The following is a 57,671-nucleotide window of genomic DNA, read 5'->3' as shown; positions in this document are numbered from 1 at the left end:
TACTTTAATTTATTGGATAAAAATAAAGGCAGAAATCTAAAAAATGTCTCTAGATTTCTGCCTTAATATAAAATTATAAGTTTTAATTTTTATTAGTATTGTTCTTTTTCGCTTGGGAAATCTCCGCTTTTAACATCAGAAATATAATTCTCGAAAGCGCCTGTCATGTCTTTGTATAAATCTAAATATCTACGTAAAAAACGAGGATTAAATTCATGTGTCATTCCAATCATATCATGCGTAACCAAAACTTGTCCGTCTACGCCGTTACCAGCACCAATACCAATTACTGGAATTGTTAATGCATCTGCTACTTTTTTAGCTAAAGAAGCCGGTACTTTTTCTAGAACCAATGCAAAACAACCAATTCTCTCTAACATTAATGCATCTTCCATTAATTTTTCTGCTTCTTCTTCTTCTTTTGCTCTTACGGTATACGTACCAAATTTATAGATAGATTGTGGTGTTAAACCCAAGTGCCCCATTACCGGAATACCAGCATTTAATATTCTTTTTATAGATTCTTTAACCTCTTTACCACCTTCTAATTTTATAGAATGTCCGCCAGATTCTTTCATAATTCTAATAGCAGAACGTAGTGCTTCTTTTGGGTCAGATTGATAACTACCAAAAGGTAAATCTACCACAACCAAACAACGTTCTATTGCTCTAACTACAGAACTTGCATGATAAATCATTTGATCTAAAGTAATTGGCAATGTTGTTTCGTGACCCGCCATAACGTTAGATGCAGAATCTCCTACAAGTAAAACATCGATTCCAGAACCATCTAAAATTTTTGCCATTGTAAAATCGTAAGCAGTTAACATGGATATTTTTTCTCCATTTGCTTTCATTTCTACCAAAGATTTTACGGTAACACGTTTATATTGCTTCTTAGCTACAGACATATTTTTATCATTTTATTAGGTTGTAAAAGTAAGGAATATCAATAGATATTTTGGTATTTAAAATTCTAGTGATAAAAAATTATTATTTTAAAATTAGTAGTTTTATGTTTTTAAAAATCAAAACAGTATGTTACAAAAGTTCGTTTTTATTATTTTAGTTTTAATATCTAATGTGTTATTTGCTCAAAATAAATCAGAAGAAATAGCAATTAAAAATGTTATTCATACTTTTTTTGAAGGATTACACAAAGGTGATAGTACAATTATGAAAAAGACTTTGCATAAAAATATTAAAATACAAACCACAAGTACAAATAAAAAAGGTTTACCTATTCTAAAAACAGAAACTAGAAATCAATTATTAACAAGTATTGCTACTAAAAATCCGGAGCATGTTTATTTAGAAAAATTACTGTCTTACACAATTAAGATTGATGGAAATTTAGCTTCTGTTTGGACACCTTATGAGTTTTATTTTAATGAGAATTTTAGTCATTGTGGTGCAAACTCTTTTCAGTTGTTTAATGACAACGGAACCTGGAAAATTATTTATTTAGTTGATATGAGACGAAGAGAAGATTGTAACTATTTAAAAGAAAAAAATTAACGTTATCTTTGAGGCTTTAAATTATCAATGGCAGAAAAAATACACACAATAAATACAAATAAATGGATAGATAATTATGCCGATTATTTGTATAATTACGCTATTTCTCGTGTTAATAACAGTGATTTGGCCAAAGATCTTGTGCAAGAAACTTTTTTTGCAGGATTAAAATCTGCAAAGAATTTTAAAGGAAAAGCTTCTGAAAGAACTTGGTTGGTTTCTATTTTAAAAAGAAAAATTATAGATCATTATAGAAAAATAAATTCTAAAAAAGGACAGGCAGAAGTTCGAATGAATTTTTATAATGATGGTGAAAATGAAGGAGATTGGTTAGAAGAAAGAGTACCACAAAAATGGGATAATACTTCTGAAACTTCTATAGAAAATGAAGAATTAAAAGACCAATTAGAAGCTTGTATAGACAATTTGCCAGAAAAATATGCAATGGTTTTTAGAATGAAAACTGTGCAAGAATTTGAAACGGAAGAAATTTGTAAGGAGTTAGATATTACAGCGTCAAACTTATGGGTTATTATACACAGAGCTAGAACTCAGCTTAGAAAATGTATGGAAGATAACTGGTTTAATAATTAAGAAATGTTTAAGAGTTTAAAAATTACCTGCGACGAAGCCACAGCAATTTGTGATAAAAACCAATATGGTGAAGCTTCTATTAAAGAGCTAATAAAGTTAAATATTCACTTTATTAAATGTAGAATTTGTGCAAAATATACCAAACAAAACATGGCTTTAAGTAAACTTTACAAAGGCTATTCTAAAAATTGTAAGAGTATAAAACATTGTTTGTCATCCGAAGAAAAAGACGCTTTAAAAAATGCTTTAGAAGAAAGCAGACAATAAAACAAATAACAATATTAAAAAACGGAACTTATAATTTATAAGTTCCGTTTTTTTGTATTTTTGAACTTCTTAATCGTTATAAAATGCACTTTTTACCAGAAAAATTAGACAGTTACGTTGTTGCACATTCGCAAATAGAACCTAAAATTTTACAAGAACTTACTAAAGAAACTTGGCAAAAAGTTTTAAATCCTAGAATGTTAAGTGGTGCTTTTCAGGGTAGAATATTATCGATGATTACAAAATTGATTCAGCCAAAATCTATCTTAGAAATTGGAACTTACACAGGTTATTCTGCTTTGTGTTTGGCAGAAGGTTTGCATAAAAATGGTGAGATAATCACTTTAGACAAAAATGAAGAATTAGAAACACTTCAAAATAAATATTTCGAAAAATCTGGTTTTAGAAATAAAATTACGCAACATGTTGGTAACGCAATAGAAATTATACCAACTTTAGATAAAAAGTTCGATTTGGTGTTTATAGATGCAGACAAATCTAACTACATAAATTACTTTCATTTAATTATCGATAAAATGAATTCTGGCGGAATAATTTTATCTGATAATGTACTTTGGAGTGGTAAAGTTGTCGAAGAATTAGATCCAAAAGACAAAGACACTAAAGTACTTTTAGAATATAATAGGTTGTTAAATGAAGATGAAAGAATAGAAACTGTATTGTTGCCAATACGAGATGGTTTAACAATAAGTAGAGTAAAATAAACGTTAAAATTGCCTTTTAATAGGACCTGTAAAATCGTCTATATCATCTTTAACAGCATTAATTTCTTTATTAATGTCTTTAGCGATATTTGTATCTAAACCAGTTTTTTCTGAACTGTCTTTAATTTCCCTTTTAATATCATTGGTGGCATCTTTTACTTGCCTAATACCTTTACCCAAACCTCTAGCAATTTCGGGTATTTTATCTGCACCAAAAACCATTACAACGATTAACATAATCACCATAATCTCTGGACCACTAATAAATAAGAATACTGTATTCATAGTACAAAGATAGTCAGTTATTTTTATAAAAAGAATAAACTATAATTGTTTAACGCAATTTTCTGGTTTTCTATATCAAATAACCAAATAATTATGTATTTTTACTAAAAAAAATATGCTTTTTCTTACTTCTTTTGGTGCCATAGTTATTTTTGGTCTTTTATTAATTTTAGTTATTACAGCACTTGTACTTGCTTCAAAAAGTGAAAGTAATTTACGTTTTTTAATTTGGGGTGCAATTATTTTGTTTGTTCCGTTTTTAGGCGCAATTGCATGTATAATTAACTACTACGCTACTAAAAATAAGGTAAAATCTGCTTAAAGATTATTTGAAGTTTAATTTTGCTTGTCTATCGTACATAATAATACTTCCGGCAACAGAAACATTCAAACTCAATTCCGATTTAAATTTTACCAAATGATGCGATTTCTCTATCGCAATTTTAGACATTCCGTGATCTTCTGCGCCCAATAAATACACACAACGTTTAGGGTGTTTAAAGGTTTCTAATTGCACTGCTTTTTCATCTAATTCTACACCAACTAACATTGCACCTTTTGGTAGGTTTTTAAAAAAATTATCAAAAGTTTCATAATGAAAATAAGGCATGGCACCCACAGCTTTATGTGTATCGCAAGCTTGTTTTGCATATCTATTGCCAATTGTAAAAATAAAACTTGCGCCCATATTTTGTGCAGAACGCCATAAAACGCCTAAGTTTTCTGGTGTTTTCCCATTTTGAATTCCGATACCGAAAAAACCTTGTTCTAAATTGTTTACCATTATTATATTTGTTTTTTTAATACTTAGGCAATAATATATTTTTTTGTAAATTGTAATTACTTTTCAAACTCAATCAATAAAAAATGATAACTTCTTCTGAAATTGCTATAATAGTTGGACTTTGTTATATACTCTTAATACCATTTTTTGGATTTAAGATAAAATATATATTATTGTTTGTATTGTGTGGAATTTTCTTATCGACTTTAAATATAATTTTTAAAGAGGACAAAGATATAATTTTAGATGTTTTAAGTCTTTTTTTACTAATTTTTCCTTTTGTAATAATAAGAATTAAATCAGAAGATTTAATTAAAGAAAAGTATAAGTAAGCTATTTCTTAACCAACATTCGTTTAATTTCATTCAACTTCATTAAGGCTTCAATAGGTGTTAGAGCATCTATATTTGTTGCTAAAATTTCTTCTTTAATATTTTCTAATAAAGGATCATCTAGTTGAAAGAAACTCAATTGCATTTCTTCTTCTTGGGTTTGTTTTAAAACGTCTTTTACTTCAGAATTCTTGTTGTTTTTCTCTAATTTTTCTAAAATTTTATTTGCTCTATGAATCACCATATTTGGCATTCCAGCAAGTTTAGCAACATGAATTCCAAAACTATGATTAGATCCACCAGAAACCAATTTACGTAAGAAAATAATGTTGTCTTCCAACTCTTTTACAGACACATTAAAGTTTTTAATACGCTCGAAGGTTGTTGTCATTTCATTCAATTCGTGGTAATGCGTAGCAAAAAGTGTTTTTGCTTTGGTTGGGTGTTCGTGTAAGAACTCAGAAATGGCCCAAGCAATCGATATTCCGTCATAAGTAGAAGTTCCTCTACCAATTTCATCTAATAAAATTAAACTACGCTCAGAAACGTTATTTAAGATTGATGCAGTTTCATTCATTTCTACCATAAAGGTAGATTCGCCCATAGAAATATTGTCACTGGCACCAACTCTAGTAAAAATTTTATCTACGATTCCGATTTTTGCGTTTTGAGCCGGAACATAACTTCCCATTTGTGCCAATAAAACAATCAAAGCAGTCTGACGTAAAATTGCCGATTTACCAGACATGTTTGGTCCGGTAATCATAATAATTTGTTGCTGATTTCTGTTTAAAACAACATCGTTTGCAATATAGGTTTGATCTATTGGCAATTGTTTTTCTATAACCGGATGACGACCATTTTTTATCTCTAAATCGGTGCTTTCATCCATAATTGGGCGCACATAATTATTATCAATTGCTAAAACAGAGAATGACAATAAACAATCTATTTTTGCAACAATTTGCGCATTTTCTTGCACAATTTGTACATATTGAATGATGTATTGCAGTAATTTAGAAAATATTTCTTGTTCTAATTTTGCTATTTTTTCTTCGGCACCAAGAATTTTAGTTTCGTATTCTTTTAGTTCTTCAGTAATATATCTTTCTGCCGAAACTAAGGTTTGTTTTCGAATCCATTCTTCAGGCACTTTATCTTTGTGCGTATTTCTAACTTCAATATAATACCCAAACACGTTGTTAAATGCAATTTTTAAACTTGTAATTCCGGTACGCTCGGTTTCACGCGCCAACATATTGTCTAAATACTCTTTACCAGAGTTCGAAATTGCACGTAAATCATCTAATTCTTGATGCACACCGTTGGCAATTGCATTTCCTTTATTAATGTTTACCGGAGCTTCATCAAACAAGGTTTCAGAAATTTTATCAATTAAATCTTGGCAAGTATGTAACTGATTTCCTAAAGATTTTACATCGTTGTTTTTGCTGTTTTCTGCGGATGATTTTATCGGTAAAATTGCTTTTAAAGAATCTTTTAAAAGTACAATTTCTCTTGGCGATGCTTTGCCAGTTGCCACTTTAGAAATTAACCTTTCTAAGTCAGATATTTGTTTGAGTTGATAGGTTACCGTTTTTGAAAAATCATCAGAATCTATAAAAAACTTTACCAATTCATGACGATTTTTAATCTCGTCGATATTTTTTAAAGGAAGCGCCAACCAACGTTTTAACAAACGTCCGCCCATTGGCGAAATTGTTTTATCAATAACATCTAAAAGTGTTACGGCATTTATAGAATTCGGATTGTATAATTCTAAATTTCGAACAGTAAATCGGTCCATCCAAACATAATTATCTTCTGCAATTCTGCTGATATGTTGAATATGTTTTAACTGATTGTGTTGTGTTTCCGATAGATAATACAACACTGCACCAGCAGCAATAATTCCGTTTTTAACATCTTGTACACCAAAACCTTTTAAGCTTTTTACCTCAAAATGATTTTGTAAAGTTTCGTTGGCATATTCCTTTTGAAAAACCCAATCATCTAAATAAAAAGTATAATATCGGTTTTCAAAAAGTTCTAAAAATTGTTGTTTGTTTTGTTTTTGAACTAAAACTTCACTCGGATTAAAGTTTTGCAACAATTTATCGATGTATTCTGCAGTTCCTTGGGCAACTAAATATTCACCTGTAGAAACATCTAAAAATGAAATTCCTAGTTGTTTTTTATCAAAATGAACAGCAGCTAAAAAGTTGTTGGTTTTGGTTTGTAAAACTTCGTCGTTTAAAGAAACTCCAGGAGTTACTAATTCTGTAACACCACGTTTTACAATGGTTTTGGTCATTTTAGGATCTTCTAATTGATCGCAAATAGCAACACGCATACCCGCTTTTACCAATTTTGGTAAATAGGTATTTAAAGAATGATGCGGAAAACCAGCTAAAGCCGTTTCAGAATCTGAACCAGCACCACGTTTAGTTAACGTAATTCCTAAAACTTCTGCAGCCTTTTTAGCATCTTCACCAAAAGTTTCGTAAAAATCGCCAACTCTAAAAAGCAACATCGCATCAGGATATTTATTCTTGATTGCATTGTATTGTTTCATTAAAGGGGTAACCTTTTTAGCTTTTGATTTTGCCAAGTTTTAGAAATTTTCTGTTAGTTTTGCGAAGATAGAAAAAAGTCTTTAGCCTTTAGCTCTTAGCCATTAGTTTTCATACCAAACTAGCTAAAAGTAGAAAGCTAAATGCTAAAAGTTTAAAACATGAGGAAATTAAAAAATAACGAATTAGGTAGAATAACTGTTGATGAGTTTAAAACAGTAAAAAAAACGCCAATTATTGTAATTTTAGACAATATTAGAAGTTTAAATAATATTGGTTCTGTGTTTAGAACTAGCGATGCTTTTTTAGTTGAAAAAATATATTTGTGTGGTATTTGTGCTACGCCACCAAATAAAGAAATTCATAAAACGGCTTTAGGAGCAACAGAATCTGTTGCTTGGCAATATGTAGAAGATACACTAACTTTAGTTGAAAAATTAAAAGCAGAAAATGTAAAAGTTTTAGCAATAGAACAAGCAGAAAACTCAACAAAACTAGATACTTTTCATCCGAAGAAAACAGAAAAGTACGCAATTGTGATGGGTAACGAGGTAAAAGGTGTACAGCAAGAAGTTGTAAATGCTTCCGATATGTGTATCGAAATTCCGCAATTAGGCACCAAACATTCGCTGAATATTTCGGTTACTACAGGTGTTGTTATTTGGGATTTGTTTCAGAAATTACAATAGAAACTTTTTTATTATAAATGAAAGGACTAATTTTATGGTGCTATAAATTTAAGAAGTAAACACTTCTTTTTGAACTATGAAAAAAGAGAATTCTCTAATACTTTTATTTACCTTATTTGCAGTTTTTAATGCATTTACACAAACACCAAAAGACTCACTAAATTTTTATTTAGACAATGCTAAAGGATCTAATAAAGTTAGATATCTTAAAAAAGCAATTACGTTATTAGAAGATTTAAAAATAGATTCTTTAATACAACAAACAAGCATAGAATATGCCAAAGAAAGTTATTTTGCGAAAGATACTTTAGGTTTAACTTTTTCTAAGAATAAATTACAAAATCATTTTAAACGCAGTAAAGATTCTTTTTCTTTAGCTAAGGCATACCATTTTGCAGCGTTAAACCATAAAATAAAAAATAATTTAGATAGTAGTTTTTATTATTATCAAGAATCTAAAAAGATTTTTATTGGCTTAAAAGATTCTATAGAAACCGGACGAAGATTGCTTTCTATGGCGATTCTTCAAGTTAAAGAACTCGATTATTTAGGTTGTGAAACAACTGCTGTAGAAGGTTTAAAATACATAGAACCTGCCCAAGATAAAGAATATAGAACTCTAATTTCTTTATATCAAACCTTAGGAAATGCTTTAGGACATTTAAATAGGCCTAAAGAATCTAGAGCTTATTATCTTAAGGCAAGAGAGCTGGCAAAATTTAATACGGTAACTTCTAGACGAGAAGTAAATTACCTAAACTTATACAATAATATTGGTGCAACTTATGTAGATGAAGGTAATTTTGATAAAGCAATTACTTTATTTAAAGAAGGTTTACGTTTTGATAGTATTGCGATAAAATACCCAAGACAATACCAAAACTTATTAGGTAGCTTATCTTCTGCATATTTTAGACAAGGTAAAATAGATAAAGCAATTTCTGGTTACAAAACAGTTTTAGAAGGTAGAAAAAAATCTAAATATGTTTATGGTGAAAGTGTTTCTCATAGTTTATTAGCAGAAGCTTACATGAAAAATAAACAATATAATTTGGCAAAAAAACATGCTTATATTGGTTTAGAGCTAGGTAAAAAAACAAGAAATAACGAGCAAGTTTTAGATTGTTTACAATTTTTAACTGAGTTAACTTTTGGTGAAACAGCCAAAAAGCATTTTAAAGAATATGTTCAGTTAAAAGACAGTTTATTTACTAGAGAAAGAACTCGAAAAAATCAATTTGCCAAGGTTATTTACGAAACAGAAAAAAAAGAAAAAGAAAACACCAGTTTAAAATTAGAAAATCAACGTAAAGAATTACTCATAAAAAGTGAAAAACAACAAAAAACGATTGGTTTTTTAATTGCAGGCGCTGGTATTCTTTTTATTGGTTTTGGTGCAAACATTGTTGCTAGTAGAAGAAAAAAAATACTTTTTGAAGCTAAATTAGCTCAAGTAGAAGCTAGAGAAAAAGAAAGGCAACAAATTGCTAAATCTCTGCATGATGAGGTTGCTGGCGATATTAGAATGTTACATTTAAAATTAGAAAAGTCTAACCAATTAGAAGAAGCAAAAAGCTTACATATTATTAAAGAGAACGTTCGCAATTTATCGCACCAATTAAGTAGCGAGAGCTTTAATAAAGTATCATTTAAAGACCAAATTATAAACTTAGTATCAGATTACTTTGAACCTGATTTTAAAATTAAAGTAGAAAATATTAATGATATTTCTTGGACAGAAATTAACAATTCTATCAAAAGAACTTTGTTTTTAGCTGTTAGAGAAAGTATACAGAATGCCAAGAAATACGCAGAAGCAACAAAATTAATTGTTAGGTTTTCTGAAAATAAAAAAACAATAACTTTAGAAATTTCTGATAATGGAATAGGTTTTGATGCTGAAGTTAAGAAAACCGGAATAGGTTTAAAAAATATTAGAGAAAGAGTAGAAGATTTAAACGGTGTTTTTAATATTGATAGCGAGCTAGAAAAAGGAACAACCATTAAAATTTATGTTTCAAAAAATGGAAAATAAAATAAAAATTTTAGTTGTTGATGATCATCAATTGGTTATTCAAGGAATTCTATGTTCGTTAAAAGAAATAGGAGATTTTGAAGTGGTAACAACTAATAGTTGTGATGAAGCTTTTTTGCTGATAAAACAAAATCAAGATACCCAACCTTTTCAGCTTTTATTTACCGATTTAAGTTTCGATAATACAACCGAGGACACTAATTTAGATGGCGGAGAAGAGTTGATTAAAGCCATAAGAAATAACGATTTTGATTTAAAAATTGCAGTAATAACTGGGCATACAGAAACAAATAGAGTGTATAATGTTATTAGTAATTTAAACCCAAATGCATATTTATTAAAAAGTAAATGTGATGCATCAGAAATTAGTTTTGCGCTAACTAAAATGTTAGCCAACGATTACTATTATACGCATGAAATTCATCAGAAAATAATGCGTAGAAACATCGTTCAAATACAAATGGATGATATTGCTATACAAGTCTTAAAAGAGTTGCCAAATCAACCTAAAATAAGCAATTTAGAAGGTGTTATTAAAAAGAACGATGGTTCTATTGTAAAATTGAGATCTATAGAAACAAAATTGGCAAATCTTAGAACAGATTTAAACGCAAATAACAATACAGACTTAATTTTAAAAGCAAAAGAGTTAGGTGTAATCGACTAAATATTGCTTTTGCGGAAAATAACATTTCAAATTACGGATTTCCACAATGTTAGTTTTTTTACTAATATTATATTTGTCTTGTAGATAATTATAACTCAATCATCTATAAAGAATGGGATTAATTGCGAAGAATAAGATTAGGGGCTTATTTTTAAACAATTATGAAGAAAAAGGAGAAAGCCTTTCTGTTAGTTCAGGAAGGCTTTTTAAATACCTAAAATCATTTTTGCAATCATAAAATAAATTAAGATTCCAAATATATCGTTACTCGTAGTAATAAACGGACCTGTTGCAATTGCCGGATCGATACCTCTTTTATGCAGAAATAATGGCACAAATGTTCCTATAAGTCCAGCAATAATAATTACAACTACTAGAGATACAGAAATTGCAAGAGAAAGATTCACTTCTCCTTTATAAATCCAAACAAAAATAAATAGAAACAAGGCCAAAATAACACCATTTAAAGCCGCTAAAAGCATTTCTTTAAGTAATCTGCCATAAATACTTCCTTTTACATCATCGTTAGCTAAACCTTGTACAATAATTGCTGATGATTGTACACCAACATTACCAGCCATGGCGGCAATTAATGGTGTAAAAAAGAAAAGTGTACCGTATTTAGAAAATATATCATGAAAACCTTCCATAATAATAAATGCGCCAACTCCACCCACTAAACCCAAAAACAACCAAGGTAAACGAGCTTTGGTTAGTTCGAAAATACTGTCATCAGAATCTACATCTTGCGTTAAACCAGCAGCCATTTGATAATCTTTATCTGCTTCTTCTTTTAAAACATCTACAATATCATCAATTGTAATTCTACCTAATAATATATTATTGTCGTCTACAACAGGTATGGCTTCTAAATCGTATTTTGCCATAATTTTAGCAACTTCCTCATCATTTTCGTTAACGTTTACAGCGTCTACTTTTGTTTTAGAAATTTCGGCAATTTTTTGTTCTGCTTTGGCAATTATTAAGTCTTTTAAAGACAATCTACCAACTAGTTTATCTTGTTTGTCTACAACGTAAATAGAATGTACTCTGGTTACTTCTTTTGCTTGTCCTCTAATTCTACGCATACAACCAGCAACCGTCCAAGTTTCATAAACCTTTACCAATTCTTTAGCCATTAAAGCACCTGCAGTATTGTCTTCGTAAGATAAAAGTTCTTTAATATCTGCAGCTAATTCATCGTCTTCTAAAGCATCTATTACGCGTTCTTGGCGTTCTTCTGATAGTTCACCAATAATATCTGCGGCGTCATCAGAATCCATTTCTCCAACTTCATCTGCAATTTCTTTAGCAGATAAGTTTTCTAAAATCTTTTCTCTGGTATCTTCATCTAACTCAGTAAGAATTTCTGATGTTTTTTCGCTATCTAAAAGTTTTATAATATAAATAGCTTCATCAAAATTTACTTCATCTAAAACCTCTGCAATATCTGCAAAATGTACCTCTTCAAAAAGTACTTTAATTGCAGCATCATCATTTTTATAGATTAAGCCAATTAAATTCTCTAGAAATTCATCAGTAATTTCAAATGCCATTTTCTATTAATTTTTGTGTTAGAGAAATAAAGTCTTTAACAGATAATTGTTCTGGTCGTTTCGCAAATATAGGGTCTTCTTTTAAAGAATCCGAAAGTTGAAAAGACTTTAAACTAGAGCGCAACATTTTTCTACGTTGATTAAAAGCTGTTTTTACAACTCTAAAAAATATTTTTTCGTCTACAGGTAAAGAATAATCTTTTTTTCTGATTAATCTTATAACGCCAGAATCTACTTTTGGTGGCGGATTAAATACTGTTGGCGGTACCGTAAATAAGTATTCTACATCAAAAAAAGCTTGTGTTAAAACAGATAGGATTCCGTAAATTTTACTTCCTTCTTTTTCTGCCACCCTCATAGCAACTTCTTTTTGAAACATACCTGCAAATTCTGGTACAAATTCTTTATTTTCTATTGCTTTAAAAACAATTTGAGTAGAAATATTGTACGGAAAGTTTCCAATAATTGCTACTTGCTTTTTTTGAAATATTTCTTGAATATTTTTCTTTAAAAAATCGCCTTCGATTATAGAAAAATGTGCTTTAGATGTGTCTAAGTTTATATGTTCTAAAGGAAAAGTGTCGTGTAAATATGCAACAGATTCTCTGTCTAATTCCATTACAGTAACTTTTGCTTTCTTTTCTAATAAATACTTGGTTAAAACACCCATTCCTGGTCCTATTTCTAAGACATCGTCATAACCGTTTTCTGTTAAAGCATCAGCAATATCTTTTGCGATACTTTCATCCGTTAAAAAATGTTGACCTAAATGTTTTTTTGCTTTTACAGACACAATCTTTGTTTTTATCTTTCTAAGGCAAAGGTACAGTTTAAAAGGCGTAATTTTTATATAGTTATAAAATTATACAAACGCTCTTTTCACTTTAAATTATACTTGTTTTATTCTTTTTTAAGATTGAAAGAAAGTAGAAGTATACCAAAACCTAAACCAACTAGAAAACCAGCAATAGTCTCTTCTGGTTCTATACCCCAATTTAGAAAAGCAAGAATTGCGCCAGATAGCAATAATAAAATACTAAAAGCTCCTATCTTTTTTCTGTTTCTATAAAAAAATAAATTCATCTAATTGCTTACACTTGTTGGAAAAAACTCTTTTACAATCTTTAATTCTGTTCTAAAAGCTAACATTTTATCTGCAAACTTTCTTAAAGCTTCTACACGTAAACTATCGGCATCTTCTTTGTAATAAGATTCTAAATCTTCTCTAGACGCTGCAGTATATTGTATAGAATATGTTTTACCGCCCATTTCTTCTTCTACTAAAACTTCTGTAAGTTTTGCTGATGTAAATTTACCCGTGTCTAAAACTTTTGTGACATGAGATTCTATCCAAGTTAACCACTCTTTATGTACAGTGTTATCTATGTTTACTGTTACGTTATATATATACATTTTATACTTTTTATTGTTATTGATTTTTTATTGCGAAACATTATCGCCTCTTAATTTTCTAAACTTCTTTCTGGCATCTACTAAATAGATACTAGAGGTGTGATCAAAAATTATTTTTTGATAGTATTCTTGTGCTTTTTCTGAGTTTTTAAGATGATTGTTATAGGTTTCTGCCATCATAAAATAAACATCATCTGTTAAAAAACCTTGATTATCTGCTGCTATAATTTTATTTAAAGCTGTTATTGCTTCTTCATATTTTTTTTGTTTGATAAGAAGTTTTGCCTTAAAAAACAGTACATCATCATAGATTACTTCGCTAGGAATAAATCCATTTATAAAAATATCTTTTCTTGTAAATAACGAGTTTAATTCTGATAATGCGGCTTTGTCTTTATTTTGAAAAGCAAGTAATTCTGCTTTTGCCAATTGCTTTAATCCAGACGGAATAGAATCTACAGGTTCATTGTCTGATATTTTTAAAAATAGGTTTACGGCATCATTGGCAATTAACTGAGTTGTAGAACCTTTTAAAACTTTTAATTGTGCTTTTGCCCATTCGAAATCGCCTTTAAAATAGCTAGTTTGTGCTACTTTAAACCTTGCTTCTTGTGCTAATTCGTGATTTTTTAGTTGTGTTTGAATCTGAGAAAAATAAATTAGTGCTTTATTAAATTTGTTAGTAAATACAAGAACGTCGCCAAGTTTTAGTTTAATTCTTGCTTTATCAAATTTTGAGTTTGCATAACTTAACGCTTCTTCTAAAACTGTATTTGCTTGCTGAGGTTCGTTTTTTGTAAACGTTAAATAATCTGCATAAGCAACTTGTAATTTTATAGTTGAACTATTTTTACCAAAAACTAAAAATAACTTTTTGAAAAGGTTTTCTGTTTCTGGATTCTTAGTTTCAATGGCAATTTTCATCAAAAATAAATGTGCATTAATAGCTTCACTTTTGGTAGATGATTTTTCTACTATAAAATCGAAACACTGTTTAGCAGCTTCAAAAGAATTGTTTTCGAAAGCAATTTTACCTAAGGTAAAAATTGCTCCAAGATCTTGCGTATTTCTTTGGTAAAGCGCATTTTCTTGTATAAAGGCTTTGTTATAATCTTTTTGTTGTGTAAAAAGCCAACTTAACAAAACATTCCAAACATCTTTTGGGTTACTAGCAGATTTTCTTAAAAGTGTTTTTCTAAATAAAATGTTTGCCTCATTTTCTGCATCATCTGTAATGTATTTGCTAGTATATCTTTGTACAAGGTCGAAATATTGTTCATTTTTATCAACCAAATCTATGTACGATTCAAACATTTTTTTAAAATCGCCTTTTTCACCATAAATTTGAGCTATTTGAAAATTATAATTTGCGTTTTTGTTAGCTTCCATGGCTTTCTCATACGCCAAAATTGCATTATCAAGTAGATTATAATCTTTAAACAAGCGTCCTATTATTCCGCCATAAGAAGGCATTTTATCCAAAGAATTTAACGCTAGTTTATAATTTTCTGAAGCTTTTTCTGTTTGTTGTTGTCTTTGATAATTGTAGCCTAAATAAACGTATAAATATGCCTGACTTCTGTTCGCTTTAATTCTGCTTTTTAATAAGTTTTCAGCTAAAATAAATTGATCTGTTTCTTGGTAACAAGAAATTAACCTACTTAAATACGTTGTATTAAAAGGGCTAGAAGTATAAAGTTTCTTATAAATTTGTGTAGCTTTTTCATAAGCACCTTCTCGATAATAATTTTCTGCTAAGAGGTAATTATTTTTAGCATTCGTTTGCACTTTGTTTTGTGACACTGCTAAGGTGTTAATTGCTAGAAAAATAAGTAGAAATATTCTCTTCATCAAAATCAAAGATACTTAAGATTTATGTTAATTTTTTATTAAACCAAACGTATTTTACATCTTCTTTGTAACATTTTGGCACAAAACTTGTCTATAGGATATAATAACTAATTAAAACTTAAAATTATGAAAACTTTTTCTACCCAATACGAAGCTGCAAAAAGAAACTCTATAGAGTTTATGCAAAAAGGACAAATAAGTGCTTACTTAAATGCCTTAGTAGAAATGAATAAATATAAAAGACTAATGGTAGCTGTTATTGCTAACTAGGTTCGTTTTCAGTATCAGTTTACAGTTAAATTTTATCTAAAGATTGTTAAGAACTGCAAACCGAAACTGAATACGTTGTATTAAAATTAATTTATCATATCAAAACCACAATAAGGTACTAAAACATCTGGTATTTTAATTCCGTCTGCAGTTTGGTAATTTTCTAAAATACCTGCTAAAACTCTAGGTAAAGCTAAAGAACTACCGTTAAGAGTGTGTGCTAATTCGCTTTTACCTTCTTTATTTTTAAAACGTAGTTTTAATCTATTTGCTTGAAATGTTTCGAAATTAGAGGCAGAACTAATTTCTAACCAACGGTCTTGTGCTGTCGAAAACAATTCAAAATCGAAAGTTAATGCAGATGTAAAACCTGTATCGCCACCACACAAACGCAAAATTCTGTAAGGTAATTTTAGTTCTCTTAAAATATCTTTAATATGCTCTACCATTCCGTTTAAAGCATTGTAAGAATTCTCTGGATGTTCTATGCGTACAATTTCTACTTTATCAAATTGGTGCAATCTATTTAAACCACGTACATGTGCGCCATAACTACCAGCTTCTCTTCTAAAACAAGGTGTATACCCTGTTACAGTTATAGGAAAATCTTTTTCTTGTAATAAATTACCACGAAACATATTGGTAATAGGCACTTCTGCAGTAGGTATTAAATATAAATCATCAACTGTAGAATGATACATTTGTCCGTCTTTATCTGGTAATTGCCCAGTTGCAGTTGCAGAATCTGTATTTACTAAATGTGGTACTTGTACTTCTTTATAACCCGCTTTAACATTTTTGTCTAAAAAATAGTTAATTAAAGCACGCTGTAATCTTGCCCCTTTACCTTTATAAACAGGAAAACCAGCACCAGCAATTTTGGTTCCTAATTCAAAATCTATAATATCATATTTTTTAGCTAACTCCCAATGTGGTAAAGCATTTTCACCTAAATTAGGTATTGTGCCTTCGCTAAAAATATTTTCATTGTCTTCTTCAGAATTTCCTGCTTTTACAGAAGCGTGAGGTACGTTTGGTATTTGATATAACAAACCTTGTAATTCATCAGAAAAAGCAGCTAATTTTTCTGTTAATTCTTTAGATTGTTCTTTTAACTGACTAGTTTTTTCTTTTAAAACATTTGCTTTATCAACTTCACCAGACTTAAAAAGACCACCAATTTCTTTGGATAATTTATTAGATTCGGCCAAAGTGTTATCAAGAGAAACTTGCGCTGCTCTTCTGTTTTCATCTGCCGATAAAACTTGTTCTACAATTGTTTCTGCGTTTGCAAAATTACGTTTTGCTAAACCCTTTAAAACAGTTTCTTTGTTGTCTCTAATAAATTGTACTTGTAACATATTTTCTATGAATTATGAAATGCAAATATATAATTTGTGCTGTAGTTTTACCACGAATTCGTAAATAAATAAGTGTACTTAAAAAGGAGAATTATTTTAGAATAAATAAATTGATAATTACTACAATTTACAATTATTTTTGATGTAATCTCGGGCAGTTTCTTCGTCTTTTTTTAGTTGAAGAATTAAGTTTTCTATCGAATCGAATTTGTGTTCATCTCTTAGAAAATAAATCAATGCTACTGTTAAATTCTTATCGTATAAATCTTCGTTAAAATCAAAAAAATGTACTTCGATTGTTTGATGATTTCCGTTAACAGTTGGCCTGTTACCAATATTCATCATACCAAAAATTGTTTTAGAGTTTATAATTGACTTTACAAAGTAAACACCTGTTTTTGGTATTAATTTATACGTCTCTTTAACGTCTAAATTTGCCGTAGGAAAACCAATTTTACCGCCTAATTTTTTGCCATTTACAACTTTACCATTCAATAAAAAATTATAACCTAAATAGTTATTGGCTGTTTTTAAATTACCAGCATGTAAAGCGCGTCTAATTTTTGTAGAACTTACAGAAACATCATCTATATCTTGAGCCGGAATTTCTTCTACCGTAAAATCATATAAATGGCTATATTCTGTTAATTGCTCTATATTACCTTCTCTATTTTTACCAAAATGATGATCGTAGCCAATAATTAATTTAGAAATATTAAATGTGTTCACTAAAATATCTCTTACAAACTCTAAAGCTGTAGTTCTAGAAAATTTTTTACTAAAAGGATGAATAATTAAGTAGTCTAAACCTGTTTTTTCTAACAATTTTGCGCGTTCGTCAATAGTATTTATCAACTCTATGGTTGCATCTTTTTGTAAAACCATTCTTGGATGCGGAAAAAAAGTAAGTAAAACAGATTTTTTTCCAGCATTTTTTGCTTCAGATACTAGTTTTTCTAATATTTTCTGATGCCCAAAATGAACACCATCAAAAGTACCAATTGTTACAAAAGTTTTTTCGTTTGTAGAGAAATTTGCAATATCATTAACTACCTTCAAGCGGATCTAATTTTAATAGTAACAAATGTACAATTTCTGAATGTTTAAATTCATAGAAAAATAATTTTTTCGAATGTTAGATACCTTATTTTTATGCCTATTTTTTATTGATTACATAAAATTGACACCCAAATAATAAATAATTCAAAAAAAATTGTATTTTGCATATTAGTTAACAAATTAATTCAAATTATGATAAAAAAGATTTTACTAATTGCATTTATAGCTTTTAGCAGTATTACTATGGTTGCACAAACCACAGTAACTGGTACAGTTAAAGATGCAAAAACAGGAGAGACACTTCCAGGTGCAAATATTAAAATTGAAAATAAAGCTGTAGGTACTAATACAGATTTTGATGGAAATTTTGTGCTAAAAGTTTCAGATAATCCGCCGTTTACTTTAGAAGTTTCTGTATTAGGTTACAAAATGGAAAAGATAGAGGTAACAAAAAACAATCAAAAAGTTACTGTTTCTTTAACAGAAAATGAAACATCTTTAGATGAAATTGTAGTGTCTGCTTCTAGAACTCCAGAACGTATTATGGAGTCTCCGGTTACTGTAGAGAGACTAGATGCAAGAGCTATTAAAAATACTTCTGCACCATCTTTTTACGATGGGTTAGAAAACTTAAAAGGTGTAGATGTTAATACAAACAGTTTAACATTTAAATCTGTAAACACTAGAGGTTTTGCAACATTTGCAAATACACGTTTTATGCAATTAGTAGATGGTATGGATAATTCTTCGCCAGCATTAAACTTTGCAATTGGTAACCTTTTAGGAATGTCTGAGTTAGACGTAAATACAGTTGAATTATTACCAGGAGCTTCTTCTGCATTATATGGTGCAAATGCATTTAACGGTATTATGTTCATGACAAGTAGAAGCCCTTTTAACGATCAAGGAATCAGTTTTTCTTATAAATACGGTTTAACAAGCCAAAAAGCAGCAGGAGACAATAGTTTTCATGATGTAAGTATTAGAATGGCATATGCTTTTTCTGATAAATTGGCAGCAAAAGCGTCTCTTTCTTATTTAAAAGGAACAGAATGGTATGCAACAGATTATAGAAATACAGCAAACGGTAAATACGCTGTTGGAGATAGATCTATTAACGATTATGATGGTTTAAATATTTATGGTGACGAGGTTGCTATTGATTTAGGTGGTGCTGTTGGTAGAGTTAGTAGAACGGGTTACCAAGAAGTAGATTTAATGAAAGATTATGAAGCAAAAAGTGTTAAATTAAATACAGCTTTACATTACCGTCCTTTTGGAGATGATAGATTAGAATTAATTTTTAACTCTAAGTTTGGTGTAGGTAACACAATTTATCAAGGTGCAAACAGATATAATATTAGAGACTTTTATTTAGCGCAACAAAAATTAGAGTTAAAAGGGAAGAACTTTTTTGTGAGAGGTTATGTAACAACAGAAGACGCAGGTAACTCTTACGATTCTCGTTTTGCTGCAATTAACGTTAACAGAAAATGGAAATCAGATCAAGATTGGTTTACACAATATGCAGGTACTTATTTAGTAACAGGTTCTCATGCAGCAGCAAGAGCAGCGGCAGATACTGGGCGTTTAATTCCTGGTACTAGCGAGTTTCAATCTGCATTCGACCAAGTTACTGCAGATCCAAACTTAGTTACAGGTGCTAGATTTCAAGATCAAACTAAATTATACCACAGTGATTTAAACTATAATTTTCAAGATCTAATCGATTGGGCAGAATTTCAAGTTGGTGGTTCTTACAGAAGATATTCTTTAAATTCTAATGGTAGTATTTTTACAGATTATGATGGTGCTATAGATTATGATGAATTTGGTGTTTATACTCAAATGCAGAAAAAGTTTTTAGAAGAAGATCGTTTAAAGTTTACAGCTTCTATTCGTTATGATAAAGCACAAAACTTCGACGGAAACTTTTCTCCAAGAATATCTTTAGCATATGCTGCCGGAGAGAATAAGAATGATAACTTTAGAGCTTCTTTTCAAAAAGGGTTTAGAAATCCAACAACTCAAGATCAATATATTGGTTTAGACGCAGGTGCTGCAATTTTAGTAGGTTCTGCACCAGATAATTTAGATAGATATACAAGTTCTCCTTTAAATGTAAGTACTGCAGGACAACCATTAGTTGGTGGTTCTACAACTACACTTTCTGGTAGATTAGCATACGAAAATTCTTTTTCTGCTAGTTCAGTTCAAAATGGGGCACCTGCAGCTTCTGCAGCGCCATTAGTAAAGCCAGAAGAAGTTACTGCTTTCGAATTAGGATATAGAGGTTTAGTAAATACTGGTGAATCTAGAATTACTGTAGATTTAAGTGCATACTACAACAGTTATAATAATTTTATCTCTGGTAAAAATGTTTTAGTTCCTTTTTACGGTACAGTAGGAGATAATAGTTTGTCTTTATTAGCACTTCAAAACGGAGATTTTAAAGCTTTTCAAGTGTACACAAATACAACAGCAGATATTAGTTCTTATGGTGCTTCTTTAGGGTTAAATACAAAAATTTTAAATGGTTTCGATTTAGGTGTAAATTATACTTATGCTAAGTTCGATTTTGATCAATCTTCAGATCCAGATTTCGAGGCAGGTTTTAATACACCAGAACACAAAGTAAAATTACAGTTTGGAAATCCAAATTTATTTGAAAACTTTGGTTTTAATATTAATGCAAGATGGCAAGGAGATTACTTATGGGAATCTACTTTCTTAGATGCTACTATCGAGTCTAGAACTTTAATAGATGCTCAAATTAACTATTCTGTACCAAGTATTAAATCTGTATTTAAGTTAGGTGGTGCTAACTTAGGTGGTAAAGAATATTTTAGTGCGCCAGGAGTTGGAGCCATCGGTTCTCAATACTACATTTCTTGGACAATTAATAACTAATAAAAAATACGATATTATATGAAGAATTATAAATATATAGGATTATTACTTTTATCAATTGGTATTACATCTTGTGATGTAAATAACGATTTAGATCCAATTGTAGAAGAAACAGGACCAGTTGTGCAAATTGATGCTAATGGTGTAGATTTTTCTAACTATGTAGCAGTAGGAGCTTCTTTTACTGCAGGTTTTACAGATGGTGCACTTTTTATAAAAGCACAAGAAAATTCATTTCCAAATACATTAGCTTCAAAATTTAGTGTAGTTGGTGGTGGTGACTTTAACCAACCATTAATGGAAGATAATATTGGAGGTTTTGTTTTAGGAGGAACAGCGGTACAACCACCAAGATTATATTTTAACGGTGTAGGACCAACAAGGTTAACAGATACACCAACAACTAGTTTAGGTGTTAGAGCAAGCGGAACTTCATTTCATAATTTCGGAATTCCTGGTGCAAAAAGTTTTCATTTAACTTTTCCTGGTTATGGTGCTGCAAACCCTTATTTTGGAAGAATGGCTTCTAGTGCTTCAGCTTCTGTTTTAAGTGATGCGGTTGCTGCAAATCCAACATTTTTTACACTATCTGAAGTTGGAGGAAATGATGTTTTAGGTTATGCAACTTCTGGTGGTGATGGATCGGACATGATTACACCAGCGGCAACTTTTGATGCTTCTTTCAACGGAATGGTAAATGCTTTAACAGCAAACGGAGCTAAAGGTGTTTTAGCAACAGTACCAGATATTACTTTATTACCTCACTTTACAACAGTTCCTTACAATCCTTTAGATCCTTCGGATGCTACTTTAAAAGCTCAAATACCTTTATTAAACTCTGTTTATGGTGCAGTTAATCAAATTTATGTTGGTGCAGGAGAACCAGAACGTGCAATTGTATTTTCTGAAACTGAAACAAACGCAGTTGTAATTTTTGATGAAGATGCAACAGATTTATCTGCTGCAATTACAGCTACTTTGGCAGCAAGCCCAACTTTTGTGCCTTTTGTACAGTCTCTTGGCTTACCAGAACAAGCAGCTCCTTTAGTTGCTTCATTATTAGGACAGCAATACGGACAAGCTAGAGCCGCAACATCTGCAGATTTATTTGTATTACCAAGTAGTTCTGTAATTGGTACAGTTAATATGACTGCTGCTGGTGCTTTAATAGCTCAAAGTAACGGTCTTTTACCAGCTACTTTAGCCGGTCAATTTTCTGCAGAAGGTGTTACACTTCCTTTAGGTGATAAATGGGTGTTAACTCCGCAAGAACAATTAGAAATAAAAACAGCTGCAGACGGTTATAATGCTACAATTACAAGTGTTGCTTCTGCAAAAGGTTTAGGTTTAGTAGACTTAAATGCAATTTTAAGTGAAGCAGCTGGTGGTATTAAGTTTGATAGATACACATTAACACCTTCTTTAGTTACAGGTGGTTTAGTTAGTTTAGATGGTATTCATTTAACTGGTAGAGGTTATGCTTTAATGGCTAATAAAGTTTTAGCGGCAATAGATGCTACTTATGGTAGTAATTTTACTGTTGCTACAGATGGTTTAGCAAAAGCAGATGATTTCCCAACAAACTATTCTCCTGCTTTAAAATAAATAGCAGAATAGATGATATAAAAAAGGCTGAGAATTTTAATTCTCAGCCTTTTTTAATTTTTAATAAATATCCTTTTTTAAGAAAGCATTCTAACCGCTCTTTTTACTCCGTTAACAAAAACATCTATTTCTTCTTTTGTATTATAAAAAGAAAAAGAAGCTCTAACTGTGCCCGGAATTTTATAAAAATCCATGATAGGTTGTGCACAATGATGGCCTGTTCTTACCGCTATGCCAAGTTTATCTAAAATTGAACCAATATCATAAGGATGAATTTCTTTTACGTTAAAAGAGATTACAGCCGTTTTATTCGAAGTGTTTCCGTAAATTTTTAAACCTTCTATCTTTAACAGTTCTTCTGTTCCGTATTTTAACAGCTCATCTTCGTAATTTGCTATATTTTTAAAACCTACAGAATTCATGTAATCTATTGCGGTTCCAAAAGCAATACCACCACAAATGTTTGGTGTACCTGCCTCAAATTTATGAGGTAAACCAGCATAAGTAGTTTTTTCAAAAGAAACTGTAGCAATCATTTCTCCGCCACCTTGATACGGAGGTAATTTCTCTAACCATTCTTCTTTACCATACAATATACCAACACCTGTTGGACCACAAAGTTTATGAGCAGATGCTACATAAAAATCAACATCTAAAGCTTGTACATCTGGTTTTATATGCGGTGTTGCTTGTGCACCATCAATTAAAACAGCTGCATTAAATTGATGTGCTTTGGCAATAATTTCTTCAATAGGATTTACAGTTCCTAAAGCATTAGAAACATGGTTACAAAAAACCAATTTTGTTTTTTGGTTTACTAAAGTATGATAAGCTTCCATGTCTAAAGAGCCGTCTTCTAACATCGGGATTACCTTTAAGATAGTACCTGTTTTTTCGCATAACATTTGCCATGGCACAATATTAGAATGATGTTCTAAAGCAGAAACTATAATTTCATCATCTTTTTCTAACAATGCAGAAAATCCAGAGGCAATCATATTAATACTGTGTGTTGTACCAGAAGTTAATATAATCTCGTATGTGTTTTTTGCATTAAAATGTTGCTGAATTTTAATTCTAGCTTCTTCATATTTGTCGGTAGCTTCTTGACTTAAAGTATGCACACCTCTATGAATATTGGCATTGTAGTTACTGTAGTAATCTACAATAGTATCTATTACAACTTGTGGTGTTTGTGAAGTAGCTGCATTATCAAAATATACTAAAGGTTTTCCGTGTACAGTTCTTTTAAGAATTGGAAAGTCTTCTCGAATTTTATCAACATTTATCATAGAAAATATATTTACTACAAAGATAAAGCATGATTTTTTAAACTTGTAAAAAAGCGAATAAGATTTTCTTATTGTACAACTTTAGAAACCAATTTTACTAAAAAACCAACTCCGTTTTGAATATTGGAAATTGCATTTGCTTTTTCGATATTTGATAATGTAGCATTATTTATTTCTTTTAAAAGAGCCAAAGCATTGTTATTTGTTATTTTTACATGATCAAACTTACTTTTTTATGAAATTTCTGAAACGAACCCTACTTTTATTAACAGTAATACTAATTATAGCGGTAATTTATAATTATCCGAAGTTGAATATTTTGGCAGGCTACTCAGCAAAAAATACAGCATCTTCTGTATATCTTGGTAAAAGAACTTTAGAGTTTACAGATACAACAGATAATAATTTTTCTCCTGTAAATTTGGCTACAGATAAAGTAGATACATCCTTAAAATCTGCTTCGTCATCTGCTTTTGGTTTGTTAACTAGAAAAGCAATTTATAGACAAGGTTTAGGTGCTGTTTTAACATTAAATAAAGAGGATGAAACTGCTACTTATCTAAAACCGGTTCGTTTAAAACCTGATAATACAACTGCATTTCCTTATGGTAATGCAGAGCAAAAAGATACTGTTTTTGAAAATGTAAATTATAATAAAGTAACAAATGCTGTAAATAATATCTTCGGAAAAAACGATAATTCTAGAGCTGTAGTTGTTGTTTATAAAGATCAAATAATTGCAGAAAAATATGCTGATGGTTTTACGAAACATTCAAGAATTTTAGGTTGGTCTATGACAAAGAGTATTATGAGCACTGTTTACGGTGTTTTACAGCATCAAAATAAAATAAATATACAAGACAAAGCACCAATAGATTCTTGGCAAAAAGACGCTAGAAAAGACATTACGATTCATAATTTATTACAAATGAATTCTGGTTTAGAATGGAACGAGAATTATGATGAAATTTCTGATGCAACAAAAATGTTGTTTTTAGAAAGAGACATGACAAAAATGCAAGAAGAAAAAACTTTTGCAGGGAAACCAAATGCAACTTGGAATTATTCTTCTGGAGCGTCTAATTTATTATCTAAAATTTTAAGAAATCAATTTAATACACATCAAGAATATTTAGATTTTTGGTATACAGATTTTATAGATAAAATTGGTATGAATTCTATGATTGTAGAAACAGATTTAGCCGGAAATTACGTAGCTTCTTCATACGCTTGGGCAACAGCAAGAGATTGGGCAAAATTCGGGCTTTTATACCTTAAAAACGGAAATTGGAACGGAGAAGAATTGTTTACTAAAGATTGGGTAGATTATGCTACTACACCAACGCCAACATCACACGGAATTTATGGTGCTCAATTTTGGTTAAACGCAAATGGTGGTTATAAAGATGTGCCAAAAAACATGTATTATGCAGATGGTTATCAAGGGCAAAGAGTTTATATTTTACCAGATGAAGAATTGGTAGTTGTTCGTTTTGGATTATCAGGATTTCAAGAAAATAAGTTTTTAAGCGAAATTATATCTGCAGTAAAATAAAAAAACCACTTATTTCTAAGTGGTTTTATATCTGTTTTGTAAAAATGTTTTACTTTTTTCCTGAAATTAATCCTACCGCTAATGCAACAATACCAATAGCAATAGTAATATAAGAACTTGTATTGTCTTGTGCTTCTACCAAATCTAAATCTCCAATAGAAACTTGTGTTTCTGGCTGAATCATTGTGTATATTCCGTAAATAGTTAAAATAAGCCCAACAATTAACAATACTGTTTTAATACTTTTATTCATAATAAATAATTTTTAGTGATTAGTCTGTTACAAAACTACAAACTAACTTAAGTTATTATGAATGCAAACGATACAGTATTTGACTTATATACTATAAATCGAAACCTATTTTTACGTTTAATTTATTTGCAATTAATTTTGCAATACGTTGTTTAACTTCTGGTATTTTAACACTTTCTAAAACCGTATTTGCAAATGCAAACATTAATAATGCTTTTCCTTCTTTTTTAGGAATACCACGTTGTTGCATGTAAAATAAAGCCTCGTCATCTAATTGCCCAATTGTACAACCATGAGAACACTTAACATCATCTGCAAAAATTTCTAGCTGAGGTTTAGCGTTAATTGTAGCTTTATCACTTACTAAAACATTATTGTTTTGTTGATAAGCATTTGTTTTTTGAGCTTCTTTATTAACAATTACTTTTCCGTTAAAAACTCCTGTAGACCTTTCATCATAAATACCTTTGTAATCTTGATGAGACTCGCAATTAGGTTCTATATGATGTACTAAAGTATGATGATCTACGTGTTGTTTACCTTCTAAAATAGTAATTCCTTTTAAGATAGAATCTATATGTTCTCCTCTTTGGAAAAAGTTTAAGTTATTTCTAGTAATGTTTCCACCAAAAGAAAATGTATGTACAGAAACAACAGAATTAGATTTTTGTTCTATGTAAGAATTGTCTACTAAAGATGCGTTTAAATCATCATTCTGAATCTTATAAATATCTACAGTTGCGTCTTTTGCAGCATACACTTCTGTAACCGAATTTGTTAAAACTGGGTTAGAAGTTAAACTTTGATGACGTTCTATAATTTGAACATGTGCATTTTGCTCTGCTACAATTAAATTTCTTGGTTGTAGCATGGTAGCAGCTTCTGTACCTGTTGTAAAATTTATAATTTGAATAGGTTTTTCTACTTCTACATTTTTAGGAATATAGATGTAAGCACCTTCGTTAGCAAAAGCAGTATTTAAAGAAGTTAAATTGTCTTCTTTTGCAATTTTGTTAAAATAATTATCTATTACAGTTTTGTATTTTGGTTTATTTAAAGCCGCAGACATTAAACAAACATCAAAAGTATCGTGTGTAGTTTCAGATAAAAAAGAACTGTATTTACCGTCGATAAAAACAAGTTTGTAAGCATCTATATCGTGTATAAAATACTTCTTAACATCAGATAACTGAATTGCATTATCTTTATTAGGAAACAAGCTGTAATCTTGCTTTAAAACAGAGTTTAAAGAAGTATATTTCCAAGCTTCTAGTTTTTTTGTAGGAAAACCTAGCTTTTCAAATGTTTGAAGCGCTTTAGACCTAATATCATGAATATCTGAATCTGTATCAACTTTATTTTCAAAAGCTACATACGATGATAATAATTTATCTTTTAATTCCATTTTTTCAGTTTTCAGTTTTTAGTTTCAGTATGCAATTTTTAAACTGTATACTGCTACTTTAAACTTATTTACACCAATTCTTGTTTAATCCAATCGTAACCTTTTGCTTCTAACTCTAAGGCTAAAGAAGCATCGCCACTTTTTACAATTTTACCGTCGTGTAAAACGTGTACAAAATCTGGTACGATATAATCTAATAAACGTTGGTAGTGTGTAATAACAATTACCGCGTTATCTTTAGATTTTAATTTATTTACACCGTTAGCAACAATACGCAAAGCATCAATATCTAAACCAGAATCTGTTTCATCTAAGATTGCTAATTTTGGCTCTAACATTGCCATTTGAAAGATTTCGTTACGTTTCTTTTCTCCACCAGAAAAACCTTCGTTTAAAGAACGAGATAAAAATTTGCGATCTATTTCTAATAATTCAGATTTCTCACGAATCATTTTTAACATGTCTTTTGCAGGCATGTCTTCTAAACCTTTTGCTTTTCTTGTTTCGTTAATAGCTGTTTTTATAAAGTTTGTAACAGAAACACCTGGAATTTCTACTGGATATTGAAAAGATAAAAACACACCATTATGTGCTCTTTCTTCTGGTGCAAGTTCACTAATATCTTCACCATCTAATTCGATAGAACCATTAGTAACTTCATAGTCTTCTTTACCTGCAATAATATTAGCCAAAGTACTTTTTCCTGCACCGTTTGGTCCCATAATTGCATGAACTTCTCCTGCTTTTACTTCTAAATTCAATCCTTTTAAAATTGATTTATCGTCTATACTTGCTTGTAAATTTTCTATTTTTAACATCTTATTTATGCTATTGGCTTTTAGCTTTATGCTATCGGCATTATTTTTATAATTATATATTTTGTGATTGGTTATTATTGATTAACCAACACTTCCTTCTAAAGAAATTTCTAGTAATTTTTGAGCTTCAACAGCAAACTCCATTGGTAACTTGTTTAAAACCTCTTTACTAAATCCGTTTACAATTAAAGCAATAGCTTTTTCTGTATCGATACCACGTTGGTTACAGTAAAACAATTGGTCTTCACCAATTTTACTAGTTGTAGCCTCGTGTTCTATTTGTGCAGATTTGTTTTTAGTTTCTATATAAGGAAAAGTGTGTGCACCACATTCGTTACCCATTAATAAAGAGTCGCACTGAGAGAAATTACGAGCGTTTTCTGCTCTAGAATTTATCTGTACTAAACCTCTATAAGAGTTTTGAGATTTTCCTGCAGAGATACCTTTAGAAATAATTGTAGACTTAGTGTTTTTACCTAAGTGAATCATTTTTGTACCAGTATCTGCTTGTTGATGGTTGTTTGTTACTGCAATCGAATAAAATTCGCCTACAGAATTATTACCTTTTAATACACAAGAAGGATATTTCCAAGTAACTGCAGAACCAGTTTCTACTTGTGTCCAAGAGATTTTTGCATTTGTTTCACACAAACCTCTTTTGGTTACAAAATTGTAAACACCACCTTTACCTTCTTTATTACCAGGATACCAGTTTTGCACTGTAGAGTATTTAATTTCTGCATCATCCATTGCAATTAATTCTACAACAGCTGCATGTAATTGGTTTTCATCTCTACTTGGTGCTGTACATCCTTCTAAGTAAGAAACATAACTACCAGCATCTGCAACAACTAATGTTCTTTCAAATTGTCCTGTTCCGCCTTCGTTAATTCTAAAATACGTAGACAATTCCATAGGGCATTTTACACCTTTAGGAATGTAGCAGAAAGATCCATCAGAAAAAACAGCCGAATTTAATGCTGCGTAAAAATTATCTTTAGTTGGTACAACAGTACCTAAATATTTTTTAACTAATTCTGGATGCTCTTGTATTGCTTCAGAAATTGGCATAAAAATAATTCCTTTTTCTGCAAGAGTTTCTTTAAAGGTTGTAGCAACAGAAACAGAATCCATTACAATATCTACTGCAACGTTTGCTAGTTTCTTTTGTTCATCTAAAGAGATTCCTAAACGCTTAAAAGTGTCTAACAACTCTGGGTCAACCTCGTCTAAAGAATTTAATTTTGGTTTCTTTTTTGGTGCAGAATAGTATGCAATGTCTTGAAAATTTGGTTTTTCGTAATTTACATTAGCCCATTCTGGTTCTTCCATTTGTTCCCAAACTCTAAAAGCTTCTAATCGCCATTCGGTCATCCATTCTGGCTCATTTTTCTTTTTTGAGATTGCACGAACAACATCTTCATTTAAACCAACCGGAAATGTATCGCTTTCTATATCTGTGTAAAACCCATACTTATATTCTTGGGTTTTTAACTCTTGTTCTAAATCTTCTTCGGTATACTTTGACATCTTTTTCTAAATTTTAAAGTGAAAAACTTTCTCCACAACCGCAAGTTCTATTTGCGTTAGGATTGTTAAAAACAAACCCTTTTCCGTTTAAACCACCAGAATATTCTAGAGTAGTTCCTACTAAATATAAAAAGCTTTTTTTGTCGACAATAATTTTAACGTCATTCTCTTCAAAAACTTTATCGTTTTCTTCTTTTTTATTATCAAAAGTTAAATCGTAAGATAAACCCGAACAACCACCACTTTTTACACCAACTCTTATATAGTCTGTTGCTGCATTAAAGCCGTCGTCTGTCATTAGTTCTACGACTTTCTTTTTTGCTGAGTCTGAAACTTTTATCATAATTTTAAATAGATTAAATCTAAACTGTCTGCAAATATACAATATAACTAGAAGAAAAACGAAGAAGTTGTATTATGAAACCTAATAAACCAATTGGTTTTATTGATTATTTTTGAAAGGCAGGATTGTTAACAAATTCGTAGTCTGTTAATGTAAGTAAAAAAGCCTTTAAGTCTGCTTTGTCTTTGGCTGTTAAATTAACGCCACCTTGGTTAATTTTTTTCATTAATGGATCTATTGTAGAAGATCTTTTTAACCCTTCTGAATAATGATTGATAACTTCGTCTAAAGTTGTAAACCTACCATCGTGCATATAAGGTGCAGTAAATGCCAAATTTCTGATAGACGGAGATTTAAATTTACCGTTATCATTAGGATCTCCGGTGATTTTACCTAAGCCTAAATCAGTAAAATTTGTATCTAAACCATTGTTATGGAATTTATTATCTGTCCATAGCGGGTTGTTGTTACTACCGTGACAATGAAAACAATCACCTCTTTCTTCATCCATAAAAACATTAAAACCATTTGTTTCGCTTTCTGTTAATGTGGCTTCACCTTTTAAGTATTTATCAAATTTAGAATTGCCAGAAATCAATGTTCTTTCGAATTGAGCAATTGCTTTGGTAACAAGAGTAGAATCTATTTTTTCTGAACCAAAAGCTTGCAAAAACAAATTTCTATAGGTTTCGTTTTGATTCAATTTTTCTGCAATATTAACCCAATTAGCGTGCATTTCTATAGGGTTTGTAACTGGTTCTAAAGCTTGAGTTTCTAAGCCAAATTCTTTACCATCCCAAGCAAAAAGTTCATCAAAATTCCATGCTAAATTAAATAGCGGCATTGTATTTCTTTTGCCAAAATTACCACTTACACCTTTACTAAATTGTTTATTATCTGTAAAAGCTTTTGCTGGGTTATGGCAAGTAGCACAAGATTGTGAATTATCTCTCGAAAGTATTTTATCAAAAAAAAGTTTTTTACCTAAAGCAATACCTTCTATTGTTAACGGATTGTCTACAGGAATTATAGGTGCAATTAATTTATCAGAAAAAAGCTCTGGTATTTCTAAATTATACGCAATTGGTGTATATAAATCTTCTTCTTTGGATGCGCAATTCATCAAAAGTAAAAAAGAAAAAAAGTACACGAAATAGGTTTTCATTTTGTTAATTTATTTTGCCTAAGGTAAACACAGATTTACCATTTTCGCTTATCATTTTTTGAGCTTCAAAATTTGGCATTAAAACGGTGTGTAGTTCATTTAAATTCCATGTATTTGGGTTTTTAAACCATTCTGAAACATCCATTTTAATTTCTATAGTAGTGTTTTTTACAATTTCTACAGTGCCCAAATCTACTTCAAAAGAAGTGTCTTCAAATTTTAAATCGTTTGGGTTTGTTCTGTCAACAGCTCTTATTGCATGAAAATTAAAACCAGTTTCTTCATCATTATTAGTTAAAAATTTACCATCAAATTGCATGTAATGATAACCACCACCAAGCATTGCCGGAACATTAAAGTTTACAGAATTTAATAGTTGATATTCACCATCTTTATTGTCTATGTCTTTTAAGCCAAATGTAAATTTAAGATTGTAAGTACCAGGTGAAATATCTGTTAAAGAAATATTTGTGCCAGAATTTTCGCCGAAGTCTATTAAAAACTGATTATCGCCACCAACTAAACTTAGATTTGAAATTAAATAACGCAGCCTTTCGATACTTATTTTTTCTCCGTTTTCTGTAGTAAATTTAAGTTCGTTTAATTCTTGATTTGTAATTTCTCTACCGTTCCAGTTGTGCGTAAAGTTTAGGGTTGTTGTTATCTCTTCAGGAAAAACACAACAATCTTTTTCGTCTTTACAACCTGTTAAAAATAGTACAGAAACTAGTACTAAATAAGTAATTCTTTTTATCATAATTTAATTATTAGTGCGTCTGTAAAACCTTTGTTTTCTGGTATGTCTTTATCAAAACTATTCGACTCGCCAACAGCAATAATACTAGCATTATTTAATACTGTAATATCATATAAAAAATCGATTTTAGAACCGCCAAAGGTTTGTTGCCAAAGTAATTCGCCGTTATTGTTTATTTTTATAATTAACGCATCATTTTGCCCTTTATTTTCAAAACCGTTGTCTAAACTTCTAGAGCTTCCTGCAATTAAAAAACCGTTGTCTTTGGTTTTGGTAATTGCTCTTGCTACATCAAAATTTGATGCGCCAATTGTTTTTTCCCAAATAAGATTACCATCTGTAGAAATTTTAAGAACCCAAATATCTGCTGCACCGTTATTTGTAGAAACATTTTTGTCGTTACTTCTAGTGTCTCCAACAATTAAAAAATTGCCATCATTGGTTGCAGTGATTGCTCTTGCTTCATCGATTTCTGAGCCTCCAAAACTTTTTTCCCAAATAAGATTGCCAGAATTAGATATTTTAACAACCCAAAAATCATAAGTTCCTTTGTTATCAGAAATATTAAAATCGTTGCTATCGCTAGAGCCCACAATTATAAAATTATTAGCATCGGTTTCGACAACTCCTAACGGAGTATCTGTAAAGCTACCACCAAAATATTTGCTCCAAAGTAAATTACCAGAATTATCTGTTTTAATTGCCCAATAATCTCCGCCAGCATGCTTTACAGCGGTGGATTTTGCATTTCCTTGTCCGTTAGACGCTGTAACGTCTAAAACACCAGTAATTAAGAAGCCGTTATCTTTTGTTTCTAACAGAGTTGTGCCGTAATCTAAACCTAAATATCCAAAGCTTTTTTCTGATATTAGATTGCCAGAACTTGATAGTTTTATAAACCAAAAATCTTGAGAACCAGCATTTGCAGAAATATCTAAATCGTTACTTTTAGAATAACCTAGAATAGCAAATTCTCCGTTTTTTGTTTCTATAATATCGGCAGCTCTATCATCATCAGAACCACCAAATGTTTTTTGCCATTCTAGTTGATTATCCGAAGAAAATTTAGAGATAAAAAAATCGAATGAAGTGTTAGATTTATCTGCAATATCTAGATTATTACTTTGCGTATAACCTGCGGCAATAAAACCACCATCAGCTGTTTTTTCTACAGTGGTAAAAGCGTCGTTATTTGTACCGCCAATTGTGGTAATGCTTGTGTTGTTTACAACAATATTATCGTTTATAAACAGTCCGTCTTTTTCAGAGCAATTTAAAAGAAGTAAAAAGCAATATAATAGACAGATTTTTTTCATTTAAGTTTTACTTTTTCTGATAACAAATAAACCTCTGTTAATATCGCTAATAATGATGTTGCCAGATGGTAAATACGGATACACGTTCCAGGCTCCATTAAATGCAGTATTGTCGTTTTCTGGATAGGTATCAAAAAAACCGACTTCTGTAAAGCTTTTTGCATCGATATTAGAAATATCTATTATTCTAACACCTGCGGTATAACTTGCTTGAAAGAATAAATTGTCTTTTACATAACCGTTGTGATCTATAGCAGCTGTTGGACCAGAATAATCGAAATGATGCTTTGGGTTGTCTAAATCTGTAAAATCGAAAACAATAGTTCTTGTGTTTAAGCCTTTGTCTCTTTCATCTAGTTCGTCTCCTAAAATAAAATATTTAAAGTCTTTTGTAAACCAACCTTGATGTGTGTACCCAATATTAGAATAACTAATAGAAGATATTTTAACAGGATTTTGTTTGTCTGTAACATCTGCAATTACAACTTCAGTTTCGTTACTTCCTATTAATATTTCTCTTCCAGAATAATCAGAATCTGGGCCGTTATAGGTTACGGCTTGCGCATCGTGAGCATAATCTTCGAAACCACCTTCGTTTACTGGCTTAAAAGGATTGTTAATATTGATAAACAAAGGACCTCCTTTATACGTTGCACTTCTAGAAGTACCAACAGGATATGCATAACCAGTATCTTCATTAATAACAATATTATGTGCGCTACCAAAAGAAGTAAAATCTCTATCTGCTGTAAATTCTACCGGAATGTTAACCAAACCTCTTAGGTTATTTAGGTTAAAAATTTGCATTCCGTGATTGTCTGCTTCACTAACAATAAATGCAAAATCGTTATAAACTTTTACATCTCGCCAAAGACTGTTTTCTGTCCTAGTTTTTAAAAAACCAATAATTTTTGCATCTGCCGGATTGGTAATATCTATAAACGAAGTTCCTTTATTTGTACAAACAATAGCATATTCGTTGTTTGTTACAGGATCTACCCAACCCCAAGAGTCGTTACCTTGTGTGTTTTCGCCTGCAATTTCATCTAAAGTAATGTGTGTAAGTAAATCGTAATCGTTGCAAGGAAACTCGCCCGCAAAACCGTCTTCACATTTTGCAATAGGATTTATAATGGTTTGTTTAACTTGATTTACAACCTCTTTTTTAGAACAACTAACTATAATTAAAACGAATATGAAAAAAGTTTTTTTTATCATTTTTAAATATTTATCAAGTAAAAACCTGCTTTAATTAGTATAACGTAATTATTATTTTTTAGTACATAAAAAGTATAAAATCAAAAATAGTGCTTTTATTTTTACTTCTCTGTTAAAGGAACTCTGTAATTTTTAAGAATGTAAGTATCTTTGCAGCATGTTAGAAGATAAAAATACCCAAAAAACATCATTAGCCGAACTTGGTGAGTTTGGTTTAATAAACCATATTACAAAATATTTTAAAGTAGAAAATGCCACAACAGTAAAAGCAATCGGAGACGATGCTGCTGTTTTAGATGCATCAGAAAAACAAACTTTAGTTACTACAGATTTGTTGATAGAAGGTGTGCATTTCGATTTAAGTTATATGCCTCTTAAACACTTAGGTTATAAGGCAATTATGGTTAATTTATCTGATGTGTATGCAATGAATGGTGTTGCAGAGCAAGTAACAGTTTCTATCGCAGTTTCTAACCGTTTTCCTTTAGAGGCAATAGAAGAGTTGTATGCAGGTATTCAGCTTGCATGTGATACTTATAAAGTAGATTTAATTGGTGGCGACACTACATCTTCTACCAAAGGAATTTTAATTTCTGTAACAGCAATTGGTAAAGCAACAAAAGAAGAAGTTGTGTATAGAAATGGCGCAAAAGAAACCGATTTAATAGTAGTTTCTGGCGATTTAGGTGCTGCATATTTAGGTTTGCAAGTTTTAGAAAGAGAAAAACAGGTTTTTAAAGTAGATCCAAATAATCAACCAGATTTAGATAATTATACTTATTTAATTGAAAGACAATTAAAACCAGAAGCACGTAAAGATGTTGCTAGTATCTTAAAAGAATTAGAGGTAAAACCTACTGCTATGATCGATATTTCTGATGGACTTTCATCTGAAATTATGCACATTTGTTCACAGTCTAAAGTTGGATGTAAGATTTATGAAGACAAGTTACCTTTAGATCCTCAAGTTATTTCTGCTTGCGAAGAATTTGAACTAGATTCTACAATGGTTGCTTTAAGTGGAGGTGAAGATTATGAGCTGCTTTTTACAGTACCAATTGCAGATTTTGATAAGATAAAAGGAAATCCTAATTTTTCTATTGTTGGTCATATCATTGCAGAAAATCAAGGTTTAAATCTTGTAACAAGAGCAAATCAAGAAATTGAATTAAAAGCCCAAGGCTGGAATCCTTTAAAAGGAGAATAAAAATATTTTATAAACAAAAAAGGCGCAAATTTTAAATTTGCGCCTTTTTTGTTTTAATTACTTCTTCTTTGCTCATCATTATTACTAAAAATTCTGTTTTTTACGTTTATTTTCTTGTTGCCGAAGTTATACGAAAGAGAGATTCTAAAATTTCTAGAACTCGCATTTTGACGGTAACTTTGATCGATATTATTTACAGTAGAATTGTAATCTCTTAAACTACCTGTGTTTAAAACATCATTAAATAACATAGATAATTTAATGTTGTTTTTAAAGCTGTGTTGTAGCCCAAGTGATAAATGAAACTGCTGCCCAAGACTAAACAAACCATCATTATGAAAAGAACTATACCAAGCATTGGCTTGTAATTTTGTGTTTTTACTCAATGAAAAAGTATGGTTAGACGCAGCATAAAATTGAATTCCATCATTTACATCAGCATCAATATTTTTGGTTAATACTGTAATGTGTGCCAAAAATCTAACATCATTTTGGGTTTTCCACCAAGAAATAGGGCTAAAAGAAAAACTTTCTTGTAACTGATACGTGTACTTTTTAAAATAATTTTCTCTTGTTACAATTTGATCTTGATTGGAAATGTCTGTGTTAAAAAACACTCCAAAACCATCTGTAGTAATATTTACAGAAAAACCTGTATTCCATTTGTTTTTGTATAAGTGAGAAATTTCAAAATTATCTGAAAAAGAAGGTTGTAAAAACGGATTACCAACACTGTAACTATTGTCATTAATGTAAAAACGAAACGGATTTAAATCTCTAAAATTGGGTCTGTTTATCCTTTTTCCGTAAGAAAAGTTGAAATTATTGTTGTCGTTTTTAGCATACGATAAAAATAAGGTTGGAAAAAACTTACTGTAATTGTTTTTGTTTTCCTGATTCATATCTGCGCTAATACCTGTTGTTTTTGTGTCTTCAAAACGCAGCCCAAATTGTAGGGTAAGTTTATCATTTAGTTTTGTGTTTCCAGAAAAATAAGTAGCTAAAACATTTTCTTTATATTTAAAATTGGTAGATTGGTTTGAGTCTAAAACGGGCGATCCAGAAAGTGTGTCGAAAAATAAAATACCACTATTTGTATTGGTAAAACTTGCTTTAAATCCGTAAGAAAGATTTATTTTTTTAAGTGGTAAATCTATATCTAATTGAGAACTAAAATTGTCTATTTTTTGATTAGAAATGTTTAAAGCTGATGAACTTATACCATTAGAATTATCGCTAACATCAAACTGTTCTGTGGTAAAATCTAGATTTCTATCCGAAGTAAATGTAAAATAATCTGCATCAAAAGAAAGTTGCTTGCCTAAAGTGTCTAGTTTTGAAATCAAATGAAAATTAACAGAATGATTATTGTTATCTACATCATTTTGCGCTACATTTTTTAAACTTTTTTCTAAATTATTATTAGTATCAAAAATATTAGAAGTAGTCACAGCATCTATATTTGGTTCTGTTGTATTTCCTAAATATTGTACGCCTAAAGTTGTCTTATCAGATAAGGTATAATCCAATAAAAAGCGTCCAGAAAGTTGATTTGTTTGTTGTTTTCCAGCAATATCAATATCCCAAAGATTGTTTGGGTATTCTATAACTATCCCTTCTAAATTTTCAAAATTACCTTTGTTTGCATTGATACTTGCTGATAATGAAACCTTGTTTTTGTTGTAGAAAAAATTATTAGTGATTGTTGTAAAATTATATTTGTTTTGATTGTAAGAAATGGATGTTGCATTTTTCCAAGAATTTTGAGTGCCTTTTTTTAAAATAATATTGATTAAACCACCATTACCGGAAGCATCGTATTTTGCTGGCGGATTTGTAATTACTTCAATTTTTATAATATCACTAGCAGATAATCCGCTTAAAAAGGCCACCAATTCATCGCCTGCCAAGGGAGACAACCTTCCGTTAATTAGTATCTGAGTAGCACCTTTACCTAAGATAGATAAGGTGTTGTTTTGCAATTGTACACCAGGAGTTACCCTTAAAACATCAACACCATTTCCACCAGTTGCAGCAATACTTTTTTCAACATTAAAAACCAATCTGTCTATTTTTCTTTCTAAAATCCTTTTTTCTGTTTTTACCACAATTTCATCTAAAGCTTCTGTATTTTCTCTTAATATTAGTGTTCCTAAGTTAAGATTGCCTTTAATATTTATTGTTTTTGAAAACGTTTTATATCCTAGAAAGCTAATTTCTAAAATATAATTTCCTTGGTTTGTTTTTAACTCGAAAGTTCCATCGTTTTTTGTGGTTGCACCAGTTATTATTTTTTGCTGATTATCTTTTAAAATTACGTTTGCAAACGGAATAACATCTAAATTGTCTGCTACTTTACCTGTAACAGTTTGTGCAGTCAAGATTCCTGTAAAAAATAATGCAATTAAAATTTGTAACGTTTTTTTTGTCGTTTTCATGGTATTTATTTTTAATGATACAAATGTGCGATTGAAAACAATTTTGTGCGACCGAAAACACAAAGTCGAACTAATTTCTAGATAAGAAATTGGTTCGACTTTATTTTAAAAACGTTCGACTTTACGTTAAGTGTTTGATTTTAAGTGTTTTTTCTAAATTGTGTAGGCGTTAAACCTGTATGTTTTTTAAAAGCAGTATTAAAAGAAGATTTTGAATTAAAACCAACTTGATATAAAATTTCTAGGACTGTAAGTTCTTTTTCCTTCGGATTTTTTAAAACCTCTTTCGCTTCTTCAATTCTATATTCGTTTACAAAATCGAAAAAATGCTGGTTTAAATGTTGATTGATTAAAACCGACAATTCTCTCGAATTCATTTTTATCAATTCAGCCAAATCTCTAATTGTTAAAGACGGATTTAAATAAGGTTTTTCTGCCAACATAAAATCTTTTAAAAGAGCAATTTTAGGATTGATAGAAACTTCTTCTCTTGTGTTTTTAATTTCTTTAGATGTTTTTAAATCTACATTTATTCCTTTAAATAATCTAGGAGAATTAACCGCTTTTAAAAATAACCAACAGATAAAAAAGACGCCGAAAAGTAAAACAATAGTTATTATGATGTCTATAGAATTGTCATTAGAATTTACTCGAATATAACTTTTAATAAACGTTAAAACTTGCCCTATAAATAGTAAAATAGATAATTGTTTTAACCAATTAAAGTTTTTAAAAGCATTCTTATCAGTGTAATTTTCTAGCAACAGTTTTCTATAACGTAAAATATAATAGATCTCTGCAGATAAATATGCAATTGATAATACATCGCCAAAATAACTAAGAAATTGTACTTCTGTATTATTAGAATAATTATTTATAAAGGCAGCTTTTTCTGTTTCATTAGCTAAAAAAAAGTTAGGTAAAAGCACTAAAATAGTAAGAAGCCAAGGTAGTAAATGGATTAAATGTTTCCACTTTAGCTTAAAGTTTGAGTAAATTACCGATAAAATGTATAAGAATAAAAACGGATTTTTAAATAATGAAATTTTGTTTCTTAATATTTCTAATGTGTAAGGTATTTCTATAAATTGATGATAAAAAAACGCACTAATATCTATTGCTGTAACAATTAAAAAGGCTGCTAAAAGTTGGTTGCTTAATTTTTTTTCTGATTTTACAGAAAGTAAAAAAACAGAAAAAAGTAAAAATAAAATAACTATTATAACTGCTAAAAAACTAATTATGGAATCATAATTCATAATTTCAAATATAATCAAAAATTAGGTTATTAGATTCTTACAAAGTCTTTTAAAGCGGCAATTAATTCGGTTGTGTTTTCTATATGACTCATATGTCCAGAAGGTAAAACCACATATTCAGAATTCGTTTTTTTAGCCTCTTTAATTAATGCATCAGCATTTAAAATCCGATCATTTTCACCAATAATCATCAACTTTTTAAAAGTACTTTCTTTTAAGAATTCTAAAGAATTTTGTCTGTTTTTCATTCCTTCGTTTGCAGCAATATATCCTTGCAAAGAAGTTTGTAACGCTTCGGTTTTAACTTGTTTAATTTCCTCTTTAAATTTTAATGTATTTTCTTGATGAAATAAATTAGAAACAGACATTTTTATCATGTTTTCAAAATTTTGTTGCACCATTTTATTGGCTCTAATTCTTAATTTTTTTCGTTCTTCAGAATCATCAGCAGTTGTAGAGTTCATCAAACAAATACCCTTTACATTTATTGTTTTCTCTTTCGCCATTGCCAAAGCAACATAACCACCTAAAGAATGACCAATAATAAAGTATTTTCTAATTCTTAAATGTTTTAAAACAGCATGAATTGTATCTGCAAACAAATCCATAGAATGTACATAACCTAAGCAATCAGAATTACCATGACCTGGTAAATCAATAGTAATAATTCTGTTTTTTTTAGATAACTCATCAGTAATGATTTTCCACATTTTAGCATTTTCTAAGAAGCCGTGTAATAAAACAATTGCAGTTCCTTTACCAGTATCAGAAAAAGAAATGTTTGCTTTTTTAAATTGAATAGAATCTTGCATCTCGCAAAAATATGTATATTTCGCTCGCTAAGACAATATTTACCATGAACAAAACAAAAGAAATTTGGATTGCAGGGTTTGCACTTTTTTCGCTTTTTTTCGGAGCCGGAAACTTAATTTTACCACCAAATTTAGGTGTAAAAGCTGGTGAAGATTGGTGGATTGTTGTTTTGGGTTTTATAGCTACAGCTATTATAATTCCTATTTTGGCAATTTTTGCACATGCAAAATTACAAGGAACGTTGTATGATTTTGGTAAAAAAGTATCGCCAGTTTTTAGTACACTTTTTTGTTTTTTAATATACATTATTGCCATTGCAATACCATCGCCAAGAACAGCTGCCGTAACGCATGAAATGGCAATTCAGCCATTTTTCGATTCGCCAGCAATACTAACAAGTATTATTTACTTTGTTTTAGTGTTTTTATTTTCTGTAAATAGATCTAGAATAATTGGTTTAATAGGTAAATTTTTAACACCAATAATTGTTATAATTTTATTTGTAATTATTGGTATTTCTTTTTTTGTGTCTTCAGGAACTTTAGAAGTTACTTCATTTAAAAACCCTTTTATTGATGGCGTTTTAGAAGGATATCAAACTTTTGATGCTATTGCAGGTGTAGTTGTTGGTGCAGTTATTATTATTTCTTTAGATTACAGTAATCATAACAGTTTTGGTGAAAGAAAAAGGTTGATAAGAAAAGCAGGGTTAATAGCAGGTATTGGATTGTTATTAATCTACGGAGGTTTAATTTTAAGCGGTGCATTATTTGCAAGTTCTTTTGCAGAAAATGCCTCTAGAATAGATGTTTTATCGGGTTTAAGCACACAAACTTTAGGTAGCTTTGGTACCACTTTTTTAAGTGTTTTGGTAGCTTTGGCATGTTTTACAACGGCGGTTGGTATAGTTACCGGTACCGCAGATTATATAAAAGGAATTTGTAATAATTCTAAAGCAGCATATGTAGCAACAGCAGCAATATGTTCTATAATTGGAATTATAGTTGGTAGCTATAATGTAGGTTTTATTATAGATGTTGCTGTGCCAGCATTAATGTTTTTATACCCTATAACTATTATGTTAATTTTATTAAATGTTGTGCCAGAAAAATATGCATCTAAAATAGTTTTTAGAGCGGTTATCTTGGTAACATTTATATTTAGTATTCCAGATTTTTTAGGCTTTATAATTCCTCGAGAAAACTTAACAGGTATTAAAAGTATCATTCCTTTAGCAGAACACAGTTTGGGTTGGGTTTTGCCTGCTATTTTGGTTTTTGTAATATTTAATGTTAAGAAATTTGGCAAAGCTTAAGCGTTTTTAAAGTAAAGTATAAACGTTACATTTTACAACACAAAATAGAAAGTTTGTTAAAACTTCTACGACCAACACATTATGGCAGTTCAAGATATTGTAAAGCATACTTTTAAAGATATATTTTCTGTAAGCACAGTTCGGTTTGACAAAGCTTGTACAATCGATCATTCGGTACAACAAAATGCTTATGCAATTTATTGGATTCAAGAAGGTAGCGGAACGTATAATATCGATTTTAAACAATATCAATTTGATGATAATGTACTTTTTTTCTTATCTCCAGGACAGGTTTTTACGGTAGATTCAGAACAAATAAAAACTGCATACAAACTTACTTTTGTAAAAGATTTTTACTGCATACAAACCCACGATGCAGAGGTTGCCTGTAACGGAATTTTATTCAACAATATTTACGAAACTCCGTTTGTAAAACCATGTAAAAAAGACACCGATAAATTAGACTTTATATTAACAAGCTTACTCGAAGAGTTTCAGCAAAACGAAACAGCGCAGTACGATATGTTACAAGCCTATTTAAAGCAATTTATTATTTCTGCTGTTCGTGTAAAAAAAGAAAACCATGTTGTTAAAGAAGATGTCGAAACACGCCTTTTTAAAGACTTTAGTTTGTTGGTAGAGCAAAATTACAAAACACTTCATTCTGTAACAGATTATGCTAAAAGACTAGGTCTTTCGCCAAAATCAATCACAAAGCATTTTCAAAAAGCAGGTACAACTTCTCCATCAGAATTTATAAAAAACAGAATTTTGTTAGAAGCAAAACGCTTGTTAATTTACACCGATAAAACCGTAAAAGAAATCGCATTCGAGTTAGGTTTTAACGATCCAGCATATTTTACCCGATTCTTTACAAAGGCAATTTCAAAATCGCCACTTCAGTTTAAAAAAGACTACTAAGATTATTTTTTTGGGCGTGCCCTTTCAGGTCAGGCTTTCGAAACTCGCTTTTTAAAGTTTTATCAAACTTTAAAAGAGCTCAAACAAATTTCTCAATCCTTCACGCGTGCATTTTTGTTGGCTTTATTTCAAAGTCCAAACAGTAAGAACTTTTGTCCAATTTTAGAGCTTAATGTTGGTTATATCTTTGCAGTGTCAATCAATAAGAACTAAAATTAAACATATGAAATCAATAGAAAACACACAATGTCCAAACTGTTGGGGTTACCAAACTTACGACGAGCAAAATCAAAACCAGCAACTTTGCGAATGCAAATAAATTATTTAAAAAAATTACAAATCATCTAAAAATAGAAATTATGAGTACATATAATGTTCCAACAAAAAACGAAGTATCAGAAAACAATCAAGCAATATTTAATCAATTAGAAAAAGGTTTAGGTTTTGTACCAAACTTATACGCGGCATTTGCACATAGCGAAACTGCTTTGGGTAATTTTTTAGCAATAGGAAATGGTAAAACAAGCTTTTCTGCTAAAGAAAAAGAAGTAATAAATTTAGCCGTAAGTCAAGTAAACGAATGTATTTATTGTTTATCTGCCCACACAGCAATTGGTAAAATGAATGGTTTTACAGAAGCACAAATTTTAGAATTAAGAGCAGGTAAAGCTTCTTTTGATGCAAAATTAAATGCATTGGCAAACTTTGCTAAAAGTGCAGCAGAAAACAGAGGTGCTGCAACACCAGAAACAGTAGAAAACTTATATGCACAAGGGTATACAAAAGGAAATTTAGCAGATGCAATAATCTTAATTGGCGAAATTACAATTACAAATTATTTTCATAAAACAACAGATGTAGCTGTAGATTTTCCGTTAGCAGAAGCTTTATAAATAGTAAAACAATAATTTAATAATTTTAATAAACAACAATCATGAAAAAAGTAATCGCAATTTTAGTATTAGTAATAGGTTTTGCATTTAACACAAATGCACAAGAAGTAAAAACAGTTTCTTTAGAACAAACAAAAGGAGAGTTTACACAAAAACAAATTACGTTATCTGAAGGTACTTATATTTTTGAAATAGCTAACAACAACGTAGGGCACAATGTAGGTTTTGTTTTAGCGCCAAAAGCAGATGTAAAAGCACACATTAAAAACGCTTATGTAACAGCACAAGTAAAGGATAACAGCAAAGAAACTTCTAAAAAAGTGACACTTAAAAAAGGAGAATATGTTTATTTCTGTCCTTTAAACCCAACGCCACAATACACATTAATAGTAGAGTAGTTTTTTAATTCAATTAGTTAAAAAGGCGAACAGAAATGTTCGCCTTTTTTTGTTTTTTAGTTATTTAAATTAAAGTTTAAATAGATAGAAACTGCTTGTTTTGGGGTAACGTTACCACCAAATAAATTATGTGAAATTGGAAGCGTATAATTGGCACCAAAAATAAAATCTTTAGTAGTTATTTCTGCACCCAAAGTTCCGTTAAAAACGTTACCATCTGTATTTGGTACTTCTTCTTTATACTGTTTTATTTTATTATAAATATTACCAGAAAAGCCTATAAAAGGCAATAACATATATTTTTCTTTAGAAATAGCATAAAAAAAGTTAGAAGCGTAACTAAACTGGTTTCCGAACTTGTATTCGTTTTTGTTCTCGTTTTTAAAATAGTAAGTTAAACTAGTATTTACACCAAATTTATTTGCACCATAACTGTGTGCAAGTCCTAAAATACCATCTAAACTACCAGTTCCTAATTGAAAACCAGGATTTACTCTATCGGTTAAAACTTGTTCAAATTTACCTGTTGGTAATTTGGCTCCTAAACCAATTTCCAAAGAATGTCCAGAAGGTTCTCGGGTAACATTTGTGTATAACTTAGACTTTTCTTCATCTACTTTTTTATAAAATTTAAACTTGTACCAACTCATTATTGTTGCGTCTCCAAAGCCGTTTATACTTTCGTTTCTATCTGTATATTCTCTATTTAAATCTTGATATGGTAAAATTGCACTCACATATAAATTTTCATTTATTGGCAACCTTCCCCATAATTGATACGTATGAAAGTTTTCTGTACTTGTTGGAGAATTATCAAAAATACCATCTTTCGATTGAAATTTTTGATAAATATATCTTACGCCTACAAAGCTCGCATTGTTTAAAGTACCCAAGCCAAAACTACCGCTACTTGTAGAGCAACCGCATAAATCACAGAAATAATATTCGAAAGAATGGTTGTTATGTTTGCTGCATATTTCTTTGCCTGAATTAGCAAAACTAGCAATCGTAATTAATACAAATGTTAACAGTATTATTGTTTTTTTTATCTTAAAATTCTGCAAAACGTTTATCATTTAAAAATGTGTTATCTGTTAATGTGTTTAAAAAAGCAAGTAAAGCTGTTTTTTCTTCGGATGATAGATCGATACCTAAATTACCATTAGATTTTATTAGCAAAGTGTCTACAACGCCACCATTTTGTGTCATTCCATCAGAATAAAAATCTAATACTGCTTCTAAATCTCCAAATCGTCCATCGTGCATGTACGGAAAAGATTTTGCTACATTTCTTAAGCTTGGTACTCTAAATTTGTAAAAATCGTCTTTTAGACCAGAAACTCTTTTTCTTCCTTCTTCCTCAGGGAATTTATAGTTTGTAGGCAGTCCGTTATTTCTATAACTTTGGTCTGTAAAAAGGGCTCCAGAATGGCAAGTTGTACATTTGTTATTAAAAATTTCTAAACCTTTATTTTCTAGTTCTGTAAAAGTCGCGTTTTCTTCGTTTCTAATCACTTTATCGTATTTAGAATCTCCAGAAATCATAGTTACCATAAATTGCGATAAAGCTTTTAACATGCGTTCTGATGTAGCTTCTCTATCACCAAAAGCATTTGTAAAAAGAACCTCATATTCTTGATAAGAGTTCAATTTAGAAAGCACAGATGGTATGGTTTCATTCATTTCTACATCACTAGTAATTGGTATAATTGGTTGTAGATCTAAATGAATTGCGGCGCCATCCCAAGTAAACTCGCTAAAAAAAGCTAAATTTTGAATGGGTTGTGCATTTCTAAAACCAACTTTACCATCTACGCCATGACTAACTGTGTGGCCATGATGTGTAAAAGCAGAAGCTTGTTCGTGACAAAATCCGCAAGAAATTACTCCGTCGGAAGCCAATCGTCCTTCATAAAACAATTTTTTACCAAGAGAGATACCTTCTTCGGTAAGTGGGTTTTGACTTAAATCGTACAATAATCCCGGAAAATTACTTGGGATTTTTAATTCAACTTTTTTAGGAATTAGCACATATTCTTCTTCGTTTTTTGCACAAGAAAAAAGTGTAATAAAACCTAAACATAATAGTATAAATTTTTTCATAATTGATAGAAAACCGTTGTTAAGAATTTTACTTAACAACGGTTTTATTGATTTAATTATGAACATGATCTATAACAAACATAGCACTTACATTTGTTGCTATTTGTGGCGATTTAACACCGTCTACGTGTATTTGCGCAGCATCATCTAGCAAAAATTTTGTGGTACCGTCTAAAATGTTAGAAACATCAGAAACAACATGTATTACTGGTGTTAAGTCTGTTCTTACTCTTGCAGAGTTTGTTAAATCTAAAGAAACTTCCTTGTAGTTATCTACCGCAGTTCCATGGCTTCCCATATGAAAAGCAAATGCAGTTTCTGTAGTTGTGTTTTCTGATGTGTAAGTTCCTTCGAAAACCATAAACTTATAGCCTGCTTGCCAGCTCCACATCATGCCAGCTTCTTGTGCTTTTGCTAAGAAATCTCCTTGCCCTGTTGCACCTTCTAAATACTTTTCTTGATCGACACCAATACCAAAAGTAACTTTTGTATAATCATCTTCTGGTACATTTTTTAATGTTATAAATTGAGATGAATTTGTGTTTTCATCAACAATAAAATAAGACTCGTTTTTTGGATAAGTAAAAATGGTTCCGGTTGCAGTTTCTAAGCGAATGTTGCTAACAATATATTTAACCTTGTTAATCTTAATTTTTTCGGTATCATTTGCAGAATAAGGAGTGGTTTCTAAAAGTAAATCAGAACTGTTGTATGCATTATCAAACTCTAATGTTACGTTTCCTTCGCCAGTTAAAACTTCTTCTGAAGACGAGCATGCTGCTAAAGTTGCTACAAATAAGAATGCAGCAATATATTTTGAAATTTTCATTTATAATAGATGTTTCTTCTTCCTTAGAAATTTAAGGAAGATATTTTTAAAATAATTTGTGTGAATATTTTACTTAGAAAACACAGCTTTGTGCTTTTTAAGTAAACGTTAAAAAAGATGTATCAAAAGTTATTGACACAAAAACAAGTATTTATAAATATAAATCTGGCGGTTGCTCTAAGTTTTTAATAAGTAAAAACGTATGTAAAGAATTTTTTTTCGAAGGAAGTTTGTTTTGATATAAATCTAAATATTTGGCTGTAAAGTTTTCTGTTTCTTGATGATAAACAGGAAAAAATGCCTCTGATACAATTTGTAAGCCAGCAACATTATCTTTCTCTAAATTAACTTGTGGTGCTATCTTTTTTGCTAAATGACATTTACCATTACATTGTAATTCTGGTGCATCTTTATTAACACAATATTTTTCTATTATATAATCTATATTCAGCTCAAAATAACCAATATATGCAAGGTGATATGCTGGCCTAAAAGCAAAAGCGATAAATAATAATATGGAAAATGTCTTTTTCAGAAGAAAATTATTTACTGCAAAGATAATTTGGACTTTTTTATTTTACCAATTTTAATCGTTAAAAAGTACCAAACTTGCTATTTAATTTTATAAAATGCTTTAATTTAGCATTTCAAATCGATTTTAGATTGTTAAACTACTATTTATATCCTCATAAAAATTCTAAAGAATGGGTAACTTTTGTGCACGGCGCAGGAGGAAGTAGCTCTATTTGGTACAAACAAATTAGAGATTTTAAAAAGCATTTTAATGTTTTAATTTTAGACTTACGTGGTCATGGCAATAGCAAACCAAAATTAAAAGATACGTTTAAAGCAAAATATACTTTCGATTCTATAACTGCAGACATCGAAGAGGTAATCGATTTTCTTAAGATAAAAAAATCGCACTTTGTAGGAATTTCTTTAGGTACAATTTTAATAAGAAACCTTGCAGAAAAAAGACCATCTTTGGTAAAAAGTATGATAATGGGTGGTGCTATTATTAAAATGAATTTTCGCTCGCAAGTGCTAATGAAAGTTGGTAATATTTTTAAATCTGTAGTGCCTTACATGCTTCTTTATAAGTTGTTTGCATTTATTATAATGCCAAAAAAGAATCATAAGAAATCGAGATTGCTTTTTGTTAATGAAGCTAAAAAATTGTATCAAAAAGAGTTTTTACGTTGGTTTAAATTAACATCAGAAATTAACCCTTTGTTACGCTTTTTTAGAGCTAAAGAAATTAAAATCCCTACACTTTATGTAATGGGGTCAGAAGATCATTTGTTTTTACCTTCTATAAAAAACATTGTTTCTAAACATGTAAGTTCTTCGCTTTATGTCATAGAAAATTGCGGGCATGTGGTAAATGTAGACCAACCAGAAACTTTCAATACAAAAACAATTAATTTTATTACATCTTTATAAAAATTAGATAATCTTTAAATAAAAAATACATTTATAGTTGTTTTTTATGAAGTATATTTGCTTTGTAAAAGAATTTATTATGAATAAGATAATTACGTTTGGTGAGGTTTTAATGAGAATTTCTCCTTTAGGAAATAAAAAATTTATTCAAGCTAATAATGTAGAATTTTATTTTGGAGGTACAGAAGTAAATGTTGGTATTTCGATAGCAAATTTTGGCGGAGATGTAAAACACATAAGTTGTATTTCTAATGATTTTATTGGCGATACAGCTATTTCTTACTTAAATAAATTCGATTTAGACACCTCTGCAATTGTTAGATCTGGCAGACCTTTAGGGGTTTACTTTTTAGAAGTTGGTGCAGTTATGAGACCAAGTAAAATATCTTATAACAGATCGCATTCTTCTTTTTCTGAAATTTCACCAGAAATGGTAAACTGGGAAAAATCTTTAGAACAAGGTAAATGGTTTCATTGGACAGGTATAACGCCGGCTTTATGCAAAGGAGCTAAAGAAACTTTAAAAGAAGGTTTAATTTTAGCGAAAGAAAAAGGAATGATTATTTCTGCTGACCCAACATATAGAAGTGCTTTGTGGAAATATGGGGAAGAGGCCAAAGATGTCTTAACAGATTTGCTACAATATTCTACCATATTTATTGGTGGCGTAAATGAAATAAATGAAGTTTTAGGAACTAGTTTTGGGTATTCTAACGACGAATTTACAGAAGCGAGTAAGTTATTAATCGAAAAATTTCCGAATATAGAAAAGGTGTTTGATAAAATTAGAACTTCTATAAATTCTTCTTGGCACAAAATTAGAGCAAGAATGTGGAACGGTGTTGAGTTTAAAGAAACACAAGATTTAGACATTACACACGTTGTAGATAGAATAGGAACCGGTGATGCTTTTGCTGCAGGTTTAATACATGGTTTACAAAAGTTTGATGATTATAAAGCAATGGAATTTGGTGCCGCAGCTTGTGCGATAAAACACACTTATTTGGGTGATGTAAATTATGCAAATGAAAGCGATGTAATCTCTATTTTAGAAGGAAATACTTCGGGTAGATTAAATAGATAAGGTAATTGATAATACAAGAAAAAGGCGAGTTGTTAAAACTCGCCTTTTTTGTATTTCTTTAGTTCATTAAATCTTCTATTTCATCTGCTTCAATAGGTATATTACCCATTAAATTAAAAGGTTCTCCTTTTTCTTGAATTACAACATCATCTTCTAATCGAATACCGAAACCTTCTTCTGGAATATAAATACCAGGTTCTACAGTAAACACATTGTTTGCTTGCATAGGCTCGTGTAATAAACCATAATCATGCGTGTCTAAACCAATATGATGACTTGTACCATGCATAAAATACTTTTTATAAGCAGGCCAATTTTTATCTTCATTTTGTACATCTGCCTTGTCTAATAAACCAAGTTTAAGTAATTCAGAAGTCATAATTTCTCCTACTTCAACATGATAGTCTTTCCAAATTGTTCCTGGTACTAAAAGTTTTGTAGCTTCTTTTTTAACATAATTTACAGCATTGTAAACAGCTTTTTGTCTATCAGTAAAACGACCAGAAACCGGTACAGTTCTAGATAAATCACTTTTATAATTTGCATATTCTGCGGCAATATCAAACAAAATTAAATCGCCACTTTTACATTGCTGATTGTTTTCTATATAATGTAAAACATTTGCGTTGTTACCAGATGCAATAATTGGCGTGTAAGCAAAACCTTTAGATCTATTTCTTACAAATTCATGCAACAATTCTGCTTCAATTTCATATTCCCAAACTCCGGGTTTAATAAAGTCTAAAATTCTACGAAATCCTTTTTCTGTAATATTACAAGCTTTCTGCATCAAATCTAGTTCAATAGAATCTTTTACAGAACGTAATCTTTGTAAAATAGGATTGCTTTTTGCTACAGAATGCGCTGGGTATTTTGCCAACAACCATTTTGTAAAACGGTCTTCTCTTGTTTCTGTTGCTACATTTGCTCTATAATGTTCGTTTGTGTTAATGTAAAAAGTATCTGCATAAGAAGCCATTTCGAATAATACTTTTTCTAAGTCTTGCAACCAATAAACAGTTTTAATACCAGAGGTTGATAAGGCTGCTTCTTTAGTTAGTTTTTCACCTTCCCAAACTGCAATATGATCGTTTGTTTCTGTTAAAAATAAAACTTCTCTTAGGTTTTCATTAGGACAATCTGGAAACAACATTAAAACACTTTCTTCTTGGTCTACACCACTTAAATAGAAAATATCTCTGTGTTGCTCGAAAGGCATTGTGCTATCTGCACCAATTGGGTAAATATCGTTAGAGTTAAAAATAGCTAAACTATTTGGTTTCATATTAGCCGCAAAATTTTTACGGTTTTTAATAAATAAATTAGCGTCTATTTTATCGTATTTCATACTAGTGATTTTTAATGATACACAAAGGTAGCAATAATAAAGAGGAACTTAAAAAATGACCAATTAGAATAAAAAAAATCCCAAATTCTATATTAAGAAAATGGGATTGTAATTTTTAAATCAAACTTAATTTAAAATCGTTTTTTTTTCGGTGCACCAGTTCTACCTCTTCCAGATGTTGCGCCTGCAGGTTTGTTGCCTTTAAAATGAGGTTTTCTTTTTGGTTTTTTTTGATCAGAAGAACCTCCAGGGTTTCCATTAGAAGGCCTTTGTTTTTTCTTTTTACCAAAAGAACTTTTACTTTGTGTTGCAGCTCTTTTAGGTGGTGCAGTATCTGTTGGTTCAAAACCTTCTACAACAGTAGATTTTAACTTCTCTTTTAAAAGTTTTTCAATTTCATTTTGATATTCTGTTTCTTCGCTACAAACCAAAGAAATTGCTTCTCCGGCAGCACCAGCTCTACCAGTTCTACCGATTCTGTGTACATAATCTTCGGGTACATTTGGTAGTTCGAAATTTATAACGTGTGGTAGTAACGGAATGTCTAATCCTCTTGCAGCAATATCTGTTGCAACTAAAACTTTTATGGTGTTTTCTTTAAAGTTTTTTAAAGCTTTTGTTCTTGCGCCTTGACTTTTATTACCATGTATTGCTGCTGCAGTAATTTTAGATTGAATTAACTTTTGCGTTAACTTATTTGCACCATGCTTTGTTCTTGTAAAAATTAAAACTTGGTTCCAATTATTGTCTTTTATCAACTTAATTGTAAACTCTGTTTTTCTTTTTTTATCAACTTTAAAAACCTTATGAGTTACTTTTTTAGCGGTAGAATTTTGTGGTGCTGTTTCTACAGAAACAGGATTTTCTAAAATACCCGATGCCAATTTTTTAATCTCTTTAGAAAATGTAGCAGAAAACAATAAGTTTTGTCTCTTAGCAGGCATAAAACTAATAAGTTTATTAATGTCTCTAACAAAACCCATGTCTAACATTCTATCTGCTTCATCTAAAATTAAAACATCAATTCTTTTAAACGACACCGCTTTTTGATCGTGTAAATCTAACAATCTACCTGGTGTTGCTACTAAAATATCTACACCTCTTCTTAAAGTAGCTATTTGAGGTTTTGCATTTACACCACCAAAAACTACTGCAGATTTTATATTAACATACTTGCTGTACTCTTTTACATTGTCGTGAACTTGTGCAGCCAATTCTCTTGTTGGCGTTAGCACTAAAGCTCTTAATGGTCTATATTTTGGGTGTTTTGTCTCTGATAAATATTGTAAAACAGGCAATGTAAAACCAGCTGTTTTACCGGTTCCTGTTTGTGCGGAAGCTAAAATATCTTTGCCTTCTAATATATGCGGAATCGCTTTTTCTTGTATTGGAGATGGTTTGGTATATCCTTTTTCTTCAACTGCCTTTACCAACGCTGGAGATAAACCTAAATCTGAAAATGTCATAAAAATAATTTACAGCAACAATTTTATTTAATTGTTGCCGGCGCAAAGATACGTTGTTTTAACTGGAAGCAATTTGTTTGGCACAAATCGTTTTTATGTTAATTTTTTTGATATTGATTATACAAATAGTAATTTCAACGTTTCAAACTCAATTCAAATCAAACTTATTACTTATGAAATCTATTTTTAAGCTTTTATTACTTTGCTTTTCTGCAAGTATTGTTGCTCAGAATACTACAGAAGCAAATGTTGTTCAGAAATCTCTAGACAAAAAAATAGAGATGATGAAAACATCACTAGTTAAAAATGTAAAATTTACTAATATAGGGCCAACAGTTATGAGTGGTCGTGTTTCCGATGTTTCTGTTAATCCTAAAAATTCTACAGAATTTTATGTTGGTTATGCTTCTGGCGGACTTTGGTACACAAACAATAACGGTACAACTTTTACACCAGTTTTAGACAATTCACCTACGCAAAATATTGGTGATATTGCTGTTGATTGGAACAACGGAACTATTTGGGTAGGAACCGGAGAGAAAAACTCTTCTCGATCTAGTTATGCAGGTATTGGAATGTTAAAATCTACGGATAAAGGTAAAACTTGGCAAAATGTAGGGTTGTTAGATTCGCATCATATTAGTAGAATTTTAATAAATCCAGAGAATTCTAATGAGGTAATTGTTGGAGTTATTGGGCATTTATATTCGCCTAATGAAGAAAGAGGGATTTTTAAAACTGTTGATGGCGGTAAAACTTGGACAAAATCTTTATTTATAAATAACGATACAGGTGTTATTGATGTAGCTGTGGCGCCAGAAAACTTTAATGTAATGTATGCTGCTTCTTGGGAAAGAGAACGTAAAGCATGGAATTTTGACGGAGACGGAAGTAATTCTGCAATCTATAAAAGTACAGATGCTGGTAGTTCTTGGACCAAAATTTCAGACAAATCTGGTTTTCCTACAGGAAACGGAGTTGGTAGAATTGGTTTGGCTGTTTTTAACGAAAACACAGTATATGCTTTGCATGATAGTCAATTCCGAAGAAAAAAAGATACTTCTAAAAAACCATCAGACGAGTTAACTAAAGAAGATTTTAAAACAATGTCTTCTGCAGCATTTTTAGAATTGTCTGATAAAAAATTAAATACTTATTTAAAAAATAATGGTTTTCAAGAAAAATACAGAGCACAAAATGTAAAACAAATGGTGCGTGTTGGTTCTGTAAAACCAATAGATTTAGCAAAATACTTAGAAGACGCAAATTCTATGTTATTTGATACTCAGGTAATAGGTGCAGAGGTTTTTAAAACTACAAATGGTGGTAAATCTTGGAAAAAAACTCACGATAATTTCTTAGATGGTGTTTATAGTTCTTACGGATATTATTTCGGAGAAATTAGAGTAGACTTACAAGATGAAAACGGAATTTACGTATTAGGTGTTCCAATTATAAAATCTAAAGATGGTGGTAAAACTTTTACTTCTATCAGTAAAGAAAATGTGCATTCAGATCATCAAGCATTGTGGGTAAATCCAAAAAAATCAGGACACATTTTAAACGGAAATGATGGTGGTTTAAATTTGTCTTATGATGACGGTGAAAACTGGATTAAATTAAACGATCCAGCAGTTGGTCAATTCTATTCTGTATATGCAGATAATCAGAAAAACTACAAAGTTTACGGTGGTTTACAAGATAATGGTGTTTGGGTTGCTAGTAATAATGCAAGAATTAATAAAGGTTGGCAACAATCTGGTCAAAATCCTTACAAGTCTATTATGGGTGGCGATGGTATGCAAGTGCAAGTAGATGATAGAAATCCTAATATTGTTTATACAGGTTATCAGTTTGGTAATTATTCTAGAATAGATACAGAAACCGGAAGAAGCAAATATATTCAGCCAAAACATACTTTAGGCGAAAATCCTTATAGATTTAATTGGCAAACTCCAATTCATTTATCAAAACATAACCAAGATATTTTATATTTAGGAGGTAATAAATTACACAGATCTTTAGATCAAGGTAACAATTGGGAAACAATTTCTGGAGATTTAACTACGGGTGGTAAAAAAGGAAATGTTGCTTACGGTACATTAACGTCTATTTCAGAAAGTCCTTTTCAATTCGGACTTTTATATGTTGGTTCTGATGATGGTTATATTAATGTAACTAAAAATGGTGGAGGTTCTTGGGCAAGAATTTCTAATAATTTGCCGCAAAATTTATGGGTTACAAGAGTAATTGCATCAAAATTTAAAAAAGAACGCGTTTATGCAACTTTAAATGGTTATAGATCTGATGATTTTACACCTTATGTTTTCGTTTCAGAAAATTATGGTCAAACATGGACAAATATTGGTAACGCTATCCCAACATCTTCTGTAAACGTAATTAAAGAAGATTCGTCTAACGAAAACATTTTATACGTTGGTACAGATAATGGTTTGTATATTTCTTTTGATAGAGGAAATTCTTGGGAAGCATTTGCAAATAATTTACCAAACGTAGCAGTACACGATTTAGTGATTCAGCCAACAGCTAAACACTTAATTGTAGGTACGCATGGTAGAAGTTTATATAAAGCAGATGTTAGTGCGTTGCAGAATATAGATAAAAGTGTAATGTCTGCTGCTACACATATTTTCGATGTTAAAAGTGTAAGAAAAAGTGGTTCTTGGGGACGTTCTTGGAGTATGTGGAGAGACGCTTTTACTCCAGAAATTACAATTCCTTTTTATTCGAATTCTGATAAAAAAGTTACTTTGGATATTTATACAAATGATATTAAAGTAAACACTATAGTTCTTGATGCTACAAAAGGTTATAATGAAGCAATTTTTGATGTTTCTTTTTCTAAAAAAGGAAAGAAAGCTTATGAAAAGGCAAACAAAAAATCGAGTTTAAAAGCAGCTAAAAACGGAGTTATATATTTGCCTAAAGGAAAATATACTGTAAAAAGTGCTACTTCTAAAAGCGAATTTGAAATAAAATAATCAAGTAATTTCTTTCAATTTAAAAAAACGGTTTAGAAGTCTTTAAGAGATTTTTAAATCGTTTTTTTAGTATATTTCAAGCATGAAAAAAATATTTTTTTTAGTTTTCTTTTCGTTAACACTTTCTACTACTGCTCAATCAGATTTTAAAAGTTTTTTAAAACTATCTGGTCCAATAAAAAGATGGGTTTTATTTCATCCTTTTAAGGCAAAAACTTCTCTAAAGATTTCAAAAGAAACAAATAAGGTTGCAGATTCTATTAGAAAAACCAATTTGTTAGATAAAGATGCTGCAGGTGGGCAAGTAGATGCTTTTAGGCACGCGTATTGGATGGCAAGATTACGCCAAGAAATAGGAGAAAGAGCAGCAAGATCGTTAGGTAAAGCGCATGAAAAAGAAAACTATATTACTTATAAAAAACTTAAATTAGAAGATGGTGTTGTGCCAGATGAAATTTCTACAGATATGGATTTACACAACAACGAAGAAGGTTTAAAGTTGATAACAAAAGGAAGTACTGTTTCTAAAAGAAGTTTAATTTATAGAATTGTAAATGCAATTTACAATGGCAAAATGAAAATTATTAAGAAAGATGCAAATGGTAATTTTTTAACGTGCAATCAAAAAATAATTTCTAAAGAATCTTTAAAAGGTAAATGGAAAAATAACAAATGCTTGGTGCCTTCTAATTCTAAAAAGAGCAGAAAATAACAAAATCATTGTTTTCTGTTAAAAGCAAAACAGTTTTATTTATAATTATTCTAAATACAAACGAAAACGTTGTAATTTTCTTGTACTACGTTTTGTTAAGCCGTATTTTTGTATTATAAATTAAACTAACATATACAATGAGCGGATTTTTTAAATCTTCAATTGGAAGAAAAGTAGCAATGGCGCTATCGGCGTTTTTCTTAATGTTCTTCTTACTTCAGCATTTAGCAATTAATGTTTTATCAGTTTTTAGTCCAGATACTTTTAACGAAGTTTCTCACTTTATGGGTACAAACCCAGTGGTACAATTTGCATTACAACCAGTATTAATTTTTGCAGTTGTTTTTCACTTTGTAATGGGTTTTATCTTAGAACTAAGAAACAGAAAAGCGCAAGGTGTGTCTTATGCAAAGAATAATGGTGCTGCAAATTCATCTTGGATGAGTAGAAACATGATTTGGAGTGGAATTACAATTTTAGCATTTATTGTTTTACACTTTATCGATTTTTGGTTTCCAGAAATCAACACAAAATACATACAAGGAGATTGGTCTGGTATGATGGAAGGTGTAGAAGGTTTTCGTTATTACGAAGAACTAGTGCACAAATTTGTGAACCCAATTAGAGTAGTTGCTTATGTTGTTGCTTTTGTTTTCTTAGGATTACATTTAGCACACGGTTTTACATCTGCATTTCAATCTATGGGAGGAACAGCAGGAAGAAAGAAAACATTACAAACTATCGGTAAAGTATACTCAATTTTAATACCAGCAGGTTTTATTTTTGTAGCACTTTATCATCACTTAAACCATTAATCGAATACAATTATGGCTTTAGATTCAAAAGTACCTCAAGGTCCATTAAAAGATAAATGGACAGATTATAAAAACAAAATTAACTTAGTAAACCCAGCAAACAAAAGACACATCGATGTTATTGTTGTTGGTACAGGTTTAGCAGGTGGTTCTGCTTCTGCAACTTTAGCAGAATTAGGCTACAATGTAAAATCTTTTGCATATCAAGATTCTCCAAGAAGAGCACACTCTATTGCGGCTCAAGGAGGTATTAATGCAGCAAAAAACTATCAAGGAGATGGTGATTCTACTTACAGATTATTTTACGATACTGTAAAAGGAGGAGATTACCGTTCTAGAGAAGCTAACGTTTACAGACTTGCAGAGGTTTCTGCAAATATTATAGATCAATGTGTAGCACAAGGAGTTCCTTTTGCACGTGATTATGGTGGTCTTTTAGACAACCGTTCTTTTGGTGGAGTTTTAGTTTCTAGAACTTTTTATGCAAAAGGACAAACAGGACAACAATTGTTATTAGGTGCATATTCTGCAATGAACCGTCAAATTGCTCGTGGTAAGATTGAAATGTTCAATCGTCATGAAATGTTAGATGTTGTTATTGTAGATGGTAAAGCAAGAGGAATTATTGCACGTAACTTGGTTACAGGAGAAATAGAACGTCATTCTGCACACGCAGTAGTTATTGCTTCTGGTGGTTATGGTAATGTATATTTCTTATCTACCAATGCAATGGGTTCTAATGTTACTGCCGGATGGAAAGTACATAAAAAAGGAGCATATTTTGCAAACCCGTGTTATACACAAATTCACCCAACATGTATTCCTAGATCAGGAGATTATCAGTCTAAATTAACATTGATGTCTGAATCTTTAAGAAATGATGGACGAATTTGGGTTCCTAAAAACATGGAAGATGTTTTAGCAATTAGAGAAGGTCGTAAAAAACCTACCGATTTGTCTGAAGATGAAAGAGATTATTATTTAGAAAGACGTTACCCTGCATTTGGTAACTTAGTACCACGTGATGTTGCTTCTAGAGCAGCAAAAGAGCGTTGTGATGCTGGTTACGGTGTAAATGCAACAGGTGAAGCTGTATATTTAGATTTTGCATCTGCAATAACACGTTATGGTAAAGAGCAAGCAAAAATTCAAAATATAAACAATCCTTCTGATGCTAAGATTTACGAATTAGGACAAAAGATTGTTGAGGCTAAATATGGTAACTTATTTCAGATGTACGAGAAAATCGTTGATGAAAATCCATATGAAACACCAATGATGATATATCCAGCGGTACACTACACAATGGGTGGTGTTTGGGTAGATTATAATTTAATGACTACAATACCTGGTTGTTACGCAATTGGAGAAGCGAACTTCTCTGATCATGGTGCAAATAGATTAGGTGCTTCTGCACTAATGCAAGGTTTAGCAGATGGTTACTTTGTGTTACCTTATACTATTGGAGATTATTTAGCT

General features: G+C 30.5%; 53 protein-coding genes (1 of these 53 only partly in view). 23 read left to right on the top strand and 30 right to left on the bottom strand.

From position 1 onward, the window contains the following. Positions 1–92 precede the first annotated feature (92 nt). Positions 93–911 (bottom strand): 3-methyl-2-oxobutanoate hydroxymethyltransferase, encoded by an 819-nt coding sequence (gene panB / locus B5464_RS06885; RefSeq protein WP_079737769.1) that lies wholly within the window; start codon positions 909–911, stop codon positions 93–95. A 127-nt stretch (positions 912–1,038) separates the two neighbouring features. Here panB and B5464_RS06880 point away from each other — a divergent pair, with 127 nt between their 5' ends. The 4 genes from B5464_RS06880 (at position 1,039) to B5464_RS06865 (ending at position 3,104) form a co-directional block, all read left to right on the top strand. Further along, positions 1,039–1,518: a nuclear transport factor 2 family protein gene (locus B5464_RS06880; protein ID WP_079737768.1), complete on the top strand. Its 480-nt coding sequence runs from the start codon at positions 1,039–1,041 to the stop codon at positions 1,516–1,518. 27 nt (positions 1,519–1,545) lie between these two features. Continuing rightward, positions 1,546–2,112, top strand: a complete 567-nt coding sequence (locus B5464_RS06875; protein WP_079737767.1) for a sigma-70 family RNA polymerase sigma factor — start codon at positions 1,546–1,548, stop codon at positions 2,110–2,112. 3 nt (positions 2,113–2,115) lie between these two features. Next, positions 2,116–2,379: a hypothetical protein gene (locus B5464_RS06870; protein WP_079737766.1), complete on the top strand. Its 264-nt coding sequence runs from the start codon at positions 2,116–2,118 to the stop codon at positions 2,377–2,379. A gap of 83 nt (positions 2,380–2,462) precedes the next feature. Beyond that, entirely contained in the window at positions 2,463–3,104 is a 642-nt protein-coding gene (locus B5464_RS06865) for an O-methyltransferase (protein WP_079737765.1), read from the top strand. Between the two features lie 3 nt (positions 3,105–3,107). On the opposite strand, the gene B5464_RS06860 is transcribed toward B5464_RS06865, so the two are convergent. Beyond that, positions 3,108–3,389 (bottom strand): twin-arginine translocase TatA/TatE family subunit, encoded by a 282-nt coding sequence (locus tag B5464_RS06860; RefSeq protein ID WP_077810643.1) that lies wholly within the window; start codon positions 3,387–3,389, stop codon positions 3,108–3,110. Between the two features lie 115 nt (positions 3,390–3,504). Between B5464_RS06860 and B5464_RS06855 the strand changes: the two genes are divergently transcribed. After that, the gene (locus B5464_RS06855; protein WP_079737764.1) at positions 3,505–3,711 is read left to right on the top strand and encodes a hypothetical protein; all 207 of its coding nucleotides are present in this window, start codon (positions 3,505–3,507) and stop codon (positions 3,709–3,711) included. Between the two features lie 3 nt (positions 3,712–3,714). Here the strand turns inward: B5464_RS06855 and B5464_RS06850 are convergent, their stop codons facing one another. Together B5464_RS06850 and mutS are read right to left on the bottom strand one after the other, a co-directional pair. After that, the gene (locus B5464_RS06850) at positions 3,715–4,173 is read right to left on the bottom strand and encodes an RNA methyltransferase (protein ID WP_079737763.1); all 459 of its coding nucleotides are present in this window, start codon (positions 4,171–4,173) and stop codon (positions 3,715–3,717) included. Between the two features lie 333 nt (positions 4,174–4,506). After that, positions 4,507–7,116, bottom strand: a complete 2,610-nt coding sequence (gene mutS / locus B5464_RS06840; RefSeq protein WP_079737761.1) for a DNA mismatch repair protein MutS — start codon at positions 7,114–7,116, stop codon at positions 4,507–4,509. 123 nt (positions 7,117–7,239) lie between these two features. Between mutS and B5464_RS06835 the strand changes: the two genes are divergently transcribed. The 3 genes from B5464_RS06835 (at position 7,240) to B5464_RS06825 (ending at position 10,469) form a co-directional block, all read left to right on the top strand. After that, a complete protein-coding gene (locus B5464_RS06835) occupies positions 7,240–7,767 on the top strand; it encodes an RNA methyltransferase (RefSeq protein ID WP_079737760.1) in 528 nt (175 codons plus the stop codon). Positions 7,768–7,843: 76 nt separating this feature from the next. Next, complete coding sequence (locus B5464_RS06830; protein ID WP_079737759.1) at positions 7,844–9,802, top strand: tetratricopeptide repeat-containing sensor histidine kinase; 1,959 nt, start codon at positions 7,844–7,846, stop codon at positions 9,800–9,802. Next, complete coding sequence (locus B5464_RS06825) at positions 9,792–10,469, top strand: response regulator transcription factor (RefSeq protein WP_172830868.1); 678 nt, start codon at positions 9,792–9,794, stop codon at positions 10,467–10,469. Before B5464_RS06830 ends, B5464_RS06825 begins: the two co-directional genes overlap by 11 nt. A gap of 206 nt (positions 10,470–10,675) precedes the next feature. Here the strand turns inward: B5464_RS06825 and mgtE are convergent, their stop codons facing one another. The 5 genes from mgtE to B5464_RS06800 all read right to left on the bottom strand — a co-directional run bounded on the left by mgtE (position 10,676) and on the right by B5464_RS06800 (position 15,241). Continuing rightward, positions 10,676–12,025, bottom strand: a complete 1,350-nt coding sequence (gene mgtE / locus B5464_RS06820; protein WP_079737757.1) for a magnesium transporter — start codon at positions 12,023–12,025, stop codon at positions 10,676–10,678. Beyond that, a complete protein-coding gene (gene rsmA / locus B5464_RS06815) occupies positions 12,015–12,818 on the bottom strand; it encodes a 16S rRNA (adenine(1518)-N(6)/adenine(1519)-N(6))-dimethyltransferase RsmA (protein WP_079737756.1) in 804 nt (267 codons plus the stop codon). Before rsmA ends, mgtE begins: the two co-directional genes overlap by 11 nt. 107 nt (positions 12,819–12,925) lie before the next feature. Next, positions 12,926–13,108 (bottom strand): hypothetical protein, encoded by a 183-nt coding sequence (locus B5464_RS06810; protein WP_079737755.1) that lies wholly within the window; start codon positions 13,106–13,108, stop codon positions 12,926–12,928. Continuing rightward, positions 13,109–13,438 (bottom strand): DUF4286 family protein, encoded by a 330-nt coding sequence (locus tag B5464_RS06805; protein ID WP_079737754.1) that lies wholly within the window; start codon positions 13,436–13,438, stop codon positions 13,109–13,111. 27 nt (positions 13,439–13,465) lie between these two features. Next, positions 13,466–15,241: a tetratricopeptide repeat protein gene (locus tag B5464_RS06800; RefSeq protein ID WP_231963667.1), complete on the bottom strand. Its 1,776-nt coding sequence runs from the start codon at positions 15,239–15,241 to the stop codon at positions 13,466–13,468. A gap of 174 nt (positions 15,242–15,415) precedes the next feature. On the opposite strand from B5464_RS06800, the gene B5464_RS14440 reads away from it, so the two are divergent. Next, positions 15,416–15,559 carry a hypothetical protein gene (locus tag B5464_RS14440; protein ID WP_172830867.1) on the top strand — a complete coding sequence of 48 codons (144 nt, stop codon included), beginning with the start codon at positions 15,416–15,418 and terminating at the stop codon, positions 15,557–15,559. 86 nt (positions 15,560–15,645) lie between these two features. Here the strand turns inward: B5464_RS14440 and serS are convergent, their stop codons facing one another. Further along, complete coding sequence (gene serS / locus B5464_RS06795) at positions 15,646–16,920, bottom strand: serine--tRNA ligase (RefSeq protein WP_079737752.1); 1,275 nt, start codon at positions 16,918–16,920, stop codon at positions 15,646–15,648. 120 nt (positions 16,921–17,040) lie between these two features. Next, positions 17,041–17,979 carry a bifunctional riboflavin kinase/FAD synthetase gene (locus B5464_RS06790; protein ID WP_079737751.1) on the bottom strand — a complete coding sequence of 313 codons (939 nt, stop codon included), beginning with the start codon at positions 17,977–17,979 and terminating at the stop codon, positions 17,041–17,043. 192 nt (positions 17,980–18,171) lie between these two features. On the opposite strand from B5464_RS06790, the gene B5464_RS06785 reads away from it, so the two are divergent. Both B5464_RS06785 and B5464_RS06780 read left to right on the top strand, forming a co-directional pair. Next, the gene (locus B5464_RS06785; protein ID WP_079737750.1) at positions 18,172–20,889 is read left to right on the top strand and encodes a TonB-dependent receptor; all 2,718 of its coding nucleotides are present in this window, start codon (positions 18,172–18,174) and stop codon (positions 20,887–20,889) included. 18 nt (positions 20,890–20,907) lie between these two features. Beyond that, complete coding sequence (locus B5464_RS06780; RefSeq protein ID WP_079737749.1) at positions 20,908–22,494, top strand: G-D-S-L family lipolytic protein; 1,587 nt, start codon at positions 20,908–20,910, stop codon at positions 22,492–22,494. 77 nt (positions 22,495–22,571) lie between these two features. Here B5464_RS06780 and B5464_RS06775 read toward each other — a convergent pair whose 3' ends face one another. Together B5464_RS06775 and B5464_RS14570 are read right to left on the bottom strand one after the other, a co-directional pair. After that, on the bottom strand, positions 22,572–23,786 hold the full coding sequence (locus B5464_RS06775; RefSeq protein WP_079737748.1) for an aminotransferase class V-fold PLP-dependent enzyme: 1,215 nt from the start codon (positions 23,784–23,786) through the stop codon (positions 22,572–22,574). Positions 23,787–23,854: 68 nt separating this feature from the next. After that, positions 23,855–23,977, bottom strand: coding sequence for a hypothetical protein (locus B5464_RS14570; protein ID WP_302849548.1), 123 nt, complete (start codon positions 23,975–23,977; stop codon positions 23,855–23,857). Positions 23,978–24,021: 44 nt separating this feature from the next. Here B5464_RS14570 and B5464_RS06770 point away from each other — a divergent pair, with 44 nt between their 5' ends. Then, a complete protein-coding gene (locus tag B5464_RS06770) occupies positions 24,022–25,341 on the top strand; it encodes a serine hydrolase (protein WP_172830866.1) in 1,320 nt (439 codons plus the stop codon). Positions 25,342–25,390: 49 nt separating this feature from the next. Here the strand turns inward: B5464_RS06770 and B5464_RS06765 are convergent, their stop codons facing one another. The 9 genes from B5464_RS06765 to B5464_RS06725 all read right to left on the bottom strand — a co-directional run bounded on the left by B5464_RS06765 (position 25,391) and on the right by B5464_RS06725 (position 34,146). Further along, a complete protein-coding gene (locus B5464_RS06765) occupies positions 25,391–25,594 on the bottom strand; it encodes a hypothetical protein (protein WP_079737747.1) in 204 nt (67 codons plus the stop codon). A gap of 91 nt (positions 25,595–25,685) precedes the next feature. Beyond that, a complete protein-coding gene (sufD, locus tag B5464_RS06760; RefSeq protein ID WP_079737746.1) occupies positions 25,686–26,999 on the bottom strand; it encodes a Fe-S cluster assembly protein SufD in 1,314 nt (437 codons plus the stop codon). A gap of 68 nt (positions 27,000–27,067) precedes the next feature. Continuing rightward, positions 27,068–27,817 carry a Fe-S cluster assembly ATPase SufC gene (gene sufC, locus B5464_RS06755; RefSeq protein ID WP_077810620.1) on the bottom strand — a complete coding sequence of 250 codons (750 nt, stop codon included), beginning with the start codon at positions 27,815–27,817 and terminating at the stop codon, positions 27,068–27,070. Positions 27,818–27,898: 81 nt separating this feature from the next. Continuing rightward, on the bottom strand, positions 27,899–29,347 hold the full coding sequence (gene sufB / locus B5464_RS06750) for a Fe-S cluster assembly protein SufB (RefSeq protein WP_079737745.1): 1,449 nt from the start codon (positions 29,345–29,347) through the stop codon (positions 27,899–27,901). Positions 29,348–29,360: 13 nt separating this feature from the next. Next, positions 29,361–29,690 (bottom strand): iron-sulfur cluster assembly accessory protein, encoded by a 330-nt coding sequence (locus B5464_RS06745; RefSeq protein ID WP_077810618.1) that lies wholly within the window; start codon positions 29,688–29,690, stop codon positions 29,361–29,363. Positions 29,691–29,796: 106 nt separating this feature from the next. After that, positions 29,797–30,855, bottom strand: coding sequence for a cytochrome-c peroxidase (locus B5464_RS06740; RefSeq protein WP_368350970.1), 1,059 nt, complete (start codon positions 30,853–30,855; stop codon positions 29,797–29,799). A 4-nt stretch (positions 30,856–30,859) separates the two neighbouring features. Further along, complete coding sequence (locus B5464_RS06735) at positions 30,860–31,612, bottom strand: MbnP family protein (RefSeq protein ID WP_231963666.1); 753 nt, start codon at positions 31,610–31,612, stop codon at positions 30,860–30,862. Beyond that, positions 31,609–32,928 (bottom strand): hypothetical protein, encoded by a 1,320-nt coding sequence (locus B5464_RS06730; RefSeq protein ID WP_079737743.1) that lies wholly within the window; start codon positions 32,926–32,928, stop codon positions 31,609–31,611. Before B5464_RS06730 ends, B5464_RS06735 begins: the two co-directional genes overlap by 4 nt. After that, on the bottom strand, positions 32,929–34,146 hold the full coding sequence (locus B5464_RS06725; protein WP_079737742.1) for a choice-of-anchor B family protein: 1,218 nt from the start codon (positions 34,144–34,146) through the stop codon (positions 32,929–32,931). It abuts the gene before it with no gap. Between the two features lie 157 nt (positions 34,147–34,303). On the opposite strand from B5464_RS06725, the gene thiL reads away from it, so the two are divergent. Beyond that, on the top strand, positions 34,304–35,353 hold the full coding sequence (thiL, locus tag B5464_RS06720; protein WP_079737741.1) for a thiamine-phosphate kinase: 1,050 nt from the start codon (positions 34,304–34,306) through the stop codon (positions 35,351–35,353). A 53-nt stretch (positions 35,354–35,406) separates the two neighbouring features. On the opposite strand, the gene B5464_RS06715 is transcribed toward thiL, so the two are convergent. The 3 genes from B5464_RS06715 to B5464_RS06705 form a co-directional block, all read right to left on the bottom strand. After that, positions 35,407–37,791 (bottom strand): TonB-dependent receptor, encoded by a 2,385-nt coding sequence (locus B5464_RS06715; RefSeq protein WP_079737740.1) that lies wholly within the window; start codon positions 37,789–37,791, stop codon positions 35,407–35,409. 140 nt (positions 37,792–37,931) lie between these two features. Continuing rightward, positions 37,932–39,050: an AraC family transcriptional regulator gene (locus B5464_RS06710; protein WP_079737739.1), complete on the bottom strand. Its 1,119-nt coding sequence runs from the start codon at positions 39,048–39,050 to the stop codon at positions 37,932–37,934. 29 nt (positions 39,051–39,079) lie between these two features. After that, positions 39,080–39,862 (bottom strand): alpha/beta fold hydrolase, encoded by a 783-nt coding sequence (locus B5464_RS06705; RefSeq protein WP_079737738.1) that lies wholly within the window; start codon positions 39,860–39,862, stop codon positions 39,080–39,082. A 44-nt stretch (positions 39,863–39,906) separates the two neighbouring features. On the opposite strand from B5464_RS06705, the gene brnQ reads away from it, so the two are divergent. The 4 genes from brnQ to B5464_RS06685 all read left to right on the top strand — a co-directional run bounded on the left by brnQ (position 39,907) and on the right by B5464_RS06685 (position 43,390). Continuing rightward, a complete protein-coding gene (gene brnQ, locus B5464_RS06700) occupies positions 39,907–41,178 on the top strand; it encodes a branched-chain amino acid transport system II carrier protein (protein WP_079737737.1) in 1,272 nt (423 codons plus the stop codon). Between the two features lie 81 nt (positions 41,179–41,259). Beyond that, positions 41,260–42,099, top strand: a complete 840-nt coding sequence (locus tag B5464_RS06695; protein WP_079737736.1) for a helix-turn-helix domain-containing protein — start codon at positions 41,260–41,262, stop codon at positions 42,097–42,099. A 359-nt stretch (positions 42,100–42,458) separates the two neighbouring features. Further along, positions 42,459–42,992 carry a carboxymuconolactone decarboxylase family protein gene (locus tag B5464_RS06690; protein ID WP_079737735.1) on the top strand — a complete coding sequence of 178 codons (534 nt, stop codon included), beginning with the start codon at positions 42,459–42,461 and terminating at the stop codon, positions 42,990–42,992. Between the two features lie 41 nt (positions 42,993–43,033). Further along, positions 43,034–43,390: a cupredoxin domain-containing protein gene (locus B5464_RS06685; protein ID WP_079737734.1), complete on the top strand. Its 357-nt coding sequence runs from the start codon at positions 43,034–43,036 to the stop codon at positions 43,388–43,390. A gap of 56 nt (positions 43,391–43,446) precedes the next feature. On the opposite strand, the gene B5464_RS06680 is transcribed toward B5464_RS06685, so the two are convergent. The 3 genes from B5464_RS06680 to B5464_RS06670 are packed head-to-tail and all read right to left on the bottom strand — an operon-like array spanning position 43,447 to position 46,322. Continuing rightward, positions 43,447–44,466 (bottom strand): hypothetical protein, encoded by a 1,020-nt coding sequence (locus B5464_RS06680; protein WP_079737733.1) that lies wholly within the window; start codon positions 44,464–44,466, stop codon positions 43,447–43,449. Next, positions 44,441–45,493, bottom strand: coding sequence for a cytochrome-c peroxidase (locus B5464_RS06675; protein WP_079738990.1), 1,053 nt, complete (start codon positions 45,491–45,493; stop codon positions 44,441–44,443). The genes B5464_RS06680 and B5464_RS06675 overlap by 26 nt, the downstream gene beginning before the upstream one ends. Positions 45,494–45,545: 52 nt before the next feature. Beyond that, complete coding sequence (locus B5464_RS06670) at positions 45,546–46,322, bottom strand: MbnP family protein (RefSeq protein ID WP_079737732.1); 777 nt, start codon at positions 46,320–46,322, stop codon at positions 45,546–45,548. A gap of 663 nt (positions 46,323–46,985) precedes the next feature. Between B5464_RS06670 and B5464_RS06665 the strand changes: the two genes are divergently transcribed. Both B5464_RS06665 and B5464_RS06660 read left to right on the top strand, forming a co-directional pair. Further along, positions 46,986–47,765: an alpha/beta fold hydrolase gene (locus B5464_RS06665; RefSeq protein ID WP_079737731.1), complete on the top strand. Its 780-nt coding sequence runs from the start codon at positions 46,986–46,988 to the stop codon at positions 47,763–47,765. 79 nt (positions 47,766–47,844) lie between these two features. Continuing rightward, the gene (locus B5464_RS06660) at positions 47,845–48,849 is read left to right on the top strand and encodes a sugar kinase (protein ID WP_079737730.1); all 1,005 of its coding nucleotides are present in this window, start codon (positions 47,845–47,847) and stop codon (positions 48,847–48,849) included. A 58-nt stretch (positions 48,850–48,907) separates the two neighbouring features. Here the strand turns inward: B5464_RS06660 and B5464_RS06655 are convergent, their stop codons facing one another. Together B5464_RS06655 and B5464_RS06650 are read right to left on the bottom strand one after the other, a co-directional pair. Next, positions 48,908–50,197, bottom strand: a complete 1,290-nt coding sequence (locus B5464_RS06655; RefSeq protein ID WP_079737729.1) for an aminopeptidase P family protein — start codon at positions 50,195–50,197, stop codon at positions 48,908–48,910. A 131-nt stretch (positions 50,198–50,328) separates the two neighbouring features. Next, on the bottom strand, positions 50,329–51,663 hold the full coding sequence (locus B5464_RS06650) for a DEAD/DEAH box helicase (RefSeq protein ID WP_079737728.1): 1,335 nt from the start codon (positions 51,661–51,663) through the stop codon (positions 50,329–50,331). Positions 51,664–51,836: 173 nt separating this feature from the next. Here B5464_RS06650 and B5464_RS06645 point away from each other — a divergent pair, with 173 nt between their 5' ends. The 4 genes from B5464_RS06645 to B5464_RS06630 all read left to right on the top strand — a co-directional run. Next, entirely contained in the window at positions 51,837–54,665 is a 2,829-nt protein-coding gene (locus tag B5464_RS06645; RefSeq protein ID WP_079737727.1) for an exo-alpha-sialidase, read from the top strand. A gap of 82 nt (positions 54,666–54,747) precedes the next feature. Beyond that, complete coding sequence (locus B5464_RS06640) at positions 54,748–55,377, top strand: hypothetical protein (protein WP_079737726.1); 630 nt, start codon at positions 54,748–54,750, stop codon at positions 55,375–55,377. A gap of 137 nt (positions 55,378–55,514) precedes the next feature. After that, positions 55,515–56,192: a succinate dehydrogenase cytochrome b subunit gene (locus tag B5464_RS06635; RefSeq protein WP_079737725.1), complete on the top strand. Its 678-nt coding sequence runs from the start codon at positions 55,515–55,517 to the stop codon at positions 56,190–56,192. A gap of 12 nt (positions 56,193–56,204) precedes the next feature. Next, a protein-coding gene (locus B5464_RS06630) for a fumarate reductase/succinate dehydrogenase flavoprotein subunit (RefSeq protein ID WP_077810597.1) crosses the window boundary here: on the top strand, positions 56,205–57,671 show its 5' portion. Its footprint extends 531 nt past the window's final position; only the first 1,467 of its 1,998 coding nucleotides appear in the window; it begins with the start codon at positions 56,205–56,207; its stop codon lies off the right edge, out of view.

The sequence above is a fragment of the Polaribacter sp. KT 15 genome (assembly GCF_900143115.1).
GTDB lineage: Bacteria > Bacteroidota > Bacteroidia > Flavobacteriales > Flavobacteriaceae > Polaribacter > Polaribacter marinaquae.
Note: the sequence above shows the minus strand (reverse complement) of the source record. Positions and strands in the feature narration are given on the sequence as shown.

Excerpts from the sequence above, each read along its gene's own strand:
- B5464_RS06785 (WP_079737750.1), top strand. The coding sequence starts at position 18,172 with ATGATAAAAAAGATTTTACTAATTGCATTTATAGCTTTTAGCAGTATT.
- B5464_RS06870 (WP_079737766.1), top strand. The coding sequence starts at position 2,116 with ATGTTTAAGAGTTTAAAAATTACCTGCGACGAAGCCACAGCAATTTGT.
- sufB (WP_079737745.1), bottom strand. The coding sequence starts at position 29,347 with ATGTCAAAGTATACCGAAGAAGATTTAGAACAAGAGTTAAAAACCCAA.
- B5464_RS06825 (WP_172830868.1), top strand. The coding sequence starts at position 9,792 with ATGGAAAATAAAATAAAAATTTTAGTTGTTGATGATCATCAATTGGTT.
- B5464_RS06675 (WP_079738990.1), bottom strand. The coding sequence starts at position 45,493 with ATGAAAAAATTTATACTATTATGTTTAGGTTTTATTACACTTTTTTCT.
- B5464_RS06740 (WP_368350970.1), bottom strand. The coding sequence starts at position 30,855 with ATGAAAACCTATTTCGTGTACTTTTTTTCTTTTTTACTTTTGATGAAT.
- sufC (WP_077810620.1), bottom strand. The coding sequence starts at position 27,817 with ATGTTAAAAATAGAAAATTTACAAGCAAGTATAGACGATAAATCAATT.
- B5464_RS06670 (WP_079737732.1), bottom strand. The coding sequence starts at position 46,322 with ATGAAAATTTCAAAATATATTGCTGCATTCTTATTTGTAGCAACTTTA.
- B5464_RS06635 (WP_079737725.1), top strand. The coding sequence starts at position 55,515 with ATGAGCGGATTTTTTAAATCTTCAATTGGAAGAAAAGTAGCAATGGCG.
- sufD (WP_079737746.1), bottom strand. The coding sequence starts at position 26,999 with ATGGAATTAAAAGATAAATTATTATCATCGTATGTAGCTTTTGAAAAT.
- B5464_RS06805 (WP_079737754.1), bottom strand. The coding sequence starts at position 13,438 with ATGTATATATATAACGTAACAGTAAACATAGATAACACTGTACATAAA.
- B5464_RS06680 (WP_079737733.1), bottom strand. The coding sequence starts at position 44,466 with ATGATAAACGTTTTGCAGAATTTTAAGATAAAAAAAACAATAATACTG.
- B5464_RS06660 (WP_079737730.1), top strand. The coding sequence starts at position 47,845 with ATGAATAAGATAATTACGTTTGGTGAGGTTTTAATGAGAATTTCTCCT.
- panB (WP_079737769.1), bottom strand. The coding sequence starts at position 911 with ATGTCTGTAGCTAAGAAGCAATATAAACGTGTTACCGTAAAATCTTTG.
- B5464_RS06645 (WP_079737727.1), top strand. The coding sequence starts at position 51,837 with ATGAAATCTATTTTTAAGCTTTTATTACTTTGCTTTTCTGCAAGTATT.
- B5464_RS06810 (WP_079737755.1), bottom strand. The coding sequence starts at position 13,108 with ATGAATTTATTTTTTTATAGAAACAGAAAAAAGATAGGAGCTTTTAGT.
- brnQ (WP_079737737.1), top strand. The coding sequence starts at position 39,907 with ATGAACAAAACAAAAGAAATTTGGATTGCAGGGTTTGCACTTTTTTCG.
- B5464_RS06835 (WP_079737760.1), top strand. The coding sequence starts at position 7,240 with ATGAGGAAATTAAAAAATAACGAATTAGGTAGAATAACTGTTGATGAG.
- B5464_RS06735 (WP_231963666.1), bottom strand. The coding sequence starts at position 31,612 with ATGATAAAAAGAATTACTTATTTAGTACTAGTTTCTGTACTATTTTTA.
- B5464_RS06715 (WP_079737740.1), bottom strand. The coding sequence starts at position 37,791 with ATGAAAACGACAAAAAAAACGTTACAAATTTTAATTGCATTATTTTTT.
- B5464_RS06855 (WP_079737764.1), top strand. The coding sequence starts at position 3,505 with ATGCTTTTTCTTACTTCTTTTGGTGCCATAGTTATTTTTGGTCTTTTA.
- B5464_RS06730 (WP_079737743.1), bottom strand. The coding sequence starts at position 32,928 with ATGAAAAAAATCTGTCTATTATATTGCTTTTTACTTCTTTTAAATTGC.
- B5464_RS06875 (WP_079737767.1), top strand. The coding sequence starts at position 1,546 with ATGGCAGAAAAAATACACACAATAAATACAAATAAATGGATAGATAAT.
- B5464_RS06695 (WP_079737736.1), top strand. The coding sequence starts at position 41,260 with ATGGCAGTTCAAGATATTGTAAAGCATACTTTTAAAGATATATTTTCT.
- B5464_RS06780 (WP_079737749.1), top strand. The coding sequence starts at position 20,908 with ATGAAGAATTATAAATATATAGGATTATTACTTTTATCAATTGGTATT.
- B5464_RS06765 (WP_079737747.1), bottom strand. The coding sequence starts at position 25,594 with ATGAATAAAAGTATTAAAACAGTATTGTTAATTGTTGGGCTTATTTTA.
- B5464_RS06770 (WP_172830866.1), top strand. The coding sequence starts at position 24,022 with ATGAAATTTCTGAAACGAACCCTACTTTTATTAACAGTAATACTAATT.
- B5464_RS06830 (WP_079737759.1), top strand. The coding sequence starts at position 7,844 with ATGAAAAAAGAGAATTCTCTAATACTTTTATTTACCTTATTTGCAGTT.
- B5464_RS06655 (WP_079737729.1), bottom strand. The coding sequence starts at position 50,197 with ATGAAATACGATAAAATAGACGCTAATTTATTTATTAAAAACCGTAAA.
- B5464_RS06650 (WP_079737728.1), bottom strand. The coding sequence starts at position 51,663 with ATGACATTTTCAGATTTAGGTTTATCTCCAGCGTTGGTAAAGGCAGTT.
- B5464_RS06690 (WP_079737735.1), top strand. The coding sequence starts at position 42,459 with ATGAGTACATATAATGTTCCAACAAAAAACGAAGTATCAGAAAACAAT.
- B5464_RS06705 (WP_079737738.1), bottom strand. The coding sequence starts at position 39,862 with ATGCAAGATTCTATTCAATTTAAAAAAGCAAACATTTCTTTTTCTGAT.
- B5464_RS06685 (WP_079737734.1), top strand. The coding sequence starts at position 43,034 with ATGAAAAAAGTAATCGCAATTTTAGTATTAGTAATAGGTTTTGCATTT.
- B5464_RS06745 (WP_077810618.1), bottom strand. The coding sequence starts at position 29,690 with ATGATAAAAGTTTCAGACTCAGCAAAAAAGAAAGTCGTAGAACTAATG.
- B5464_RS06850 (WP_079737763.1), bottom strand. The coding sequence starts at position 4,173 with ATGGTAAACAATTTAGAACAAGGTTTTTTCGGTATCGGAATTCAAAAT.
- B5464_RS06865 (WP_079737765.1), top strand. The coding sequence starts at position 2,463 with ATGCACTTTTTACCAGAAAAATTAGACAGTTACGTTGTTGCACATTCG.
- mgtE (WP_079737757.1), bottom strand. The coding sequence starts at position 12,025 with ATGGCATTTGAAATTACTGATGAATTTCTAGAGAATTTAATTGGCTTA.
- serS (WP_079737752.1), bottom strand. The coding sequence starts at position 16,920 with ATGTTACAAGTACAATTTATTAGAGACAACAAAGAAACTGTTTTAAAG.
- B5464_RS06775 (WP_079737748.1), bottom strand. The coding sequence starts at position 23,786 with ATGATAAATGTTGATAAAATTCGAGAAGACTTTCCAATTCTTAAAAGA.
- B5464_RS14440 (WP_172830867.1), top strand. The coding sequence starts at position 15,416 with ATGAAAACTTTTTCTACCCAATACGAAGCTGCAAAAAGAAACTCTATA.
- B5464_RS06725 (WP_079737742.1), bottom strand. The coding sequence starts at position 34,146 with ATGATAAAAAAAACTTTTTTCATATTCGTTTTAATTATAGTTAGTTGT.
- B5464_RS06710 (WP_079737739.1), bottom strand. The coding sequence starts at position 39,050 with ATGAATTATGATTCCATAATTAGTTTTTTAGCAGTTATAATAGTTATT.
- B5464_RS06880 (WP_079737768.1), top strand. The coding sequence starts at position 1,039 with ATGTTACAAAAGTTCGTTTTTATTATTTTAGTTTTAATATCTAATGTG.
- B5464_RS06860 (WP_077810643.1), bottom strand. The coding sequence starts at position 3,389 with ATGAATACAGTATTCTTATTTATTAGTGGTCCAGAGATTATGGTGATT.
- thiL (WP_079737741.1), top strand. The coding sequence starts at position 34,304 with ATGTTAGAAGATAAAAATACCCAAAAAACATCATTAGCCGAACTTGGT.
- B5464_RS06640 (WP_079737726.1), top strand. The coding sequence starts at position 54,748 with ATGAAAAAAATATTTTTTTTAGTTTTCTTTTCGTTAACACTTTCTACT.